The 56158-nt window shown below is 66.5% G+C and carries 50 protein-coding genes, 2 rRNA genes and 1 riboswitch (1 of these 53 running past the window's edge); of the genes, 24 read left to right on the top strand and 28 right to left on the bottom strand.

Annotated elements, in window-relative coordinates; genetic code table 11:
* The 3 genes in view from L1081_RS23410 to L1081_RS23400 are tightly spaced (at most 42 nt apart) and all read right to left on the bottom strand, a layout consistent with a single transcriptional unit that may run on beyond the window.
* Positions 1-1006, bottom strand: partial view of a fatty acid CoA ligase family protein gene (locus L1081_RS23410; RefSeq protein WP_489414282.1) — the 5' portion only. It extends 665 nt beyond the left edge of the window; 1006 of the gene's 1671 nt are visible here — the first part of the coding sequence; it begins with the start codon at positions 1004-1006; its stop codon lies off the left edge, out of view.
* A 29-nt stretch (positions 1007-1035) separates the two neighbouring features.
* Positions 1036-2004 carry a tripartite tricarboxylate transporter substrate-binding protein gene (locus L1081_RS23405; protein ID WP_489414281.1) on the bottom strand — a complete coding sequence of 323 codons (969 nt, stop codon included), beginning with the start codon at positions 2002-2004 and terminating at the stop codon, positions 1036-1038.
* Between the two features lie 42 nt (positions 2005-2046).
* Positions 2047-3219 (bottom strand): isovaleryl-CoA dehydrogenase, encoded by a 1173-nt coding sequence (locus L1081_RS23400; protein ID WP_489414280.1) that lies wholly within the window; start codon positions 3217-3219, stop codon positions 2047-2049.
* 144 nt (positions 3220-3363) lie between these two features.
* Here L1081_RS23400 and L1081_RS23395 point away from each other — a divergent pair, with 144 nt between their 5' ends.
* Positions 3364-4392 (top strand): AraC family transcriptional regulator ligand-binding domain-containing protein, encoded by a 1029-nt coding sequence (locus L1081_RS23395; RefSeq protein ID WP_489414279.1) that lies wholly within the window; start codon positions 3364-3366, stop codon positions 4390-4392.
* A gap of 232 nt (positions 4393-4624) precedes the next feature.
* Here the strand turns inward: L1081_RS23395 and L1081_RS23390 are convergent, their stop codons facing one another.
* The 11 genes from L1081_RS23390 to L1081_RS23340 all read right to left on the bottom strand — a co-directional run bounded on the left by L1081_RS23390 (position 4625) and on the right by L1081_RS23340 (position 16038).
* Positions 4625-4951: a thioredoxin domain-containing protein gene (locus L1081_RS23390; RefSeq protein WP_489414278.1), complete on the bottom strand. Its 327-nt coding sequence runs from the start codon at positions 4949-4951 to the stop codon at positions 4625-4627.
* A gap of 98 nt (positions 4952-5049) precedes the next feature.
* Positions 5050-5742, bottom strand: a complete 693-nt coding sequence (locus L1081_RS23385) for an HAD-IA family hydrolase (protein ID WP_489414277.1) — start codon at positions 5740-5742, stop codon at positions 5050-5052.
* Between the two features lie 55 nt (positions 5743-5797).
* Positions 5798-7684 (bottom strand): phosphomethylpyrimidine synthase ThiC, encoded by a 1887-nt coding sequence (gene thiC, locus L1081_RS23380; RefSeq protein WP_145739935.1) that lies wholly within the window; start codon positions 7682-7684, stop codon positions 5798-5800.
* 87 nt (positions 7685-7771) lie between these two features.
* A riboswitch (TPP riboswitch) is annotated at positions 7772-7876 on the bottom strand.
* 26 nt (positions 7877-7902) lie between these two features.
* Positions 7903-8331 carry a YchJ family protein gene (locus tag L1081_RS23375; RefSeq protein ID WP_047786577.1) on the bottom strand — a complete coding sequence of 143 codons (429 nt, stop codon included), beginning with the start codon at positions 8329-8331 and terminating at the stop codon, positions 7903-7905.
* Between the two features lie 110 nt (positions 8332-8441).
* Entirely contained in the window at positions 8442-9281 is an 840-nt protein-coding gene (locus L1081_RS23370; RefSeq protein ID WP_489414276.1) for a metallophosphoesterase, read from the bottom strand.
* Positions 9278-10408 carry an acyl-CoA dehydrogenase family protein gene (locus L1081_RS23365; protein WP_145739930.1) on the bottom strand — a complete coding sequence of 377 codons (1131 nt, stop codon included), beginning with the start codon at positions 10406-10408 and terminating at the stop codon, positions 9278-9280. Before L1081_RS23365 ends, L1081_RS23370 begins: the two co-directional genes overlap by 4 nt.
* A gap of 27 nt (positions 10409-10435) precedes the next feature.
* Positions 10436-11686 carry a glutamate carboxypeptidase gene (locus tag L1081_RS23360; protein WP_489414275.1) on the bottom strand — a complete coding sequence of 417 codons (1251 nt, stop codon included), beginning with the start codon at positions 11684-11686 and terminating at the stop codon, positions 10436-10438.
* Between the two features lie 86 nt (positions 11687-11772).
* The gene (locus L1081_RS23355; protein WP_489414274.1) at positions 11773-12957 is read right to left on the bottom strand and encodes an acetyl-CoA C-acyltransferase; all 1185 of its coding nucleotides are present in this window, start codon (positions 12955-12957) and stop codon (positions 11773-11775) included.
* Between the two features lie 54 nt (positions 12958-13011).
* Positions 13012-14832: a bifunctional isocitrate dehydrogenase kinase/phosphatase gene (gene aceK / locus L1081_RS23350; protein ID WP_319427835.1), complete on the bottom strand. Its 1821-nt coding sequence runs from the start codon at positions 14830-14832 to the stop codon at positions 13012-13014.
* A gap of 4 nt (positions 14833-14836) precedes the next feature.
* Positions 14837-15601 carry a carbonate dehydratase gene (can, locus tag L1081_RS23345; protein ID WP_489414273.1) on the bottom strand — a complete coding sequence of 255 codons (765 nt, stop codon included), beginning with the start codon at positions 15599-15601 and terminating at the stop codon, positions 14837-14839.
* A gap of 38 nt (positions 15602-15639) precedes the next feature.
* Positions 15640-16038 carry a MerR family transcriptional regulator gene (locus tag L1081_RS23340; protein WP_489414272.1) on the bottom strand — a complete coding sequence of 133 codons (399 nt, stop codon included), beginning with the start codon at positions 16036-16038 and terminating at the stop codon, positions 15640-15642.
* Positions 16039-16158: 120 nt separating this feature from the next.
* Between L1081_RS23340 and L1081_RS23335 the strand changes: the two genes are divergently transcribed.
* The 4 genes from L1081_RS23335 to L1081_RS23320 all read left to right on the top strand — a co-directional run bounded on the left by L1081_RS23335 (position 16159) and on the right by L1081_RS23320 (position 20304).
* Complete coding sequence (locus L1081_RS23335; RefSeq protein ID WP_489414271.1) at positions 16159-17238, top strand: MBL fold metallo-hydrolase; 1080 nt, start codon at positions 16159-16161, stop codon at positions 17236-17238.
* Positions 17239-17247: 9 nt separating this feature from the next.
* The gene (locus L1081_RS23330) at positions 17248-18558 is read left to right on the top strand and encodes a leucine-rich repeat domain-containing protein (protein ID WP_489414270.1); all 1311 of its coding nucleotides are present in this window, start codon (positions 17248-17250) and stop codon (positions 18556-18558) included.
* Complete coding sequence (locus tag L1081_RS23325; protein WP_489414269.1) at positions 18555-19466, top strand: pseudouridine synthase; 912 nt, start codon at positions 18555-18557, stop codon at positions 19464-19466. The genes L1081_RS23330 and L1081_RS23325 overlap by 4 nt, the downstream gene beginning before the upstream one ends.
* Positions 19467-19533: 67 nt before the next feature.
* The gene (locus L1081_RS23320) at positions 19534-20304 is read left to right on the top strand and encodes an SDR family oxidoreductase (RefSeq protein ID WP_489414268.1); all 771 of its coding nucleotides are present in this window, start codon (positions 19534-19536) and stop codon (positions 20302-20304) included.
* 76 nt (positions 20305-20380) lie between these two features.
* Here L1081_RS23320 and L1081_RS23315 read toward each other — a convergent pair whose 3' ends face one another.
* Genes L1081_RS23315 through glyQ form a run of 5 tightly spaced genes read right to left on the bottom strand, consistent with a single transcriptional unit; the run spans position 20381 to position 25815 of the window.
* The gene (locus tag L1081_RS23315) at positions 20381-21334 is read right to left on the bottom strand and encodes a YgjP-like metallopeptidase domain-containing protein (RefSeq protein ID WP_489416830.1); all 954 of its coding nucleotides are present in this window, start codon (positions 21332-21334) and stop codon (positions 20381-20383) included.
* Between the two features lie 44 nt (positions 21335-21378).
* Positions 21379-22155: a lysophospholipid acyltransferase family protein gene (locus L1081_RS23310; RefSeq protein ID WP_319439638.1), complete on the bottom strand. Its 777-nt coding sequence runs from the start codon at positions 22153-22155 to the stop codon at positions 21379-21381.
* Complete coding sequence (gene gmhB / locus L1081_RS23305) at positions 22155-22748, bottom strand: D-glycero-beta-D-manno-heptose 1,7-bisphosphate 7-phosphatase (protein ID WP_319427842.1); 594 nt, start codon at positions 22746-22748, stop codon at positions 22155-22157. The genes L1081_RS23310 and gmhB overlap by 1 nt, the downstream gene beginning before the upstream one ends.
* Positions 22749-22767: 19 nt before the next feature.
* Positions 22768-24906 (bottom strand): glycine--tRNA ligase subunit beta, encoded by a 2139-nt coding sequence (glyS, locus tag L1081_RS23300; protein WP_489414267.1) that lies wholly within the window; start codon positions 24904-24906, stop codon positions 22768-22770.
* 3 nt (positions 24907-24909) lie between these two features.
* Positions 24910-25815 (bottom strand): glycine--tRNA ligase subunit alpha, encoded by a 906-nt coding sequence (glyQ, locus tag L1081_RS23295; protein ID WP_021012613.1) that lies wholly within the window; start codon positions 25813-25815, stop codon positions 24910-24912.
* Between the two features lie 249 nt (positions 25816-26064).
* Here glyQ and L1081_RS23290 point away from each other — a divergent pair, with 249 nt between their 5' ends.
* From L1081_RS23290 to L1081_RS23280, 3 genes are read left to right on the top strand one after another with little or no spacing between them, the layout of a single operon-like run.
* Positions 26065-27030: a diacylglycerol kinase family protein gene (locus L1081_RS23290; protein WP_489414266.1), complete on the top strand. Its 966-nt coding sequence runs from the start codon at positions 26065-26067 to the stop codon at positions 27028-27030.
* Complete coding sequence (locus tag L1081_RS23285) at positions 27027-27851, top strand: metallophosphoesterase (RefSeq protein ID WP_489414265.1); 825 nt, start codon at positions 27027-27029, stop codon at positions 27849-27851. Before L1081_RS23290 ends, L1081_RS23285 begins: the two co-directional genes overlap by 4 nt.
* Before the next feature lie 16 nt (positions 27852-27867).
* Complete coding sequence (locus L1081_RS23280; protein WP_489414264.1) at positions 27868-28683, top strand: phosphatase PAP2 family protein; 816 nt, start codon at positions 27868-27870, stop codon at positions 28681-28683.
* Between the two features lie 118 nt (positions 28684-28801).
* Here the strand turns inward: L1081_RS23280 and L1081_RS23275 are convergent, their stop codons facing one another.
* A complete protein-coding gene (locus L1081_RS23275; RefSeq protein ID WP_489414263.1) occupies positions 28802-29872 on the bottom strand; it encodes a type II asparaginase in 1071 nt (356 codons plus the stop codon).
* Positions 29873-30024: 152 nt separating this feature from the next.
* On the opposite strand from L1081_RS23275, the gene L1081_RS23270 reads away from it, so the two are divergent.
* Complete coding sequence (locus tag L1081_RS23270) at positions 30025-30702, top strand: TetR family transcriptional regulator C-terminal domain-containing protein (RefSeq protein ID WP_489416829.1); 678 nt, start codon at positions 30025-30027, stop codon at positions 30700-30702.
* Between the two features lie 156 nt (positions 30703-30858).
* Positions 30859-31977, top strand: coding sequence for a hypothetical protein (locus tag L1081_RS23265; RefSeq protein ID WP_489414262.1), 1119 nt, complete (start codon positions 30859-30861; stop codon positions 31975-31977).
* A gap of 27 nt (positions 31978-32004) precedes the next feature.
* Here the strand turns inward: L1081_RS23265 and L1081_RS23260 are convergent, their stop codons facing one another.
* Entirely contained in the window at positions 32005-32724 is a 720-nt protein-coding gene (locus L1081_RS23260) for a carbonic anhydrase (protein ID WP_489414261.1), read from the bottom strand.
* Between the two features lie 123 nt (positions 32725-32847).
* On the opposite strand from L1081_RS23260, the gene L1081_RS23255 reads away from it, so the two are divergent.
* Positions 32848-33705, top strand: coding sequence for a hypothetical protein (locus tag L1081_RS23255; protein WP_489414260.1), 858 nt, complete (start codon positions 32848-32850; stop codon positions 33703-33705).
* Positions 33706-33735: 30 nt separating this feature from the next.
* Here L1081_RS23255 and L1081_RS23250 read toward each other — a convergent pair whose 3' ends face one another.
* A complete protein-coding gene (locus tag L1081_RS23250; protein ID WP_489414259.1) occupies positions 33736-34677 on the bottom strand; it encodes a LysR substrate-binding domain-containing protein in 942 nt (313 codons plus the stop codon).
* A gap of 110 nt (positions 34678-34787) precedes the next feature.
* On the opposite strand from L1081_RS23250, the gene L1081_RS23245 reads away from it, so the two are divergent.
* The 8 genes from L1081_RS23245 to L1081_RS23210 all read left to right on the top strand — a co-directional run bounded on the left by L1081_RS23245 (position 34788) and on the right by L1081_RS23210 (position 42943).
* Positions 34788-36011, top strand: coding sequence for an MFS transporter (locus tag L1081_RS23245; protein WP_489414258.1), 1224 nt, complete (start codon positions 34788-34790; stop codon positions 36009-36011).
* A 106-nt stretch (positions 36012-36117) separates the two neighbouring features.
* Positions 36118-36705, top strand: coding sequence for an NAD(P)H-dependent oxidoreductase (locus L1081_RS23240; RefSeq protein WP_489414257.1), 588 nt, complete (start codon positions 36118-36120; stop codon positions 36703-36705).
* Positions 36702-37976 carry an amidohydrolase family protein gene (locus L1081_RS23235; protein WP_489414256.1) on the top strand — a complete coding sequence of 425 codons (1275 nt, stop codon included), beginning with the start codon at positions 36702-36704 and terminating at the stop codon, positions 37974-37976. The genes L1081_RS23240 and L1081_RS23235 overlap by 4 nt, the downstream gene beginning before the upstream one ends.
* A 17-nt stretch (positions 37977-37993) precedes the next feature.
* On the top strand, positions 37994-38857 hold the full coding sequence (locus tag L1081_RS23230; protein WP_015867518.1) for a creatininase family protein: 864 nt from the start codon (positions 37994-37996) through the stop codon (positions 38855-38857).
* 73 nt (positions 38858-38930) lie between these two features.
* Positions 38931-39917 (top strand): ABC transporter substrate-binding protein, encoded by a 987-nt coding sequence (locus L1081_RS23225; protein ID WP_489414255.1) that lies wholly within the window; start codon positions 38931-38933, stop codon positions 39915-39917.
* An 11-nt stretch (positions 39918-39928) separates the two neighbouring features.
* Complete coding sequence (locus L1081_RS23220; RefSeq protein ID WP_047786561.1) at positions 39929-40759, top strand: ABC transporter ATP-binding protein; 831 nt, start codon at positions 39929-39931, stop codon at positions 40757-40759.
* Complete coding sequence (locus tag L1081_RS23215; RefSeq protein ID WP_489414254.1) at positions 40756-41559, top strand: ABC transporter permease subunit; 804 nt, start codon at positions 40756-40758, stop codon at positions 41557-41559. The genes L1081_RS23220 and L1081_RS23215 overlap by 4 nt, the downstream gene beginning before the upstream one ends.
* Positions 41560-41569: 10 nt before the next feature.
* Positions 41570-42943: an FAD-binding protein gene (locus L1081_RS23210; RefSeq protein ID WP_489414253.1), complete on the top strand. Its 1374-nt coding sequence runs from the start codon at positions 41570-41572 to the stop codon at positions 42941-42943.
* Positions 42944-42962: 19 nt separating this feature from the next.
* Here the strand turns inward: L1081_RS23210 and lnt are convergent, their stop codons facing one another.
* The 4 genes from lnt to L1081_RS23190 all read right to left on the bottom strand — a co-directional run bounded on the left by lnt (position 42963) and on the right by L1081_RS23190 (position 46831).
* On the bottom strand, positions 42963-44552 hold the full coding sequence (lnt, locus tag L1081_RS23205; protein ID WP_489414252.1) for an apolipoprotein N-acyltransferase: 1590 nt from the start codon (positions 44550-44552) through the stop codon (positions 42963-42965).
* Positions 44552-45430, bottom strand: coding sequence for a CorC family transporter (locus L1081_RS23200; RefSeq protein WP_021012634.1), 879 nt, complete (start codon positions 45428-45430; stop codon positions 44552-44554). Before L1081_RS23200 ends, lnt begins: the two co-directional genes overlap by 1 nt.
* Positions 45431-45519: 89 nt before the next feature.
* A complete protein-coding gene (locus L1081_RS23195) occupies positions 45520-46248 on the bottom strand; it encodes a GNAT family N-acetyltransferase (RefSeq protein ID WP_489414251.1) in 729 nt (242 codons plus the stop codon).
* A gap of 109 nt (positions 46249-46357) precedes the next feature.
* On the bottom strand, positions 46358-46831 hold the full coding sequence (locus L1081_RS23190; RefSeq protein ID WP_015867526.1) for an Lrp/AsnC family transcriptional regulator: 474 nt from the start codon (positions 46829-46831) through the stop codon (positions 46358-46360).
* 155 nt (positions 46832-46986) lie between these two features.
* Between L1081_RS23190 and hppD the strand changes: the two genes are divergently transcribed.
* From hppD to L1081_RS23165, 5 genes are all read left to right on the top strand, one after another.
* Entirely contained in the window at positions 46987-48114 is a 1128-nt protein-coding gene (gene hppD / locus L1081_RS23185; protein WP_319439656.1) for a 4-hydroxyphenylpyruvate dioxygenase, read from the top strand.
* A gap of 28 nt (positions 48115-48142) precedes the next feature.
* Entirely contained in the window at positions 48143-48943 is an 801-nt protein-coding gene (locus tag L1081_RS23180) for a transporter substrate-binding domain-containing protein (RefSeq protein ID WP_489414250.1), read from the top strand.
* Between the two features lie 18 nt (positions 48944-48961).
* Positions 48962-49840 carry a phenylalanine 4-monooxygenase gene (gene phhA / locus L1081_RS23175; RefSeq protein ID WP_489414249.1) on the top strand — a complete coding sequence of 293 codons (879 nt, stop codon included), beginning with the start codon at positions 48962-48964 and terminating at the stop codon, positions 49838-49840.
* A gap of 143 nt (positions 49841-49983) precedes the next feature.
* Positions 49984-51675, top strand: coding sequence for an AMP-binding protein (locus tag L1081_RS23170; protein WP_489414248.1), 1692 nt, complete (start codon positions 49984-49986; stop codon positions 51673-51675).
* Entirely contained in the window at positions 51676-52605 is a 930-nt protein-coding gene (locus L1081_RS23165; protein ID WP_489414247.1) for an MBL fold metallo-hydrolase, read from the top strand. It abuts the gene before it with no gap.
* Between the two features lie 109 nt (positions 52606-52714).
* Here L1081_RS23165 and rrf read toward each other — a convergent pair.
* Positions 52715-52827, bottom strand: a 5S ribosomal RNA gene (rrf, locus tag L1081_RS23160).
* 143 nt (positions 52828-52970) lie between these two features.
* Positions 52971-55843 (bottom strand): 23S ribosomal RNA (locus L1081_RS23155).
* Between the last annotated feature and the right edge of the window lie 315 nt (positions 55844-56158).

The following is a 56158-nucleotide window of genomic DNA, read 5'->3' as shown; positions in this document are numbered from 1 at the left end:
GATGCATTTCATTCACCACGCGCTTCATCACCTCGGTCGGGCACGGCGAGCCGGCCATGATGCCGGTGCGCAGCGTGGACAGGTCGAACTCCTTGAAGCGCGGATGGTCGAGCTCGGCGATGAACATCGTGGGCACGCCGTGCAGGCCGGTGCACTTTTCGGCCTGCACGGTCTCGAGCACGGTGAGCGGATCGAAGCCGTCGTTCGGATACACGATGGCCGAGCCATGCGTGAGGCAGGCCAGGTTGCCGAGCACCATGCCGAAGCAGTGGTAGAGCGGCACCGGAATGCACAGCCTGTCGGCCGGCGTGAGCTTCATGCATTCGCCGATGAAGAAGCCGTTGTTGAGGATGTTGCGGTGCGTGAGCGTCGCTCCCTTCGGGAAGCCCGTGGTGCCGCTCGTGAACTGGATGTTGATCGGGTCGGTGGCCCTGAGCGTTTTCTGCACCTGCGCCACGCGCGAATCGGCCGCGTCGCCGCTCGCGAGCAGTTCGCTGAAGCGCTGCATGCCGGGCTCCTGCACATCGGCCGCGGCCTTGCCGTCGATCCAGAAGGTGTGGCGCAGCTGCGGCAGGCGCTTCGGGCCGAGCTCGCGCAGCATGCCCAGGTAGTCGCTGGTCTTGAACTGCGCCATCGTCACCAGCGCCTTGCATCCGACCTTGTTGAGCGCGTATTCGAGTTCGGAGGTGCGGTAGGCCGGGTTGATGTTGACGAGGATCAGCCCGGCCTTGGCGGTCGCGATCTGCATCAGCACCCAGGGTGCGTTGTTGTGCGACCAGATGCCCACGCGGTCGCCGGGTGCAAGCCCCAGGTTCAGCAGCGCGCTGGCGAGGCGGTTCGATTCGGTCTGCAGTTCACGGTAGGTGAAGCGCTGCCCTTCATGGCGGCTCACCAGCGCCAGCGCATCGGGCTGGCGCGTCACCATTGCATCGAAGAAGTCGCCGATGGTCTGCTCGATCAGCGGAACGCGGGTATCGCCTTGGGCAAAACTCAATCGTGGAGACATGTTGCGTGTTTCCTGTTGCTATTTAGAAATCAGTCCACCGTGGCGCCGGTGTCCTTCACCACGCGCGCCCACTTGGGCAGGTCGGCGCGCACCAGCGCGCCCAACTGGGCCGCGGTGCCCTTGAAGGGCTCGCAGCCCACGGCGGCAAGCTTGTCGGCCACGTCCTTCTGATCCAGCGCGCGAGCCACTTCGGCCTGCAACTGCGCCACGATGGGCGCGGGCGTGCCTGCAGGCGCAAACAACGCATACCACGGCGCTTCGCCAAAGCCCTTGAGCGTTTCACCGATGGTCGGCACATCCGGCAGTGCGGCCACGCGTTTGGCGTTTACCACCCCCAGCACCTTGAGCCTGCCCGCTTTGATGAAGCCCATGACCGAAGGCACACTTTGCACCGACAGCGGCACCTGCCCGCCCACCACGTCGGTCGCCGCCGCCGCCGAGCCCTTGTAGGGCACATGCCGGAGCTGGATGCCTGCCTGTTTTTGCAGCATTTCGCCGATCAGGTGGTTGAGCGTGCCGTTGCCCGCCGAGGCAATGGCGTACTGGCCGGGGTGGGCCTTGGCCTGCGCGATCAGTTCCGCCACGTTGTTGGCGGGAAAGGAGGGGTTGGCCACCAGCACATAGCCCGCCGTGGCGACGGGCGCGACGGGCTCGAAGTCCTTGACCGCATCGAACCCGGGGTTCTTGTAGAGCGCGGGACCGACCACGTGGGCGCTGTCTGCCGTGAGCAGCAGCGTGTAGCCGTCATGCTTGGCGCGCGCCAGCGCCGCCGTGGCCACCGTGCCGCCCGCACCAGGACGGTTGTCCACGATCACGCTCTGGCCCATTTGCTCCGACAGGCGCTGCGCAAGCACGCGCGCAATGGCGTCGTTCGCACCGCCGGCGGTTTGGGGGACGACGAGGGTGATGGGTTTGGATGGGTATTTGTCCTGGGCGAAAGCGGCAGCGCACAACGTGGCGGCCACAGCCAGCGCGGCGTGGCGGCGGGTCAAGGTCATGGGTTGTCTCCTGTTGTCATTCGAAAGTTCGGCCGGCCGCTTTCAGGAAGTCTCGGCGAACAGCTCGCGCCCGATCAGCATGCGTCGGATCTCGCTCGTGCCCGCGCCGATCTCGTACAGCTTGGCATCGCGCCACAGCCGCTCGACCGGAAAGTCCTTCGTGTAGCCCACGCCGCCCAGTGCCTGGATTGCCTCGCCGGCCATCCACGTGGCCTTCTCGGCCGAGTAAAGGATGGCGCCGGCCGCGTCCTTGCGGAAGGTGCGCGCATGGTCGTTGCGGTCGCAGGCCTTGCCCACGGCATACACGTAGGCGCGCGTGGCCTGCCAGGTCGAGTACATGTCCGCCAGCTTGCCCTGCATCAGCTGGAACTCGCCGATGCTCTGGCCGAACTGCTTGCGCTCGTGAATGAAGGGCAGCACCGCGTCCATGCAGGCGGCCATGATGCCCAGCGGCCCGCCCGAAAGCACCGCGCGCTCATAGTCGAGGCCGCTCATCAGCACCTTGGCGCCCATGCCTTCGCCGCCGAGCACGTTCTCTTCGGGCACTTCGCAGTTGTCGAAGAACAGCGGGTAGGTGTTGGAGCCGCGCATGCCGAGCTTGTCGAGCTTGGTGCCGGCCGAGAAGCCCTTGAAGCCCTTTTCGACGATGAAGGCCGTCATGCCGCGCGCGCCCATCTCGGGTTCGGTCTTGGCGTAGATCACGAGCGTGTCGGCATCGCCGCCGTTGGTGATCCACATCTTGCCGCCGTTGAGTACGTAGTAGCCGTTCTTCTTCTCGGCCTTGAGCTTCATGCTCACGACGTCGGAGCCCGCGTTGGGCTCGCTCATGGCCAGCGCCCCCACGTGCTCGCCGCTCACGAGCCTGGGCAGGTATTTCTTCTTCTGCGCCTCACTGCCGTTGCGGTGGATCTGGTTCACGCACAGGTTGGAGTGCGCGCCGTACGAGAGGCCGACCGAGGCCGAGGCGCGCGACACTTCCTCCATGGCCACGATGTGGGCGAGGTAGCCCAGCTCGGTGCCGCCGAACTCTTCCTTCACCGTCATGCCGTGCAGGCCGAGCTCGCCGAGCTTGCGCCACAGGTCGTGCGGGAACAGGTTGTCGCGGTCGATGTCGGCGGCGCGCGGGGCGATCTCGTTCGCGGCAAAGTCCTGGATCGCGCTGCGCAGCGAGTCGATGGTGTCGCCCAGGTCGAAGTTCAGGCCGGGATCGTGCATGTGTGTTGTCTCCTCTGAAGGGTCGGCGCGCAGGCAGGCGTGTCCCACGCGGATGGGCGCTTGGAAGAATGCAGCTTACGCCTCGCCGCGCCGCAATTGGCGCCACAATGGTTGCAAATTGCGCCACGCCAGAACCACCCGACCATGTCGTCCCCGTCCTTCCTCCGACCCGCCCGCGCCGTCACGCCGATGGCCTTCGTGAGAGCCATCGTGCAGGGCTACGAGCGCTATGGCATCGATCCATCCGCGGCGCTGCAAGCGGCACAGATCACGCCGCGCGAGCTGGCCCGTCCGGGCGCGCGGGTGACTGCCGCGCAGTTCGAGGCGCTGTCGGGCCATGCGATGCAGGAGCTGGACGACGAGGCGCTCGGCTGGTTCTCGCGGCGGCTGCCCTGGGGCAGCTACGGCATGCTGTGCCGCGCCTCGCTGACCTCGCCCGACCTGGGTGTGGCCATCAAACGCTGGTGCCGCCATCACCGCCTGCTGACCGAGGACATCACGCTGGCGCTGGAGGTGTCGGGCGGCGTGGCCACGCTGCGTATCGCCGAGCACCGCCCGCTGGACGAGGCATTCCGCGAGGTCTGCCTGGTGACGAGCCTGCGCTTTTTGCACGGGTACGTCTGCTGGGCCATCGATTCGCGCATCTCGCTGCGGGACGCGACCTTTCCCTTTGCAGCGCCGCCGCACCGCGACGCCTATCCGCTGATGTTCACGCCCGACGTGCGCTTCGAAGCGCCCGAGGCGAGCATCAGCTTCGACGAGCGCTACCTCGCGCTGCCGCTGCAGCGCGACGAGCGCGCGCTGCGCACCATGCTCAAGCGGGCGCTGCCGCTCACGGTGCTGCAGTACCGGCGCGACCGCCTGCTGGGACAGCGCGTGCGCGAGCTGCTGCGTTCGCGCGCCGCCGAGGCCACGACGGCGGAGGCGCTGGCCACGCTGCTCAATGTGTCGAGCCGCACGCTGCACCGGCAGCTGCACGAAGAGGGCACGTCACTGCAGACGCTGAAGAACGAAGTGCGCCACGAGATGGCGGTGGAACAGTTGCGCCGCACCAATCGGCCCATCAAGCAGGTGGCGCTGGCGGTGGGCTTTCGCAACGAGAAGAGCTTTTCGCGTGCGTTCCTGCAGTGGACGGGACATGCGCCGCGGGATTTTCGGCTGCGGGGGTTGTAGCGGTTCGGGGCGCTGTTGTTCGGGGCGCGTGCACAGGCCACCGGGTACTGGGCACGCTCGTTGTGTACCGCTGATCAACGACCGCTCTGAATCACGCTCCCGCTGATGGGGTGCCTTGCGCAGCGAAATCAAGGAGGAGGCCGAAGGCCGGGGGACATTCGCGGAGCAATGTACCCCGTCGGCGGGGGCGCGCCCTGAACAAAGGCACCCGAACAAGGCACCAGGGAGCAACTCAGCCCGCCTGCGCAATCAACGCCAGCGCATCGGCGATGGACTGGCTGTCCTCCGGCCGCACCAGCTTCGCGACCTGCTGGCCGTCGCGCATGAACACCAGCGTGGGCCACAGCCGCACGTTGAAGGAGCGGCCCAGCGGACGTCCGCTGCCGTCCTCGACCTTGATGCGCGGGATGTCCGGGTACTTGGCAAAGGCCTCGGCGATGTTCGGCTGTGCGGCCTTGCAGATGCCGCACCAGTTGGTGCCGAACTCGACCACGGCCGGGCCCTTCAGGGCATCGATCTCGGCGCGGTCGGGCTGCTCGGTCTTGTATTCGGAAGTCATGGGATCCGGCTCCTTGTGGACTGGCTTGCTTGATGCGATTGCAGCAGAAACGCTGCGGGCTTGCTCGCGGCAGGGGCTTGGTTTTCGGGCCCGCTTTTTCAGGCCGGCTGCAGGCCGTGCGAAGCGAGCAGCGCGGGCAGTTCCCGCATGTCGCTGAACACCTGCAGCGCGCCGACGCTTCGCAGCGCCTCGGGGCCGCTGTGGCCCGATTCGCCGGTGCTGTAGCCGAACACCGTGGCACCCGCGGCCACGCCGGCCATCGCGCCCGTGACGGTGTCCTCGACCACCGCGCAGCGCTTCGGATCGACGCCCAGCGCCTCGGCGGCGGCAAGGTACACATCGGGGTGCGGCTTGGAGCGCGGCATCTCGTGGCCGCTGAAGATGCGGCCCTCGAAGCACTCGAGCAGGCCGACCTTCGCCAGTTGCAACTCGACCTTGTAGCGATCGGCGCCCGAAGCGCAGGCGATGCGGCCCCGGAGCCGCGCATGGATTTCGCGGATGGCCGCGGGGGCGTGCGCAATGGCCACAAGGTCGCGCTCGAGCGCTTCGTTGCGGCGGGCCCTGAAGGCCTTGAGCCAGTCTTCGGTGATCCTGACGCCGGTCTTCGACTCGATGAGCGCGGCTTCGTCCTTCACGGCCTTGCCGGTGAAGGTGTTCATCGACTCTTCGGTGGTGAGGTGCCAGCCGAGTTCGCCGAGCATCTCGGCGAGCACGCGGTTGGTGATGGGTTCGGAATCGACGAGGACGCCGTCGCAGTCGAAAAGGACGGCGTCGAAGGGGAATGGGGTCATTGCGCTGAGGGGTTCGGGGGAATTCCCCCATGGTAGCAATGACCCCCGGCCGGGCTCAGGAGGCCGGCTGGATCGGGATGTAGATCTCGCCGCCGCCCGCCATGAACTCCCTGGACTTCTGCGCCATTCCTTCGGCCATGGCTTCCGCCTCGGCCACGCCCTTCTTCGCCGCGTACTCGCGCACTTCCTGCGTGATCTTCATCGAGCAGAACTTGGGTCCGCACATCGAGCAGAAATGCGCCACCTTGCTCGAATCCTTGGGCAGGGTCTCGTCGTGGAATTCGCGCGCCGTGTCGGGGTCGAGGCCCAGGTTGAACTGGTCCTGCCAGCGGAATTCGAAGCGCGCCTTGCTGAGCGCATCGTCGCGCGAGCGCGCTCCGGGGTGCCCCTTGGCCACGTCGGCCGCATGCGCGGCGATCTTGTAGGCAATGATTCCCTGCTTGACGTCGTCGCGGTCGGGCAGCCCGAGGTGTTCCTTGGGCGTCACGTAGCAGAGCATCGCGGTGCCGGCCCAGCCGATCATCGCGGCGCCGATGGCGCTCGAGATGTGGTCGTAGCCCGGCGCGATGTCGATGGTCAGCGGGCCCAGCGTGTAGAACGGCGCCTCGTGGCAGTGCTTGAGCTGCTCGTCCATGTTGGCCTGGATCATGTGCATCGGCACGTGGCCCGGCCCTTCGATCATGGTCTGCACATCGTGCTTCCACGCGATCTGCGTGAGCTCGCCGAGCGTGCGCAGTTCGGCGAACTGCGCTTCGTCGTTGGCATCCGCGCCCGAGCCCGGGCGCAGGCCGTCGCCGAGCGAGAAGCTCACGTCGTAGGCCTTCATGATGTCGCAGATGTCCTCGAAGCGCTCGTACAGGAAGCTCTCCTTGTGGTGCGCGATGCACCACTTGGCCATGATCGAGCCGCCGCGCGAGACGATGCCCGTCATGCGGTCGGCCGTCAGGTGGATGAACGGCAGCCGCACGCCGGCGTGGATGGTGAAGTAGTCGATGCCCTGCTCGGCCTGCTCGATCAGCGTGTCGCGGAAGATCTCCCAGGTCAGGTCCTCGGCCACGCCGCCCACCTTCTCGAGCGCCTGGTAGATCGGCACGGTGCCAATGGGCACGGGGCTGTTGCGCACGATCCAGTCGCGCGTGGTGTGGATGTTCTTGCCGGTGGAAAGATCCATCACGTTGTCGGCGCCCCAGCGGATCGCCCACACGAGCTTTTCCACTTCTTCCTCGATGCTCGATGTGACGGCCGAGTTGCCGATGTTGGCGTTGATCTTGACCTTGAAGTTGCGGCCGATGGCCATCGGCTCGACTTCGGGGTGGTTGATGTTGGCCGGAATGATGGCGCGGCCGCGCGCCACTTCGTCGCGCACGAACTCGGGCGTGATGATGCGCGGAATGCTGGCGCCCATCGGGTTGCCGGCCACGCGCTTGGCCCGCTCCTCGTTGGCAAGGTATTCGGCCATCCACTCGCGCTTGCCGTTCTCGCGCAGCGCCACGTATTCCATCTCGGGCGTGACGATGCCGCGACGCGCGTAGTGCATCTGCGTGACATTGGCGCCCGCCTTGGCGCGGCGCGGCGTGCGCTGCAGGGCCGAGGCGCCGGCGCGCAGTTCGGCCAGGCGCTGGGCATCGTGGTCGTGGGCGTGCTTCAGGCCCTCGTCGAGCGCCTGGTGCGAGCGGCCTTCGTAGCTTTCGGTGTCGTTGCGCTCGGCGATCCAGGCGCCGCGCACGCCGGGCAGGCCGCGGCGCACGTCGATCTCGACCTTGGCATCGGTGTAGGGGCCCGAGGTGTCGTAGAGCGACACGGTCTCGCCGTTGGTCAGCAGCACGTCGCGCACCGGCACGTTGAGGTCGGGCCGGCTGCCGGGGATCAGGCACTTGTGCGATGCGGGAAAGGGCTCGCGCGTGAGCGAGAGCAGGGAGGTGAACTTGTCTGGGGCATTCATGCGGGGCACTCCTTGTTGAGGGAAAGGGTGCTCCGCAATCGCTCTGAGGACTTCGGGCCGCCACGGTGGGTGGGTGGCGGGACCGGAGTCGGGGAGTGCAGCTCTTCTTACGCCGGTATGACCCGGATCAAGTTCGCGGGTCGGCACTTTGCCATCTCAGCACGCCACATGCGTGCACCCCGGAGCGGGGACTATTGTGCGGGCCGTGGCCCGGTGCGTCAACCGGGGGTCTGCAGGTCGCCTTCGAGGTAGAACCAGCGGTCGCCCTCACGCACGAAGCGGCTGCGCTCGTGCAGCCGCGTGGCGGCGCCGGTGCTGCTGCGTTGGCGGGCGACGAATTCGACCTCGGCATGGTCGGCGTCGAGCACCGAGCGTGAGCGGATGTCCAGGCCCAGCCACTTCACGCCGGGCTCGAACTCGATCGACGCCGGCCGCGTCGACGCATGCCAGGTGGCGAGCAGGTAGGGGCCCCGTTCCAGCACGAAGGCGGTATAGCGCGAACGCATCAGCGATTCGGCGTCGGGCGCGGGCGTGCCCTCGAAATCCTCGAGGTAGCGGCCGCAGCACAGGGCATAGCCGATGGGCTTGTCTCGGCGGTCCGTGCGGCCGCAGGGGCAAGGTCCGGTGGTGGGATCGGTGGCACTCATGAAGACCGCTATTGGAACACCTCGCGGCCCTCCCTCCGATGGGGCAACCCCGGGGCCGTGCGGGGGACTGCCGGCGACAGGCCGACCGGGGGCATGAATCACGCGGCCTCCTACTGGAACATCACCCACTCGGGCCGCATGTTGAAGCGCACCGGGAGAATGCTCACGCCCAGCCCACTGGTCACGTACATGCGCTGGTCCTTGTGCGCGATCCAGCCATGGGCCCACTCGCGCGGCGCGCGCCCCGGCACCACCGGTGCGCCATAGCCCGGCACGCTGATCTGCCCGCCGTGCGTGTGCGCGGCCACCACCAGCCCCCGGGTGGGCGGCATGGTCGCAAAACTGAAGGGATCGTGCATCATGACCAGCGTGGCGACGCCCTTCGGCACGCCGGCCAGTGCCTTGTCCGGCTGCGAATGGCCGGTCGAGTCGTCGCCGATGCCGACCACCCAGATGTCATGGTCCGGCAGGCGCATCGAAGCATTCTCCAGCACGCGGATGCCCTCTGCGGACAAGGCGCGCGCCGTGCGTTCGCCGTCGTGCCACCAGTCGTGATTGCCGAGCACCGCGTACACGCCCTGCGGCGCCTTCAGGCGGCCGAGCACGGCAGCCATCTCTTCGATCGACAGGTCCTCATCGCCGTCCGAGCCCGCAAGAAAGTCGCCGGGCAGCAGGATCACATCGGGTCGTGCAGCATTGATCTGGTCAACGATGCGTGCAGCGCGCTCCACACTGGTAATGCGCCACGCCGAGCGCGTGCTGAGATGCCAATCGCCCGCCATGGCCACCTTGAGGCCGGCGGGCGCCTGCCATTGCGCCGACCTCAAGGGCTCGACGCGCGCCGCGACCCAGCGCGGCTCGATGGCAACTGTCCAGACGGCCAGCGCCAGCAGCAGGACTGCCGCGGCGATCCGGAGCACCGGCGGCCGGCGGCGCGTGCCGGCGCTCACGCCAGCGCGCGTTGAATGAGCAGTTTCTGGATGTCGGACGTGCCTTCGTAGATCTGGCACACCCGCACGTCGCGATAAATGCGCTCGAGCGGAAAGTCGTTCACGTAGCCGTAGCCGCCCAGCGTCTGGATCGCGGCGCTGCAGACGCGCTCGGCCATCTCGCTTGCGAACAGCTTGGCCATCGCGGCTTCCTTGAGGCATGGGCGGCCGGCATCGCGCAGGCTGGCGGCGTGCCAGATCAGCTGGCGCGCGGCTTCGAGCTGCGTGGCGCATTCGGCCAGCCTGAAACCGACGGCCTGCTGCTCGAAGATCGCCCCGCCGAAGGCCTGGCGCTCCTTGGCATAGGCCAGCGCCACGTCGAAGGCGCTGCGCGCCATGCCCACGCTCTGCGCCGCAATGCCGATGCGGCCGCCCTCGAGCGCGCCCAGCGCGATCTTGTAGCCCTCGCCCTCGGCGCCGATGAGGTTTTCCGCCGGGATGCGGCAGCCGTCGAAATTGATCTGCGCGGTGTCGCTGCTGTGCTGGCCCAGCTTGTCCTCGAGGCGTGCCACGCTGTAGCCCGGCGCGTCGGTGGGCACGATGAAGGCGCTCATGCCGCGCTTGCCGGCGCCCTTGTCGGTCACCGCGATGACGATGGCGACCTGGCCGTTCTTGCCGCTGGTGATGAACTGCTTCACGCCGTCGATCACCCAGCCATCGCCGTCCTTGCGCGCCGTGGTGCGCAGGCTCGATGCGTCGCTGCCGGCCTGCGGTTCGGTGAGGCAGAAGGCGCCGAGCATCCGGCCTTGCGCCAGCGGCTCGAGCCACTGCTTCTTTTGCTGCGCGTTGCCGTAGCGCATGAGGATCGCATTGACCGGGCAGTTGGTCACGCTGATGGCGGTGCTGGTGCCGCCGTCGCCGGCCGCGATCTCCTCGAGCACCAGCGCGAGCGTGAGGTAGTCGAGGCCCGCGCCGCCGTGCTCCTCGGGCACGCAGATGCCGTAGGCACCCAGCGCCGCGAGGCCCTGGTGCGCTTCCTTCGGGAAGCTGTGCTCGCGGTCCCACTGCGGGGCGTTGGGCCAGAGTTCGGCCTGCGAAAAATCGCGCACCGCGTCGCGGATGGCTTCCTGGTCGGCACTGAGCAGCATGGCGTTGTCTCCTGTGTTTTTTCTTGCTTACTTGCCGGAGCCCAGGTCCATGATCAGGCGCGCAGCCATGTACAGGCGCCTTGGAATGGCGCTGATGTCGACGTACTCGGCCTTGTCGCTGTGGTAGCCGAAGCCCGGCAGGCCCAGGCTCTCGATCACGGGCTTGCCCGAGAGCGCCGCGTAGGCCGCGTCGGTACCGCCGCCGGTGCGCTCTTCCACGCCCAGCGTGCCGCCGGCTTCCTTGTAGTAGGCCACGGCCTTTTCGACCAGCTTCCTGCCGCCCTCGCCGGCGTTGAAGGCTGGACGGCCGCGCGTGACCACCACCTTGACATCGGATTCGGGCAGCTTCTTCTGCTGCGCCTTTTCTTCGAGCGTCTTCATGGCGGCCTCGAAGTCCTCGTTCTGCGCGTAGCGCACGTCGGCGTTCAGCGTTGCGCTGGCCGGAATGATGTTCGACACGTTGCCGGCCTTGGCCATGGTCCAGTTGAAGCGCAGGTGCCTGGCCTTGTCGTCGATGCTCATGGTGCGCAGCACCAGGTCGGACGCCTCGACCAGCGCGTTCACGCCCAGGTCGGGTGCGGCGCCCGCATGCGAGGCCTTGCCGGTGATGTTGACCTGCACATAGGCAATGCCCGAAGTGCCGAGCGAAAGCTTCTCGTCACCCGCGCTCGTGGGCTCGAACGAGAGCACGTAGTCGGCTTGTTTCGCCTCTTCCTGGATCAGGTCGCGCGAGCCGAAGGAGCCTTTTTCCTCGTCGGTGTTGAACAGCACGGTGATGGTGCCGTAGTCGCGCACGCCGTAGTCCTTGAGCAGCTTCAGCGTGTGCAGGATGACGGCATTGCCGCCCTTGTCGTCGGCAATGCCGGGGCCGTAGGCCTTGTTGCCTTCGATGCGGAACGGCGCCTTGGCGAGCGTGCCCTTGAGGTACACGGTGTCCATGTGCGACATCAGCAGCAGGTTCTTGCCGCCCCGGCCCTTGAGCTTGCCGACGATGTTGTCGCCCACCACGAGGCCGGCCGACTTGCTGCGCGTGACGGTGAAGCCAAGATTCTTGAGTTCGCCTTCGAGGTAGTTCCCCGCGGCCGCAAGGCCCTCGGCATTGCCCGTGCCGGTTTCGATGTTGACCAGCTGTTCCAGCGTCTTGAGCACCGCGGGCTGCGCATCGGTGGCAGCCTGGAACAGCACGTTGTCGCGCTTTTGCGCCCAACTGGCGGCTGGCGCCAGGAAGGAGGCCGCCAGCAGGGCTGCGAGAACGGTGCGTTGATTGAATGGGCGCATGAAGAATCTCCTGGCGTCTGCAGTATTCGTAGAGAAGAAAACCACGAAGCGCCCCGGCAAGGGGCGCTTGTGGAGGTTGGTTTTTGTTAAAGCAACTCGAGTGCCACGGCGGTGCCTTCGCCGCCGCCGATGCACAGCGTGGCCACGCCGCGCTTCTTGCCACGCGCCTTCAGCGCATGGATCAGCGTGACCATGATGCGCGCGCCGCTGGCGCCGATGGGATGGCCCAGCGCGCAGGCGCCGCCGTTCACGTTGACGATCTCGTGCGACACGTCGAGCTCGTGCATCAGCGCCATCGGCACCACCGCGAAGGCCTCGTTCACTTCCCACAGGTCCACGTCCTTGACGGTCCAGCCGGTCTTCTTGAACAGCTTGGCGACGGCGCCGACCGGCGCTGTGGAGAACCACTCGGGTTGCTGCGCATGCGTGGCATGGCCGACCAGACGCGCGATCGGCCTGGCGCCGATCTTCTTGGCGTGCGACTCGGTCATCATCACCAGCGCCGCGGCGCCATCGTTGATCGACGAGCTCGATGCGGCGGTGATGGTGCCGTTCTCCTTCTTGAACGCGGGCTTGAGCGTGGCGATCTTGTCGAGCTTGACCTTGCCCGGGCCCTCGTCGATGGAAACGACGGTGTCCCCGCCGCGGCCCTTCACGGTGACGGGCGTGATCTCGTCCTTGAACGCGCCGGATTCGGTGGCGGCCTTGGCGCGCTGCACGCTGGCAATGGCGAAAGCGTCCTGCTGCTCGCGCGTGAACTTGTACTTGGCGGCGCAGTCCTCGCCGAAGGTGCCCATCGAGCGGCCCGGCTGGTAGGCGTCTTCCAGGCCGTCGAGCATCATGTGGTCGAAGATGCGGTCGTGGCCCATGCGGTAGCCGCCGCGGCCCTTGAGCATGAGGTAGGGCGCGTTGGTCATGCTTTCCATGCCGCCCGCCACCATCACCTCGTGCGTGCCGGCCAGGAGCAGGTCGTGCGCAAGCATCGCGGCCTTCATGGCCGAGCCGCACATCTTGCTGAGCGTGACGGCGCCCGCGCTGTCGGGCAGGCCGCCTTTGTAGGCCGCCTGGCGCGCCGGCGCCTGGCCCTGGCCGGCCATGAGGCAGTTGCCGAACAGCACCTCGCCCACGCTGTCGGGCGCAATGCCGGCGCGCTCGACGGCGGCCTTGATGGCGGCGCCGCCGAGGTCGTGCGCGGCAAGGGAAGAGAAGTCGCCCTGGAAGCTCCCCATGGGGGTGCGGGCGGCGCCGACGATGACGATGGATTCAGGCATGGTGGTCTCCTTCGGAAAGTTGAAAGAAAGCGGTCGTCGCGGACCGGGGCTCAATCAGAAATGGGTCGCATGGCCCTCATGCGGGAAGCGCTGCGACTCTTCGTACGGGAACACATCGAGCATCTGGCCGGCCCGGATGCGTTCCTTGTGGTGCTGCCAGAAGGCAGCGTCGAGCAGGTCGGCATGGTGCGCCATGAAGGCTTCGCGCACCGCGTCGTTGCCGAGCAGGAAGGGCCCGAAGGTCTCGGGAAACACGTCCTTCGGGCCCACCGAATACCAGACCTCGCCGCTCATCTCGTCTTCCTCGTTGCGCGCCGCGGGCACCTTGCGGAACTGGCAGTCGGTGATGTATTCGATCTCGTCGTAGTCGTAGAAGACCACCTTGCCGCCGCGCGTGACGCCGAAGTTCTTCCACAGCATGTCGCCCGGGAAGATGTTGGCCGCCACCATGTCCTTGATGGCGTTGCCGTACTCGACCACCGCATGCTCGAGCTGCTCCTTCGCGCGCTTGGCATGCGCCGGGCTTTCGGGGTTGGCCAGCGTGTCGAAGGCCTCCTGCAGGAAGATGTTGAGCGGGATCATGCGGCGCTCGATGTAGACGTGCTTGAGCACGAGCTCCATCTCCCCGTTGCCGTCGCGGTCGCCGATCTCGAGCTGGCTGGGCGCGAACTTCCTGATCTCCTCGATCAGCTCGGGCTCGAAGCGGTCGAGCGGAAAACCCACGTCGCTGTACTCCAGCGTATCGGCCATGCGGCCCACGCGGTCGTGCTGCTTCACGAGCATGTACTTGCCCTTGATCTGCTCGCGCGTGGTGTCCTTCTGCGGCGGATAGAAGTCCTTGATGACCTTGAACACGAAAGGAAACGAGGGCAGGTCGAACACCAGCATGACCATGCCCTTGATGCCGGGCGCAATGCGGAAGCGGTCGCTCGAGTAGTTCAGGTGCGAGAGGAAGTCGCGGTAGAACAGCGTCTTGCCCTGCTTGGCCAGGCCCAGTGCGTTGTAGATTTCGGCGCGCGGCTTGCGCGGCATGAGCGAGCGCAGGAACTGCACACAGGCCGAGGGCACTTCCATGTCGACCATGAAGTAGGCGCGCGCAAAGCTGAAGAGCATCTGCAGGTCGTCCTCGCCGAAGAGCGCCGCGTCCACATAGAACTTGCCATGGCTGTCGTGCAGGATCGGCAACGAGAACGGGAGTTCGACGAAGCCGTTCATGATCTTGCCGACCACGTAGGCGCCCTTGTTGCGATAGAACAGCCCCGAGAGCACCTGCAGCTGGAAGTTGGCGCGCAGCTTCACCTGGTGGAAGCGCCCCATGATGGCGTGGGCCACGCGCTCGGCATCGCGCCGCTTGTTGGCAAAGCTGCCCTGCAGGCCGTAGTCGTCCAGCATCTGCTCGATGGTGTCGGCCAGCGTGTCGTGCGAGGGGTAGTAGGGCCTGTACGTGGGCGCGCCGCGCGGCTCGATGTACTCGGTGCTGATGGCCGGGCGAACGAAGATGAAGTCGTTCTGGAAGTAGGCCCGATGCAGGATCTTCGTGGTCACCGAATTGAAGAAGCTCTCGGCCAGCTCGGGCTGGTGGTGGTCCACCAGCAGGCCGATGAAGTGCAGCTTGACCTGGTGCCACACTTCCATCGGCTGGTCGCCGGCCTTGAATTCCTTTTCGAGCCGGGCCACGGCCTCGTTCACGCGCATGTCGTAGAACTCGATGCGCTCGCGCTGCGCGCGCTGCTGGCCGTGCCAGTCGGCCGTTTCGAAGCGGTGCTTGGCGCGCGCCGATTCGGCGCGAAACAGCGTGTAGTGGCGATTGAACCCGTCGATCATCGCCTTGGCGATGTCGTAGGCCAGCGGTGAATCGAGACGCTGCGGGAACATCGGCTCAGCCGGTTTTCGTTCCGGTGCTTTCGCCGATCTGGTCGACCGGGGGCGCTTCGATGGGCTCGGTCCCGTCGGCCCCGGCCTGCGCCGACGGCGAGGCGCCCGCGGGCTTGCTCCACTTGTAGCGGATGCGTTGCACCGCGGCCTTGTACACCGCGTCGAGCGGCTTGGCGCCGTCGACGTTCAGGCCCAGGTCCTGCAGCAGGCCGTCGTGCACGCCGAAGGTCCAGCCGTGGATCTTGACCTTCTGGCCGCGGCCCCAGGCATCGACCATGACGGTGCTGACGGCCACGTTGACCACCTGCTCGGCCACGTTGAGTTCGCACAGCGCATCGACGCGCACGTCCTCGGGCAGGGAGTCGAGCATCACGGCGTGGCGGTCGCGCACGTCCTGGATGTGGCGGATCCAGTTGTCGGCCAGGCCGATGCGCTTGCCGCTGAGCGCCGCCTTCACGCCGGCGCAGCCGTAGTGGCCCACCACCATGATGTGCTCCACCTTCAGGTGCTCGACCGCGAACTGGATCGCCGAGAGCGCATTGAGATCGGAATGCACCACGATGTTGGCGACATTGCGGTGCACGAACACCTCGCCCGGCTCCAGGCCGGTGATCTGGTTGGCGGGCACGCGGCTGTCGGAACAGCCGATCCACATGTAACGCGGCGTCTGCTGCTTCACCAGGCTGGTGAAGAAGCCGGGCCGGTCGCGTTCCATCTGTGCGGACCAGGCACGGTTGTGGGCGAACAGGTCATCAAGATTGTCGGACATGGTGGTGATTGTCGATGAGTCGTGGTTCGATCGGGATCTCAGGCCGTTCTGGCCGCTTTCTGCGCCTTGGCCAGGGCCGCGCGGCCCTTTTTTTCGTGCTCGCGCACTTCCGCCAGGTTGGCCTGCAGCTCGGCCAGCTGCGATTCGAGCTGGGCGCGGTGCGTGCCCAGCACGCCAAGGAACTTCTGCAGCTGCGGCACGGTGTCGCGCGGGCTGTCGTACATGTCGAGAATGTCTTTCGCCTCGGTCAGGCTCAGGCCCAGGCGCTTGGCACGCAGCGTGAGCGTGAGCCGCGCCCGGTCGCGCGCGCTGTAGACACGCTGCACGCCGGCGCGCTCCGGCGTGAGCAGCCCCATGTCTTCGTAGAAGCGGATGGCACGCGTCGTGAGGTCGAATTCCTTCGCGAGCTGGCTGATGGTGAAGGTTTGCGCGGACATTGGACTGGAATCTGTCGAAAAGCCGTCTGGAGGGGCGTTGCCGTGGCGACAGCTGGATGGCCCCGCCCTGCCTACAATGATGCCCTCAACCCATGACGTTTACGTAAACGTCAATCTTACATGAACCTCCTCGAACGCGAACTCCACTACCCCCTGGGCGACACCCTGCCCGTCCCCGGCGAAGCACTGGAAATCGCGCCGGGCGTGCGATGGATCCGCATGCGGCTGCCGTTCGCGCTCGACCACATCAATCTCTGGCTGCTGCGCGACAGCCTCGACGGCGTCGAGGGTTGGACGGTGGTCGACTGCTGCATCGCGCACGACGAAGCCCGCGCGCAGTGGGAGCAGGTGTTCGAAACCCAGCTGCAGGGCCTGCCGATCCTGCGCGTGATCGTCACCCACATGCACCCCGACCACATCGGCCTGGCCGAGTGGCTGTGCACGCGCTGGAACGCACCGCTGTGGATCAGCTCGACCGACTACCACGTGGCGCGCGTGCTGAGCACCGCCGGCGACACGCTGGCGGGCGGCGACGCGGCTGCGCGCTTCTTCGCCTCGCACGGCCTCGTCGACCCCGAGGCGGTGGCCAAGATCCGCGCGCGCACCAACTACTACGCCAACATGGTGCCCTCCGTGCCCGACCGCTTCACGCGGATGATGGACGGCGACACCGTGGCCATCAACGGCCACGCCTGGCGCTGCATCAGCGGCTATGGCCATGCGCCCGAGCACATCGCGCTGTACTGCGACGAGCTGAAGCTGCTGCTGGGCGGCGACATGATGCTGCCGCGCATTTCGACCAACGTGAGCGTGCACGCGGGCGAGCCCGAAGCCAATTCGCTGCGGCTCTTCCTGGACAGCATCGACAAGTTCAAGGCGCTGCCGGCCGACACGCTGGGCCTGCCCTCGCACGGCAAGCCGTTCACGGGCATTCACCGCCGCGTCCACCAGCTGCAGGAGCACCACCGCGACCGCCTGGCCGAACTGCTCGAAGCCTGCACCGCGCGACCGCTCACCGCGGCCGAGGGCCTGCCGATCCTGTTCAAGCGCGAACTCGATCTGCACCAGATGACCTTCGCAATGGGCGAGACCGTGGCCCACCTGCACCTGCTGTGGTTCGCGGGCCAGGTCCGGCGCGAGCTGGGCACGGACGGCATCTACCGTTTCGGCGCCGGCAGCGCAGCGGGCCAGGGACTTTAGACTCGGCGGATGGACACGCTTGCTGAGCTGCGCGCGGGCCGGCTGGCAGGCGCCACCAGGCTCGACCTCTCGTGCGGACTCACCGAGTTTCCGCGCGAGATCTTCGACCTGGCCGATTCGCTCGAGACACTGAACCTCTCCGGGAACGCGCTCGAATCGCTGCCCGCCGACCTCGGCCGGCTGCATCGCCTGCGCGTGCTGTTCTGCTCCGACAACCGCTTCACGCAGTTGCCCGAAGCCGTCGGCCAGTGCCAGGCGCTGGAGATGATCGGGTTCAAGGCCAACCGCATCCGCACCGTGCCTGCCGCCGCACTGCAGCTGCCGGCGCTGCGCTGGCTGATCCTCACGGACAACCAGATCGACACCCTGCCCGAGGCGCTGGGCCAGTGCGCCGCCATGCAGAAGCTCATGCTCGCCGGCAATCAACTGCGTGCGCTGCCGGAATCGCTGGCGGCCTGCGGCCGGCTCGAACTGCTGCGCATTTCAGCCAACCGCTTCGAGGCGCTGCCCGCATGGCTGCTTGCGCTGCCGCGCCTGTCGTGGCTCGCGGGGGCAGGCAACCCCTTCGACATGCAGGCCGAGGAAGCAGCCATCGCCGCGCAGTCGGTGCCGCATGTCGACTGGCGCGAGCTGGCGCTGGGACAGAAGCTCGGCGAAGGTGCATCGGGAGTCATCCAACAGGCGGTGCTGGGCCCCGCGGCGCAACCGGTGGCCGTCAAGCTGTTCAAGGGCGCCGTCACCAGCGACGGCTGGCCGCACAGCGAGATGGCCGCCAGCATCGCGGCCGGCGCGCATCCAACGCTGATTGCCGCGCAAAGCCGGATCGACGGACATCCGGATGGCACCCAGGGACTGGTCATGGCCCTGGTGGATCCGTCTTTCCGCACGCTCGCCGGGCCGCCGAGCCTTGCGTCCTGCACGCGCGACGTCTATGCGGACGATGCGCGGTGGACTTCCGGCGTGGCATTGCGCATTGCCCGCGACATCGCGTCCGCCATGCAGCACCTGCATGCGCGCGGCATCCTGCACGGCGATCTCTACGCGCACAACATCCTCTGGAACGCGCAGGGCGGCGGACTGCTCGGCGACTTCGGCGCGGCCTGGATGACCGGCGCGCTCGAGCCGGCGCAGGCCCGGGCACTGCAGCAGCTGGAGATGCGCGCCTTCGGCTGCCTGCTGGAAGAACTGCTCGAGCGCTGCAGCGATGCGCCGCCGCAGGCCATGGTTGCGCTGAAGGACCGCTGCATGCAGGCCGAAGTGTCCGCGCGGCCCTCGTTCGCCGAGGCCTTGGCACTGCTCCAGGGCGAACTCTCGCAATGACAGGCCAGCGCCTGCCCCTGCCCACGCGCGACGGCGTCGGCCCGAGCTGCGTCGGCCTTGCGCAAGGCGCATGGCCCACCATCGCCGAGTTCCTGATCGAACGCTTTCCGGCAATCACGCGCGAAGCCTGGATGGCCCGCATGGAAGCCGGCGACGTGGTCGACGAGCACGGCGTGCCCGTGACCGCGCAGCGCCGCTACCAGGCGCCATTGCGCGTGTACTACTACCGCACGCTCGATGCCGAGGTGCGCATTCCCTTCGACGAGCAGGTGCTGTTCCAGGACGACCAGATCGTGGTCGCGGACAAGCCACCATTCCTGCCCGTGACCCCCACCGGCAAGTACCTGCAGGAAAGCCTGCTGGTGCGGCTCAAGCGCAAGCTGAAGCTCGACGACCTGGTGCCGCTGCACCGCATCGACCGCAGCACCGCGGGGCTGGTGCTCTTTTCAGTGCGCCCCGAAACGCGCGGCGCCTACCAGGCCATGTTCCCCGAGCGCCGCATCGCCAAGCACTACGAGGCCGTGGTGCCGTGGCAGCCCGGCGTGTCTTCGGTGCCCGGCACCTACCGCAGCCGGCTGGTCGACGACGACCACTTCATGCGCGTGAAGGAAGAGGCCGGCGAGCCCAATTCGGAAACGCGCATCGCGCTGCGGAAGACGGCGGGCGGGCACGCCCTGCTGGAGCTTTCGCCGGTCACCGGCCGCAAGCACCAGCTGCGGGTGCACTGCATGGCGCTGGGCATGCCGATCGTCAACGATCCGTTCTACCCTGCGCTGCTGCCGCCCGACAGCGACGACTTCGACAAGCCATTGCAGTTGCTGGCCAAGTCGGTGGCGTTCCAGGACCCGGTGAGCGGCGAACCGCGCAGCTTCACGAGCCCGCGCAGCTTGGCACTGCCGCCAAGGTGACGCCCTGCGGGCACGCCGCGCACTAAGCTCGTTTCCTGAAAACTTTCATTCAGGAGACTCCTGCACCATGGACACCACCCAACTCTTCTCGCTGAAGGGCCGCAGCGCCTTGATCACCGGCGGCTCGCGCGGCATCGGCCGCATGATTGCCGAGGGCTTCCTGGCCCAGGGCGCGCGCGTGTACATCTCGGCCCGCAAGGCCGCGGCCTGCGACCAGACCGCCAAGGAGCTTTCGGCCTTCGGCCATTGCGTGTCGCTGCCGGCCGACGTGTCCACGCTGGAAGGCGCGCAGGCGCTGGTCGCCGCCTATGCGAAGCATGAGGACGCGCTCGACATCCTGGTCAACAACGCCGGCGCGGCCTGGGGCGCGCCGTACGACGAGTTTCCCGAGAGCGGCTGGGACAAGGTGGTGGACCTGAACCTCAAGACGCCTTTCTTCCTGACCCAGGCGCTGACGCCGATGCTCAAGAAGGCGGCGACCGATCATCTCGCGAAGGTGATCAACATTGCTTCGATCGACGGCATCTCGGTGAATCCGCAGGAGACGTACTCTTACGCGGCGAGCAAGGCCGGCCTGATCCAGCTCACGCGGCGCATGGCGCTGCGGCTCGCGCAGGAGCGGATCGTGGTGAGCGCGATTGCGCCCGGGGCTTTTGCCTCGGACATGAACAAGCTGGCGCGCGACCATGGCGACGAGGTGAAGGAGCGGATTCCCGCGGGGCGCATCGGGGTGCCGGAGGACATGGCAGGGGCGGCCATTTATCTCGCCTCCCGGGCGGGGGACTATGTGATGGGGTCTACGTTGGTGGTGGATGGGGGGGTTACGCACGCGCGGTGAGTTTTTTTGTTTTTGGTTTTTTGAGGGTGGGGGCCGGGTCTCGCCCCGGCCCCGAAAAACAAAAGAGACAACACCCTCAAGACCACCGAGGCACAGCCTCATCCTTGAGCTGCTGCCGTAGCAAGTCATAGTCCGGCACCACGCTCTCCACCGTATCCCAGAACCGCTGCGAGTGGTCCATCACCCGCAGGTGCGCCAGCTCGTGCGCCACCACATAGTCGATCACCGGCAGGCGAAAGTGGATCAGGCGCCAGTTCAGCCGGATCGACCCATCCGCGCTCGCGCTTCCCCAACGAGTCGCGGCATTCGACAACGACAGCTTCTGCCACCGCACTCCGAGCCGGGGCGCGAAGTGGTCGAGCCGCTCGATGAACAGTCGGCGCGCCTGCCGCATGAGCCAGGCCTGGGCGGCATCGCGTATCTGCGAAGCCTCGGCGTTCTGCGCCACGGCCAGCCGCAGGGTGCGTAGCCCGGTGCCGTCATCGCTCGCATCGAGCGTGCCGCCCACGCTTGCAAAGCCGTGCTTCGGATCGAGACGGATCACGACCGTCTCGCCCATGAAGGGAAACTCGGCCCCGTCTTTCCAGTCGATGCGCGTGGCCTCGACGCGTGCGTGGCGCTGCTGCGTCTCCAGCAACTTGCGCAGGATCCAGTCGGCCTTTTCCTGGATGGCGGCATCGACGTCGCGCAGCGTGACCCAGCGCGGCGCGCGCACCGACAAGCCTTCGGCGCCGACCACGAACCCGATGGTCTTGCGCTTGCCGCGCCTGAACTCGTAGGCCACGCGCGCCGAGCCCAGCACCGTTTCGCGCGTGGCCTGGGGATGCGCGAAGCTTGCAAGCGCAAGCGTGTCGCGCAGCGGGACGGCGGGCAGCGCGGGACCGGCGTCCTCGGCCCTGCCTTGCTGCGCATCGGCCACCGGGGGTGCGGGCACGGCCGGCGGCGCCGCCTTTTTCCGGACCTTCTTGCCGCGCAGCTCGCTCGGCTTGGCCGGTGCAAACTCATTGCCCAACCCTTCGAACAGGTCCATCGTGAACTGAAGCAGTCCCCGCATCTCGGGCTCTTTCTTGTTTTCTACTTCAACGCCTCTTGCGGCGCCTGCGGCAGCGGCAGGCTGTCGCGGTACGCCTCGGGATCGAGCCGGCGCATCTCGGATTCGATCCAGGCTTCGACTTCGCGCATCAGCTCGTCGGGCTTGCGGCCCACGCTGGGAATGGCTGGACCGATCGACACGTCGACCACGCCGGGGCGCTTGATGAAGGCCTTGCGCGGCCAGACCTTGGCCGAGGTGACGGCCACCGGGATCACCGGCACGCCGGTCTCGCATGCGAGCCGCGTGCCGCCGCTCTTGTAGGTGCCCTTCTGGCCGCGCGGAATACGGGTGCCTTCGGGAAACATGATGATCCAGATGCCCTGCGCAAGCAGCTTGCGGCCCTGGTTCACCACCTTGTTGAAGGCCTGCGCGCGCTGGCTGCGGTCGATGTGGATCATGTCGAGCCGGGCCATCGCCCAGCCGAAGAAGGGCACGTAGATCAGTTCCTTCTTGAACACGAAGGCCAGCGGATGCGGCATCAGCGTGGGCATCAGGAAGGTCTCGAAGGTCGACTGGTGCTTCACCAGCAGGACCGCGCCGGCCAGCTTGTCGGCGGGCAGGTTTTCCATGCCGGTCACGCGGGTCTGGATGCCGAGCAGCACCCGTGCGCCGCCGATGGCCCAGCTGAGCCACTGCACCGCCATCCAGTAGAGCGGTATGCCGCGCTTCCAGAGCGAACTGACGCACATGATGATGCCCCAGGGCACCACGGTGACGAGCATCCAGAGTGCATGGAGAACGGAACGGATAAACGCCATCAGACAGCCACCTGCAGTGCAGCCTGCGCTTCGCGCGCAAGCAAAAAGTCGACAAAGGCGGCGAGGTTCTCGTGAACCAGGGTGTTCGCCGGATATTCGGGGGGCAGCGGATCGACACCGCGGCAGGCCGCGCCCATGCCGGTGAGCAGCAGGTGCGGCTCGCAGCCGGCGGCCGCGCCGGCCTGCAGGTCGCGCAGGCTGTCGCCCGCGGTGGGCACGTCCTTCAGGTCGATGCCGTAGCGGTCGCCGATCTGGCGGAACAGCCCCGGCGCGGGCTTGCGGCATTCGCAGCCCTCGTCGGGGCTGTGCGGGCAATAGAAGACTGCATCGACCCGCCCGCCCACGGCCGCGAGCATCTTGTGCATCTTGGCGTGCATGGCATTGAGCGAGGCCATGTCGAACAGCCCGCGGCCCAGGCCCGACTGGTTGGACGCGACCACCACATGCCAGCCCGCATGGTTGAGCCGGGCCACGGCCTCGAGCGCACCGGGCAGCGGCGTCCACTCGATGTCGCTCTTGACGAAGTCTTCGCGGTGCACGTTGATCGTGCCGTTGCGGTCGAGGATGACGAGTTTCATGGCAGTGCCGCCCATCGTGAGGTCGCCGGGGGGATCAGGCGGCCAGCCGCTCGAGCTGCGCCACGCGGTTCATCGCGGCGTGCAGCGACATCAGGAGGCCGAGCCGGTTCAGGCGCAGGTCGGCCTGCTCGGCGTTGACCATCACGCCGTCAAAGAACGCATCGACCGGCTCGCGCAGCGCGGCCAGGGTCTGCAGCGAAGCGGTGTAGTCGCCGGCATCGAACTGAGCATTGGCGGCAGGCACGACCTCGGCCATGGCGGCATGCAGCGCCTTCTCGGCGGGCTCCTGCAGCAGCAGCTCGCTCACGTGCGCGTCGGCTTCGGGCGCCTTCTTGAGGATGTTGCCGATGCGCTTGTTGGCGGCGGCCAGCGCGGCGGCGGCAGGCAGCGCGGCAAAGGCGCGCACCGCCGCCAGCAGCTTGGGCACTTCGCCCAGGCGCTGCGGCCGCGGCGCCAGCACGGCGTCGACTTCCTGCGCGCTGGCGCCCTGCTCGCGCAGGCTGCCGGCCAGGCGGTCGAGGATGAAGTCCTGCAGCTCGGCCGTAGCCTTGCCGGTGTCGAAGCCCTCGATGTCCTTGAACTGCGCGGCGGCGTCCTGCAGCAGCGCGTCGAGTTTCAGCGGCAGGTCTTTCTCGATCAGCATGCGGATCACGCCGAGCGCATGGCGGCGCAGCGCGAAGGGATCGCGGTCGCCGGTGGGCAGGTTGCCGATGCCGAACATGCCGACCAGCGTCTCGAGCTTGTCGGCCAGCGCGGCCACGAGGCCCACGCTGTTGCGCGGCAGTTCGTCGCCGGCAAAGCGCGGCTTGTAGTGGTCTTCGATCGCGTCGGCCACTTCGGCCGAGAGGCCGTCGTGCAGCGCGTAGTAGCGGCCCATGGTGCCCTGCAGCTCCGGGAACTCGCCGACCATGTCGGTCACGAGGTCGGCCTTGGCGAGCTGCGCGGCCTGCACGGCATGCGCGACGAGCGCGGCACCGCCGAGCTTTTCGGCGATGCCGCGCGCAATGCGCATCACGCGTTCGACGCGTTCGCCCTGGGTGCCGAGCCTGTTGTGATAGACCACCTTGCCCAGCGATTCGACGCGCGAGGCCAGCGACTTCTTGCGGTCCTGGTCGAAGAAGAACTTGGCGTCGGCCAGGCGCGGGCGCACCACGCGCTCGTTGCCGCCGACCACCGCGCTCGCGTCCTCGGGGCTGATGTTGCTGACCACCAGGAACTTGTTGGTGAGCCTGTTCGAGGCGTCGAGCAGCGGGAAGTACTTCTGGTTGGCCTTCATCGTGAGGATGAGGCACTCCTGCGGCACTTCGAGGAATTCGCGCTCGAAGCTGCAGACCAGCACGTTGGGCCGCTCGACCAGTGCGGTCACTTCGTCGAGCAGCGCATCGTCGTGAATGGGCACGGCGGCGCCGCCGACCCGCACGGCCGCGGCCGCGAGCTGGCGCGCGATCTCGGTGCGGCGCGCTTCGAAGCTCGCGATGACCGCGCCCTCGTCCTGCATCTGCAGCGCATAGCTGTTGGCGTCGCGCAGCACCACGGGGTCAACGGCCGCCTCGAAGCGGTGGCCGTGGGTTTCGCGGCCGGCCTTCAGGCCGAGCGCCTCGACCGGCACCACAGCGTCGCCATGCAGCGCCACCAGGCCATGCGCGGGGCGCACGAAGCTCACGCTGCTCCAGCCGGGCAGCTCGCAGCCGCTTTCGAGCTGGTAGCTCATCACCTTGGGAATCGGCAGCTTGGCGATGGCTTCGGCCAGCGCCTTCTGCAGGCCTTCGGCCAGCGTTGCGCCCTTGGCGGTGCTTTCGTAGAACAGCGCTTCGGCCTTGCCGTCCATCGCGCGCTTCAGGCCGGGCACGGCCGAGGCGTCGGCCCCCAGCGCGGCCAGGCGCTTGAGCAACGCGGGCGTGGGCTGGCCCGAGGCGTCGAGCCCCACGGCCACGGGCATGAGCTTTTGCGAGACGGCCTTGTCGGCGGCGCGCTCGGCCACATGCGTGAGGTGCGCAGCGAGGCGACGCGGCGACGCGTAGGCCGTGAGCACCGAGGCGGGCTCGGCGAGCCCCTGGGCCACGAGCTGGTCGCGCAGCACGCCGGCGAAGGCGTCGCCGAGTTTCTTCAGGGCCTTGGGCGGCAGCTCTTCGACGAAGAGTTCGACCAACAGGTTCTTTTGCACGCTCGTCATCGCTCAGGCCGCCTTCTTCGTGATTTGTGCAACCCACTCGCGAGGCGCCATCGGAAAACCGAGCCGCTCGCGGCTCTCGTAGTAGCTCTGCGCCACGCTGCGCGCGAGGTTGCGGATGCGGCCGATGTAGGCCGCGCGCTCGGTCACGCTGATGGCGCCGCGCGCATCGAGCAGGTTGAAGCTGTGCGCGGCCTTGAGCACCTGCTCGTAGGCCGGCAGCGCGAGCTGCTCGGTCATGAGGTGCCTGGCCTGCTTCTCGTGCGCCGCGAAGGCGGTGAACAGGAACTCGGCGTCGCTGTGCTCGAAGTTGTAGGTCGACTGCTCGACCTCGTTCTGCTTGTAGACGTCGCCGTAGCTCAGGCCCTCGGTCCAGGTCAGGTTGTAGACGTTGTCCACGCCCTGCAGGTACATGGCCAGCCGCTCCAGGCCGTAGGTGATCTCGCCGGTGATGGGCTTGCAGTCGATGCCGCCGACCTGCTGGAAATAGGTGAACTGCGTCACTTCCATGCCGTTGAGCCAGACTTCCCAGCCCAGGCCCCAGGCGCCGAGCGTGGGATTCTCCCAGTCGTCTTCGACGAAGCGGATGTCGTTCTTCTTGAGGTCGAAGCCCAGCGCTTCGAGGCTGCCGAGGTAGAGCTCCAGGATGTTGCTGGGCGCCGGCTTGAGCACCACCTGGTACTGGTAGTAGTGCTGCAGGCGGTTGGGGTTCTCGCCGTACCGGCCGTCCTTGGGGCGGCGGCTGGGCTGCACGTAGGCCGCCTTCCAGGGCTCGGGGCCGAGCGCGCGCAGGAAGGTGGCGGTGTGCGAGGTGCCCGCGCCCACTTCCATGTCGTAGGGTTGCAGCAGCGCACAGCCCTTGTCGGCCCAGTACGACTGCAGTTTGAGAATGATTTGCTGGAAGGTCAACATGAAGCAGGCCGGCGTGACCGGGCGTTGGACGGTAGCGCGATGAAGCACCGCGAAAGCAGACGATTTTACGGGCGGAGGGCCGCTCTCCCACAGCAAGCCGGGATGCCGGCCGCCTGCGAGGACCGGCCGCCCGTGCGACAACCGCGGGGCGGGGGCGCGCACCGCGCTTTTCCCGGGCTTCCCGCCCCTCGCGCCCGAACTTTCGCAGCCCGCCGGGCTCTTTCCCTCCTTTTTCCGGTTTCCATCGACATGCAGCCGTCTCCCCTCGGTCCGAGCTCTCCCCTGTTCATCGTTCTCAACGCCGGCTCAGGCAGTGCGGACGCCGGCGAAACCCGCGAAATCATCGAGGCGGGCTGCGCCGCGGCCGGCCGGAGGCTGCGCATCTTCCTGGTCGACAAACGCACGACGGTGCAGGCGCTGGCACGCGAAGCGGTGGAGCGCGCCCGCGCCGTGGACGGGGTGGTGGTGGCCGCGGGTGGCGACGGCACCATCAACACGGTGGCGCGGGCCACGCTCGGCAGCGGGCTGGCCTTCGGCGTGCTGCCGCAGGGCACCTTCAACTATTTCAGCCGCGCCCACGGCATTCCGCGCGACACGGCGCAGGCGCTGCAGGTGCTTTTGGCCGAGCAGCCGCGGCCGGTGCAGGTGGGGCTGGTCAACGACCGCATCTTCCTGGTGAATGCCAGCATGGGCCTGTATGCCGAGCTGCTGGAGGAACGCGAGAGCTACAAGGTGCGCTACGGCCGCAGCCGCTGGGTCGCGTTCTTCGCCGGCCTGCTCACCGTGATGCGCGGCCACCGGCACTGGAACCTGCGCATCGCCTCGCATGGGGTGGAGCGCGACATCCGCACGACGACGCTTTTCGTCGGCAACAACCCGCTGCAGCTGCTGCAGGTGGGCATCGAGCATGCCGATGCGCCCGAGAACGGCCAGCTGGCCGCCGTCGCCTTGAAGCCAATGGGCGTGCTTGCCATGCCGGGCCTGCTGTTGCGCGGCGCGCTCGGCCGGCTGGGGAGCGCCGACGAGGTGCTGAGCTTCCCGTTCGAGTCGATGACGGTGAAGGCCGGCCGCCTGCATCCGCCGCGCCGCGTGAAGGTGGCCACCGACGGCGAGATCGCCTGGGCCGAGATGCCGCTGCTGTTCCGGGTCTCGCCCGAGCCGCTGTGGCTGGTGCGGCCCGACGTCGCGCCCGAGCTGGAGGCCGCGAAGCAATGAGCTGCCTGCTGCAGATCTCCGACACGCATTTCGGCACCGAGCAGCCCGAGGTGATGGCCGCGCTCGAGCGGCTCGCGCAGGCCCTGTCGCCGCAGGTGGTGGTGCTCTCGGGCGACATCACGCAGCGCGCCACGCGCAAGCAGTTCGCGGCGGCGCGCGCCTTCGTCGACAGGTTGGCCGCACCGGCCGTGGTGGCCATTCCGGGCAACCACGACATTCCGCTGTTCCAGCTGGGCGCGCGCCTGTTCTCGCCCTATGCGCGCTACGCCAGCGCCTTCGGCACCAACCTGGAGCCGGTGTTCGAATCCGCCGACTGGCTGGTGGTGGCGGTCAACACCACGCGCTGGTGGCGGCATGCGGACGGCGAGGTCTCGCCCGCGCAGATCGAGCGGGTGGCGGCCCGGCTGGCGGGCGCCTTGCCTTCGCAATTGCGCGTGGTGGTCACGCACCAGCCGGTGATGGTGACGCGGCAGGAAGACATGTCGAACCGGCTGCACGGGCGCGAAGCCGCCGTCGCGCGCTGGTGCGCGGCCGGCGCCGACCTGATCCTGGGCGGCCACATCCACCTGCCATTCGTGCGCTCGCTGCACGGCGCGTACGCCGGCTGCCCGCGCACCGCATGGGCGGTACAGGCCGGCACGGCGGTGTCGTCGCGCGTGCGCGCGGGCCATCCCAATTCGGTGAACGTGCTGCGCCTGGGCGCGCCGGAAGACGGCCGCGTGTGCCAGGCCGAGCGCTGGGACCATTCGGCCGCCGACAAGGCCTTCGTGTGCGCCAAGGTTTTGCGGCTTCCGCTTGCCAGCGCCGCGGTGGCCGCTTAGGGTGCGCCGCATGCCGATGGAAGCCCCTGCCCTCGTTCTTCTCGCCCGCCAGCTCGGCGAACATTCGCTCGCCTGGTTTGCAGGCGCTCTTGCCGTCTCGGTGCTCGGCGCCGGCGTGGCCTGCCAGGCGCTGCAGCGGTGGCGCATCAGGAGATCGTCGGCCGAAGAGCCCGACGAACCGCGGCTGGCCGCCGGGCTGGCCATCGGCTTCCTCTCGATCCTCGGGGCGGCCAGCCTGGTGGCGTACCTTGCATCGAAGCTCGGCGACGGGCGCCTGCTGGGCCTGGCCGACCAGGCGCTGGCCGATGCGGTTGGGGACCACCTGCCGTGGGCGGCGCTCGTGGCTTTCAGCTGGCTCACACACCTGGGCGATGCCGAACTGCTGGCGCCGGTGTGCCTTGCGGTGGCCCTGCTGCTGTGGCGCCGCGCGCACCATGGGCTGGCGCTGGGCTGGGTCATGGCGCTCGGAGGCATCGTGCTGCTGAACCCGGCGCTCAAGCGCATCTTCGCGCGCGCGCGGCCGCTGCACGACCACGGGCTGGCGCTGGAGACGAGCTTCAGCTTCCCGAGCGGCCACAGCGCAGGCGCGATCGTGAGCTACGGCATGCTGTTGTATCTGGCGCTGCGCCTGTTGCCGGCGCGCTGGCATGTGCCGGCAGCCATGGCGGCCGCGGCGGCCATCGTCACCATCGCGTGCAGCCGCGTGTTTTTGCAGGTGCATTTCGCCAGCGACGTGGCGGCCGGCCTGCTGACCGGCCTGGCCTGGCTGCTCGTGTGCGTGGGCAGCCTCGAATACGCGCGGCACCGAAAGCGCCGGCGCATCCGCCCCTGAGCGACATCGATCGAGGCGGTCTTCGCCAGGAACACCGCGGAACCGGCTTCGCCGGGCCGCCGGTGTTGCCCCCTCGAGGGGGAAGCGGCTACACGAAGTGAGCCGCTTCGGGGGTGGGTCAATACTCCCAGAAGATGCGCTGGAGTTCCTTGGTGTCGGAGGTCTTGGTCAAGGCCACCATCGCCAGGATGCGTGCCTTCTGCGGACGCAGGTCGTGTGCCACCACCCAGTCGTACTTGTCGTCGGGCTGCTCGGCGTTGCGGATCACGAAGCCGTCGGCCACGCGCGAGCTGCGGATCACGATCACGCCGTCGGTGCGCGCCTTCTGCAGGTTGGGCACGATGCGGTTGGCCACCGAGCCGTTGCCCGTGCCGCCATGGATGATCGCCTTCACGCCGCTCTTGGCGAAAGCGTCGATGGCAATGGACGAAACGCCCTCGTAGCCCATCGCGATCTCGACCGGCGGCAGCGCATTGATTGCGTCGATGTCGAACTCCGAACTCATGGTGTGGCGCTTCACCGGTGCACGGAACCAGTAGTTCTTGCCCTCGACCACCATGCCGAGCGGGCCCCACTGGCTCGAGAAGGCGCTGGTCTTGATGTTGACGTTCTTGCTCACGTCGCGGCCGCTGTCGATGTTGTCGTTCATCGTCACCAGCACGCCCTTGCCCGCCGCGTCCTTGCTGCCGGCCACGCTGACTGCGTCGTACAGGTTGAGCGCGCCGTCGGCCGACAGGGCTGTGCCCGGGCGCATCGAGCCGACCACGACGATCGGCTTGCTGGTGCGCACGGTGAGCGTGAGGAAGAAAGCGGTTTCTTCCAGCGTGTCGGTGCCGTGGGTGATGACGATGCCGTCCACGTCGGGCTGCTTCGACAGCGCGGAGACGCGCTTGGCGAGCGTCAGCAGGTTGTCGTTGGTGAGGCTTTCGGAAGCGACCTGGAACACCTGCTCGCCGCGCACGTTGGCGATCTTGGAAAGCTCGGGCAGGCCGGCGATCAGCTTCTCGACGCCGACCTTGGCGGCCGCGTAGGTGGCGCTGTTGACGGCCGAGGCGCCGGCGCCCGCAATGGTGCCGCCGGTGGCCAGGATCACCACATTGGGCAGCGCCTGCTGGGCTTGCGCCAGGGCGCTGGCCGCGAGCAGCGCGGCGCCGGCCGCGAAGGCACGGAAACGGGGGGAAAGGTACATGAAGGGAACTCCTTGTCTTGGATGAATTTCTGGAAGCGGCGAGAAGATACATGAACCGTGCCCGCATGCCCTGCGCTTCCATGCCGGCATGGCATGCGGCCATGCGCCAAGGATTACCATCGCCGGGCGCACCGCCGCACATCCGCCATGCCATGAACGCCGATCCCGCCGCCCTGTCCCCGAGTCCCGCCCAGGAAATGCCCGCCCCTGACGGCCCGCTGTCGCGCGCGCGGCCGGGGCGCGAGCGCATCATGGCGGCGATCCGCACCGCGGCCGTGGCCGAGTTCAGCCTGCATGGCCTGAAGGGCACGTCCACCCAGGCCATAGCCGCGCGCGCCGGCCTCACCAAGCCCCAGCTGCACTACTACATCGCCGGCAAGGAAGAGCTCTATGAAGAGCTGCTGATGCAGGTGTTGCATGCCTGGAAAGTGGTGTTCTCGTTCGAGGACGCCAGCGATCCGGCCACCGTGCTGGGCGACTACATCCGCAAGAAGCTCGACCACGCCTTCGACAACCCCGAGATCTCGCGCATCTTCACGCGCGAAGTGCTCGACGGCGGCCGCAACCTCGACCGCTACTGGCCCAATGCGCGGGCCTGGACGCAGAAGAAGGTCGACATCATCAACGGCTGGATCGCGCGCGGGCAGATGCGCCCGCTCGATGCCCGCCTGCTCTTGATGCACATCTGGGCCATGACCCAGAGCTACGCCGACTACGCGATCCAGACGCGCGTGATGCTCGGCCTGCCGCCCGACGCGCCGATCGACCGCGAGCCGATCGCGCGCGAGCTCGTGGCCTTCGTGCTGGGCGGCTGCGGCATCAAGACTTAAGTTCTCGTCCGTCGGCAGCCGGCCTTCGCCGGGGGCCGGCTGCGCCGCTTTCGTGACTTTCGACACTGGTTGCCGCAGTGTCGCGTCTGTACCTTCGCACCCTTCGCCAACCGGGATGTCCTGGCTGGTGCATCCGTACACAGGAGGAAGAGGATCATGAAGATGCGAATGTTCTTGGCCGCGGCAGCGGTCGCGGTGGCACTGGCGGCATGCGGTGGTGGGGGTGGCGGCGGTGGTGGAGGCATACCACCGGGCTGGGTGCCTCCGCCCCCGGGACAGACCCCGCCGCCGCCGCCCGAGCCACCGCCGCCGGAACCCGCGCCGACGCCGACGCCGACGCCGACGCCGATCAGCGCTCATTACAAGTTCCTGACCTTCCAGCAGGACAGGGACCCCGCCACCGAACCGGCCGAGAAGCGCTACGACGACTACATCGCGCTGCTCAACCGCGAAGGCGCCGCAGGCTATCGCTATGTCGACGGCCTGGGGGGCGGCAACATCGTCTCGCTGCAGGACCAGTTCATGATGGTCAAGGACACCGAGACCACCTACACCTACGAATACAAGCGCTTCGAGGTCGACATCATGTCAAGCGACGGCCTGCCGCGCCTGCTGCAGCAGATGAAGGAGCAGGGTGCCAAGGGCATGGTGTTCGTCAAGCTGCTCGGCATGATCGACATCAACTCGAACAACAACGGCGAGTTCGGCGTCCTCTACCGCAAGGACGCAGGTTCCTCGGCCACCTTCGACTTCGCGGCAGCCGACATTCCGCCGACCTCGGGCGATTTCGCGAACCTCGCGAATGCGCTGGGCGCCCAAGGCTTCAGGCCGTGGGTCACGCCTGTGTTGCGCGGGCTGACGCAGCAATTCTTCGTCAAGGACCAGAGCAGCGCCGCGCGCTACGAGCTCAAGGCCGTGCTGAGCCCGCTGAGCGTGGTCGACGGGGACCAGGACGACGTCAAGGCGCAGATCCGCGAACAGGGCGCGGCGGGCTATCGCCTGCTGAAGGCGCGCTTCATGGAAGACTCGAAGCAGTTCATCTTCTATGTGAAGGACACGACGCAATCGAGCCGTTTCGAGTACGAATTCCTCGACAACCTCGACACCGTGTTCGGCCTCCAGGAAGCCAATGCGACGCAGGCCAACGGCCAGACTGCGCTGGGCCTGCGCTACTTCGGCCTGCCCGATACGCCCGTATTCTTCCGCTCGCTGGGCTGCGCCGGGCCGTTGTGCCTGACGCCCGACGGCAAGGAAATCGAAGACGGCAGCAGCTGACCGCGTCCGGGCGCGGCACTGTGGCGATCAGACGAGGCCCACCCGGCCCGTCGCCAGGTCGTAGATCCCGCCGACGACCTTGACCGCGCCGCTGGAAGCCATGCCCCCTAGGATGGGCGCCGACGTGGCCAGGCGCGCCACGCTCTGGCGCACGTTCTGTTCGGTGGCCGCCTCCAGCAGCGACGCGGGCCTGCGGCGCGACGCGGCTTCCACGGCCGGCCGGATCGACGCGACCAGCCCGGGCAGGTGCCCGGGCAGCACGGCGTTTTCCTGCAGCACCTTGATGGTGGCCGAGATGGCGCCGCAGTTGCTGTGGCCGAGCACCATGATGAGCGGCACGTCGAGGAACTTGGCCGCGTATTCCATGCTGGCAATGGCATCGTCGTTGACGAAGTTGCCGGCCAGCCGCACCACGAAGAGATCGCCCGGCCCCTGGTCGAAGGCGAGTTCCGGCGCTACGCGCGAATCGGCACAGGCAAGAATCGCCGCGAACGGTTTCTGCCCCGAGGTGCGCGCCACGCGGCCTACGCTGAAGTCGCGCTGCGTCTGCCGGCCCTGCGCATAGCGCAGATTGCCCTGCACTAGCCGCTGGAGCGCGGCATCGCCGCCGATGCGGTTGTCGGGCAGTGGCGTATCGGCCGCGAACGCATTGGCGCCGGCCGCCAGGGCAGCGAAAGCGGCCGCGCCGCTCAGCAGCCGGCGGCGCGAGCTTGCCGGCAGCGCGGCGGAAGGTAGGCAATCACACATGGGGAACTCCATTCTTGGTGGTTGTCGAGTTCGCCGGGGTTTCCCGGCAGGAAATGCCGGGCTTTCGCACTGGCGCACGAATTGTTACGCTCTGTATCGAAAACAACAAAGTCCAAACATTGCATGGATTTCCTGCCGCCGCCCGAGCTGGCGCTTTCGATCTCCTATGAAGCCCGCGCCCAGGCCGTGGCGCTGTATTGCGACGCGATCGTGCGCATGCACTGGGGCGAGCGGCTCATCAACAAGATCTTCGGCCGCGCCATGCAGTCGCACGCCGCGGGCCGCATCGTGGTGCAGCACTACCGCTGGAAGGAAGAAGGCGCCGAGCGCCCCACGCTGGCGCTGCTGCAGCGCCACGCGAGCCGCGGCACGCGCACGCTGGCCAGCTTCGTCGCCGTGCTGCGGCTCACGGGCATGGTGGCGGCCGAGGCCGATCCCGCCGACCGCCGCGTGCGCTACCTGGTGCCGCAGGAGCGGCTGATTGCCGGCCTGCGCGCCTGGATCGCGCACCACCTGCGCTGCTGCGAGGCGCTCGGCTTGCTGGGCGCCGGCCATGCCGACAGGCTCATGGACGACGACGCCTTTTTCTCGGCCTTCGTGAGCCGGGCTGGCACCATCCTGGACCAGGTGGCGCTGCACCGCGGCCGCTTCGGCGGCTGGAGCTGGTTCGACGAGCGCGACGGCGGCGGCCGAGTCGCGATGCTGCTGCTGCGCGACCATTTCAAGGCCAACCCGGTGGCAGGCTCGCCCCCGGCGGCGTTCCCGCTGCGCGCACGCGAGCTCGCCGAGGGGCTGGGCCTGTCGCACTCGCACGTGCGCGGCATGCTGAAGGAGGCGACGGAGGCGGGCCACCTGGCGCATGACGCGGGGCGCGCGCAGGTGCGGCTCACGCCGCGCTTCCTGGACGAAGCGACGAGCTGGCTGCTGCACTTCCTGTCGTGGTTCGCCGATGCCGCGCATGCGGCGCGGCGGGGCGGCTGAGGCCGCGCCCGGCCGCTCATCCGGCCGCGTTCAGGCCGCGCCCGCCTCCCAGGCGCGGCCCGCCGGGTCGGCCAGCGCGAGCCGCATGGTCTCGATGAAGCGGCGCAGCCGCGCAGGCTGGAAGCGCGACGGCGGATAGGTCAGGTACACCGGCAGCGGCGCCACATGCCATTGCGGCACGAGCTGCACCAGCCGGCCGGCGGCAATGTCCTCGTTCAGGAGCCAGGCCGAGCCCGCGCAGGCACCCAGGCCCATGCGGGCCGCGCTTTGCAGCGCATAGAGGCTGTCGGTGCTCATGCGCGGGCGGATCGGCACCCGGGTGATCTCGCCACTCGGCCGGTGCGAGAGCACCACCTCGTTGCGATAGAAGGTGCGCAGCGCGAGCCACGGCAATTCGGCCAGCTCCGACGCATGCGCGGGCGGCGCCCGCCCGGCCAGCACCGAGGGCGCGGCGACCACCACGCGCGGCACTTCGGAAAGCTTGATGGCCACCGCCATGGTGTCGGTCAGTTCGCCGACCTGGATCGCGCAGTCGACGCCTTCGGCGATGAAGTCGGGCCGGCGGTCGTTCAGCAGCCATTCGACGGCCACCCGCGGATAGGCGCGAAGGTAGTCGGCCAGCGGCCCGACCAGCATCAGCTGGCCCATCGCATGCGGCACCACCACGCGCAGCGTGCCCTCGGGCTCGTCGCCCACGCCGCGCAGGTCGGCCTCGAAGGCGTGCCAGTCGGCGATCAGCTCCCGGGCGCGCTCGTAGCAGCGCTCGCCGTCCTCGGTGAGCTTCATGGCGTGCGTGGACCGGCGCAGCAGCCGCACGCCCAGCGAGCGCTCCAACGCCTGCAGGCGGCGACTCACGGTGGGCTGCGTCGCACCCATTTGGAGCGCGGCGGCCGAGAGACTGCCGGCCTCGACGATATGGACGAAGGTCTGCATCAGCTCGATGCGGTCGGCGGCGGGAGAAGGAGTCGACATGGCTTGCTTTATGCGTTGAATGTATAGACATTGTGCGGTCCAGGGGACTACCAAGCCAAGCTTCCCAGATGCACATTTCAACCCTCGCTCGATATTCAAGGGTTAACACCATGTCTTCCATTCAACTCGCGCATGCAGCGACGGGCGCCGCCCCCGAGGGGCGCGACCTGCCGGCCTCGCTGGTCCTGCTGCTGGCCATGGGCGCAGGCCTGTCGGCGGCCTCGCTCTACTACGCCCAGCCGATGCTCGGCGTGCTGGCCGCCGACATCGGGGCTTCCCCCCGCTCGGTGGGTCTCATCCCCACGCTCACGCAGCTGGGCTATGCGTTCGGCATCCTGCTGCTGGCGCCGCTGGGCGACCGCTTCGACCGGCGCCGCATCGTGCTGGCCAAGGCGGCCGCGCTGTGCGCCGCGCTGCTGGTGGCCGGCGCCGCGCCGTCGATCGGCGTGTTGCTCGCAGCCAGCCTGGCGATCGGCCTGGCGGCCACCATGGCGCAGGACATCGTGCCCGCCGCCGCCACGCTGGCGCCGGAAGCCACGCGCGGCAAGACCGTCGGCACGGTGATGACGGGACTGCTGCTGGGCATCCTGCTGTCGCGCGTGGTCAGCGGCTTCGTGGCCGAGCACTTCGGCTGGCGCGCGATGTTCATTGCGGCCGCGGCCAGCATCGCGCTCATCGGCGCGGCCGCCTGGCGCGGGCTGCCGCGCTTCCGGCCCACCACGCACCTGGCCTACGCCGCGCTGCTCGGCTCGCTGGGCACGCTGTGGTCGCGCCACGGTGCACTGCGCCGCGCCGCGCTGGCCCAGGCGCTGCTGGCGGTGGGATTCAGCGCCTTCTGGTCGACGCTGGCCGTGATGCTGCACGGCGCGCCCTTCCACCTGGGGAGCGCGGCGGCCGGCGCCTTCGGCCTGGCCGGCGCGGCCGGCGCGCTGGCGGCGCCGCTGGCCGGACGGCTGGCCGACCGCCGCGGGCCGGAGCTGGTGACGCGCCTGGGCGCCGGGCTGGTGGTGGTGTCGTTCGCGGCCATGGGCCTGGCGCCGCTGATACCGCCGCACGCGCAGCTCTGGCTGCTGGCGCTCGCCGCGGTTGGCTTCGACCTGGGCATGCAGGCAGCGCTGATCGCGCACCAGACCATCGTCTACGGCATCGAGCCCGGCGCGCGCAGCCGGCTCAATGCGGTGCTGTTCACGGCCATGTTCATCGGCATGGCGGCCGGCTCGGCGCTGGGTGCGCTGGCGCTCGCGCAGTGGGGCTGGGCCGGCGTGACCGGGCTGGCGTCCGGCACGGCCGCTGTCGCACTGGTGGTGCGGCTCTGGCCGCGCAAGGCCGCGTAGCCGCAAAAAGCCGCGGGACAGCTCCCCGCCTCCCCAGTCCGGTGCATCCGGACTGGCACGTCGCTTGCATAACCTGACCACTTGCTCTGATTAAGCGGTCAAATTCATGCGCGTGCTCGTCGTCTACTGCCATCCGGTCGAAACCAGCTTCCACGCCGCCCTGCACCAGGAGGTGCTGAAGAACCTGCGCGCGGCCGGGCACGAGGTGGACGACTGCGACCTGTACGCCGAAGGCTTCAACCCGGTGCTCTCGCGCGAGGAGCGGCTCGGCTACCACGAGGTGCCGGGCAACCAGCTGCCGCTCAAGCCCTATGTGGAGCGGCTGCTGTGGGCCGAGGGCATCGTGTTCTGCTTTCCGACCTGGTGCTTCGGCCTGCCCGCGGTGCTCAAGGGCTACTTCGACCGGCTCTTCATGCCCGGCGTGGCCTTCGACATCAGCGATCCGGCCAACGTGAAGCCGATGCTCACGCACATCCGGCGCATCAGCGCCGTGGTCACCTACGGACGGCCGCGCTGGATGGCCTGGTACATGGGCGATCCACCGCGCAAGATCGTCACGCGCTACATGCTGCGGCTCACGGGCCGCCGCGCCCGCGTGGACTACCACGCCCACTACCACATGAACGTGGCGACCGAGCCCCAGCTCAAGCGCTTCATGGCACGGGTCGGCGCTGCAATGGCGCGTTTCGCATGAAGACACCCGCCCTGCTCGACAACGCGCGCCTGCCGCGCTGGCTGCTGCCCGCCGGCTGGCCCGAGCGCGATGGCGTGCCGGTGCTGGCGCGCATCGCGCTGGAGGGCGGCCGCGCGCAATCGGTGCGGCCTGCCTCCGAACGGGACGAGCCCCATCCCGAAGCATGGGACCTGGCCGGCACGCTGGTGCTGCCGGGCTTCGTCGACGCCCACACGCACCTGGACAAGGCCTTCACGCTGCCGCGCATGAAAAAGGTGCAGCCCGGCCTGCTCGGCGCCATCGACGCGATGCTGGCCGACCGCGTGCACTGGAGCGCCACCGACGTGCACGAGCGCGCCGCGCGCGGCCTGCAGTGGGCCTGGGAATGCGGCACCACGCATGTGCGCACGCATGTCGACTGGTGGGAGCCCGATGCGGTCCCGCTGGCCTGGCCCGTGATGGCCGAGCTCGCGCAGGAATGGGCCGGCAGGGTGCGGCTGGAACAGGTCAGCCTCGTCAAGCTGCCGCTGTTCGAGGACGCCGCGCAGGCCCTGCGGCTCGCAAAGCAGGTGAAGGCCACGGGGCCGCATGCGCTGCTCGGCGGCTTCGTGCATTCGACCAACTGGAGCGAGAACGCGCTGCGCAACCTGCTGGTGGCGGCGCAAGCCTGCGATCTCGATGTCGACCTGCACGTCGACGAAGAACTGAATGCGTCGGCGGTCGGCCTGCAAACCGCCGCGCGCATCCTGCGCGAGATCGGCTTCGACGGCCGCGTGGTCTGCGGCCACGTCTGCGCGTTGGCCGCGCAACCCGAGGCCCAGGCCTTCGCCACGCTCGATGCGGTCGCACGTGCGCCAATCACCATCGTCTCGCTGCCCGCCACCAACCTGCTGCTGCAGGACGCGGTGACGGGCCGCACGCCGCGCCTGCGCGGCCTCACGCTGGTGAAGGAAGCGCGCGAGCGCGGCATTCCGCTGCTGTTCGCGAGCGACAACGTGCAAGACCCGTTCTGCCGTCTCGGCAGCTTCGACCCGGTCGAGGCGCTGGGCACGGCCGCGCTCGTCGCACAACTGCCCGATCCCTTCGACGACTGGTCGCAGACGCTGTGCCGCGGCGACTGGCTGCAGCGCGCCCCCGCCCGGGCGGCGCCGACGCTGGCCGGCGCCAAGGCCGACCTCGTGCTGTTCACCCAGGCCGACCGCCATGGCTGGCCCTCGCGCAGCGCCGCCCGCGTGGTGCTGCGCGAGGGCCGCGTCACGCATGGCGACGCGGCGCCCTTCCTTCCCCGCTGACGAACAAGGACTCCCCAATGCTCCACGGCTACATCCCGCCCCACCGCTTCCTGCCCTACCTGAGCTGGACTGAAATCGCCGCGCTGCCCGACCGCGAGAACACCGTCATCGTGCTGCCCTGCGGCGCCATCGAGCAGCACGGCCCGCACCTGCCGTGCTCGGTCGACAGCGTGATCGCCTCGGGCGTGATGGGCAAGGCGCTCGAGAAGCTGCCGGCCGAGGTGCGCGCCTTCGCGCTGCCCACCATCACCTACGGCAAGTCGGAAGAGCACCTGCACTTTCCCGGCACCATGACGCTCACCGGCACCACGCTCTTGTCGACCGTGACCGAGATCGGCGAGTCGGTCTACCGCGCGGGCTTTCGCAAGCTGCTGTTCGCCAACGGCCATGGCGGCCAGCCGCAGGTGCTGGAGATGGCCGCGCGCGAGCTGCGGCTGCGCCATGGCGACTTCGTGGTGGTGCCGCATGGTGTGTCGCGCCTGCCGAACGCATCGAGCAGGCAGATCAGCGAGCAGGAGAAGAAGCTCTCGATGCACGCCGGCCATTCCGAGACCGCGCTGATGCTCGCGCTCGCGCCCGACACCGTGCACATGGAGCGCGCCGCCGCCAACTTTCCGCCGCCCTTCCCGATCAAGCTGCTGTCGGCCGACGGCCGCCCGGCCTGCGCCTGGACCGCGCGCGACTTCGGCCCGAGCGGCGTGATCGGCGACCCGACCAGCGCCACGCGCGAACAGGGCCAGGAGATCCTGGACACGCTGTCCGACAGCTGGGTGCAGGCGCTGACCGAGCTGCATGCGCTGCGCTGGGTGGTGCGCGAGGAAGCCACCTGGGAGCGCGGCCACCAGCAGGGCTTCATCCAGCAGTCCTTCGAGGCCGCCTGAGGCGCGCTACTTGCATCCAGTTCATCGCCTTTTTTCCACCCGTTCCTTCACCAGCCTTCGAGAGGTTCCCACCATGCGCTCCTTCGCTCTTTCCATGGCCGGCGCCGCCGCGCTCGCACTGTTCGCCGCTGCCGCACCGGCCCAGGCGCAAGACAAGTTCACCTACATGACCAACTGGTATGCGCAGGCCGAGCACGGCGGCTTCTACCAGGCGGTGGCGCTGGGCATCTACAAGAAGCACGGCCTGGACGTGACCATCAGGATGGGCGGCCCGCAGGTCAACATCACGCAGATGATGGCCGCGGGCCAGGCCGACTGCATCATGGGTTCGAGCGACATCCAGATGATGCAGGTACGCGAAGGCGGCGTGCCGGTGGTCAACGTGGCGGCCTTCTTCCAGAAGGATCCGCAGGTGCTGATCGCGCACGACGACGTCAAGAAGTTCGAGGACCTCAAGGGCAAGACGCTGCTGATCGGCGCGCAGGCCAACCGCGGCTACTGGCCCTGGCTCAAGGCCCGGTTCGGCCTCAAGGACGAACAGACGCGCCCCTACACCTTCAACATCCAGCCCTTCGTGGCCGACCCGAATGCCGCGCAGCAGGGCTACCTGACCTCGGAGCCCTATGCGATCCAGAAGGCCGGCGTGAAGAGCACCGTGCTGATGTTCAGCGACCACGGCTTCCCGGCCTACGCCACCACGGTGTCGTGCATGGAAAAGACCGTGAAGGACCGCAGCAAGCAGGTGGAAGCCTTCGTGAAGGCCTCGGCCGAGGGCTGGAAGAGCTACCTCGCCGATCCGGCGCCCGCCAATGCGCTGATCAAGAAGGACAACCCCAACATGACCGACGACCAGCTGGCCTACAGCGTAGCCAAGCTCAAGGAGATGGGCATGGTCACCGGCGGCGATGCGGCCAGGCTCGGCATCGGCGTGATCACCGATGCGCGCTCCAAGGCGAGCTACGACTTCCTCGTCGCCGCCAAGCTGCTCGACCCGGCGAAGGTGGAGCTGGCCAAGACCTACACCACCGAGTTCGTGAAGGACGCCAAGGTTTTGCCCTGAGCCATCCATCCATGAACCGCATCGAACCCCACACCCTCGCGCCGCCCGCGGCGCCTGCCGTGCCCGCGGTGGAAGTGCTCTCGGCCGAGAAGACCTATCCCAACGGCACGCAGGCGCTGCTGCCGGTGGACCTGTCGATCGCAGAAGGCGAGTTCGTCACGCTGCTCGGGCCTTCGGGCTGCGGCAAGAGCACGCTGCTCAAGATGGTGGCGGGCATGCTCGAACCGAGCGACGGGCGGCTGCTCGTGTGGCGCAAGCCTGTGGCGGAGATCCACAGCTGCCCGCACAAGCTGTCCTTCGTGTTCCAGTCGGCCACGCTGATGCCATGGGCCAGCGTGCGCACCAACGTGCGGCTGCCGCTCGACCTGGCCGGCGTGCCGCGCAAGGAGGCCGATGCGCGGGTGATGGAATCGCTCGCGCTGGTGGGGCTCGAGAAGTTTGCCGATGCACTGCCGCGCGCGCTCTCGGGCGGCATGCAGATGCGCGTGTCGATCGCGCGCGGCCTCGTCACGCAGCCCGACCTGCTGCTGATGGACGAGCCCTTCGGCGCGCTCGACGAGATCACGCGCCACAAGCTCGATGCCGACCTGCTCGACCTATGGCGCAAGAAGAAGCTCACGGTGATCTTCGTGACGCACTCGATCCATGAGGCGGTGTTCCTGTCGACCCGGGTGGTGATGATGGCCGCGCGGCCGGGCCGCGTGGTGGAGCAGTTCCACATCGACGAGCCCTACCCGCGCACGCCCGACTTCATGGTGACGCCCGAATTCGCGCGCCATGCCAAACGGCTGCAGGACAGCCTGCTGCGCGCCAGCCAGGCCGACGAGGAGCACGCACGATGAAAAGCCAGCCCCTCCTGAGCCAGCCGCGCGTGCAGCGCGTGCTCTATCCCGTGCTCATCGGCGTGGTGCTGGTTGCGCTGTGGCAATGGATGGTGGTCGCCATGGAGCTGCCGCCCTACCTGGTGCCCTCGCCCTTCCTCATGGTGCAGACGCTCGTGACCGATTGGGCGCCGCTAGGCAATGCGCTCCTGGTCACGCTCAAGATCACGCTGCTTTCGTTCCTGCTGGCCACCGTGGCCGGGGTACTGATCTCGTTCCTGTTCGTGCAGAGCAAGCGCATCGAGACCGCGCTCTTTCCGTATGCGGTGCTGCTGCAGGTGACGCCCATCGTGGCGGTGGCACCGCTCATCATCATCTGGGTGAAGAACCCGGTGGCGGCGATGACGGTGTGCGCCGCGCTGGTGGCGCTGTTCCCGATCATCAGCAACACCACGCTCGGCCTGCGCAGCATCGACCCCGACCTGCAGAGCTACTTCAAGCTCAACCGCGCGACGCGCTGGCAGCAGCTGGTGCGGCTGCGCATTCCGAGCGCGCTGCCGTACTTTTTTGGCGGACTGCGCATCTCGAGCGGCCTGGCGCTGATCGGCGCGGTGGTGGCCGAGTTCGTGGCCGGCACCGGCGGCTCGGGCGCGGGACTGGCCTACCAGATCCTCCAGGCCGGCTTCCAGCTGAACATCCCGCGCATGTTCGCGGCCCTGCTCTTGATCTCGCTGACCGGCGTCGCGCTCTTCGTGCTGATGGCCTGGCTCACCAAGCTGGCGCTGGGCTCGTGGCACGCGAGCGAACTTTCCCAGGATTGAACCCTTGACCATGACCGCTTCCATTTCCGCCATCGAAGAGTTGTTGCTCGAACTGCCCGGCCTCGACTGGATCACCGACGAGGGCCGCGTCACGCGCCTGTCGCAGGACTTCTCGTGGTTCAGCCCCGTGCTGAACCGTCAGTTGAAAGACAAGCGCGCCGACGTGGCCGTGCGTCCGCGCACCGAGGACGAGATCCGCGCCGTGGTCGGCGCCTGCGCGCGCCGCGGCGTACCGATCACGTTGCGCGGCAGCGGCACCGGCAACTACGGCCAGACCACGCCGCTCGCGGGCGGCGTGGTGCTCGACATGACCGGCTACAACGCCTTCCTGTGGGTCCAGCCCGGCGTGGCCCGCGCACAGGCCGGCATCCGCCTGGGCGAGCTCGAGAAGCAGACCAAGCCTTCGGGCCAGGAGATGCGCAGCATGCCCTCCACCTACCGCAGCGCCACGCTCGGCGGCCTGTTCGGCGGCGGTTTCGGCGGCGTGGGCTCCATCAACTACGGGCCGCTGGGCGCGCCCGGCAACGTGCTCGGCATCCGCGCGATGACCATCGAGCCCGAGCCGCAGATGATCGAGCTGCGCGGCGCCGAGGCCATGCGCATGCACCACCTCTGGGGCACCAACGGGCTGGTGCTGGAACTCGAGATCGCACTCGCCCCGGCGCACCCCTGGCTCGAAACGCTGGTGACCTTCGGCAATTTTGCCGACGCGCTGCACTTCGCCGACAAGCTCGCGAATGCGCCCGGCATCGTGAAGCGGGAGATCGCCTTCTTCGCCGCGCCGATCTCGGACCACCTGGCGCAGCTCGCGGCGCACCTGCCCAAGGGCTGCCACACGGTGCTGTCGCTGGTGGCCGAATCCTGCGAGCCGGCCATGCTGCAACTGGCCGAAGCGCACGCCGGCACCGTGAGCTACCGCAGGACCGCGGCCGAGGTGCAAAAGAGCAACCGCACGCTGATGGAATTCACCTGGAACCACACCACGCTGCATGCGCTCAAGGTCGATCCGTCGCTCACCTACCTGCAGAGCGGCTTCGTGCCGGGCCGGCATGTCGAGCAGATCATCGAGATGGAGCAGCTGCTCGGCGGCGAGGTGATGATGCACACCGAGTTCATCCGCAACGTGGCCGGGCTCATGACCTGCAGCGGGCTGCAACTGGTGCGCTTCAGCACCGAGGGACGGCTCGCCGAGATCATCGACATTCACCGCGCGCGCGGCGTGCACATCAACAACCCGCACGTGAACATCGTGGAAGACGGCAAGGCAGGCGGACCGCTGCCGCCTGAGGTCATCGAAATGAAGAAGCGCTTCGACCCGATGGGCCTGCTGAACCCGGGCAAGCTGCGCGACTGGCCCATCAGGCCCGTGCCGGCGGAAGCCTGACGACGGGGACGCCGCCGGATCAGCCCTGGCGGCGGCGCAGCACGAAGGCGATGGCCACGATGGCGATCGCCGCGATCCAGATCGGCCACAGCCCAAAGGGCGCGACCCAGCGCGCAAAGGGCGTGAGCCCCGTGCGGCCCTCGACCGAAGCCTCGAGCACGCCGCGCGTGAGCCGCGGCAACTGGTGCGTGACGCGGCCTTCGGCATCGATGACCACCGTCGCGCCGGTGTTGGTGGCGCGCACCATCGGCCGCGCGAATTCGAGCGAGCGCATGCGCGAGATGGCCAGGTGCTGGTCGATGGCCACCGAGTTGCCGAACCACGCGATGTTGCTCACGTTGAGCAGGATGGTCGGCGCCGTGGCCTCGTCCTTGAAGTTGGCGCCGATCTCGTCGCCGAACAGGTCCTCGTAGCAGATGTTCGGCGCGATGCGCTGGCCCTGCCAGGCAAAGGGCGCCTGCGCCAGGCCGCCGCGCGCGAAGTCGCCGAGCGGGATGTTCATCATGCGGATGAACCAGCGAAAGCCCGGCGGAATGAACTCGCCGAAGGGAACCAGGTGGTGCTTGCTGTACTTGTAGGGCTGCGCCGCGCCGGGCTGGAATCCGAGCACCGCGTTGCTGTAAGTGCCCTGGCCACCCAGCGGCAGGCCGACGATGGCGGCCTGCGAGCCCTGGCTGTAGCGCAACTGGATTGCCTCCAGGTAGCCCGCGGGCAGTTGCTGCGGCAGCAGCGGCAATGCGGTCTCGGGCGTCACCACGAGCGAGGCCTTGGCATCGCGCAGCTGTTCTCCGTACCAGCGCAGCGCCAGGTCGATGCCGCCGCCCGGAATGAATTTTTCGTCTTGCGGGATGTTGCCCTGCAGCAGCGCGAGCTGCAGCTTGCCGCTCGAACCGCTGGCGCCCTGCGCGTCGCCGGACAGCGGTGCCGCGAGATGCGGCGCTGCGAATGCAGCGGCGACCAGTACCAAGGCCTGCACGAGCGCGATGCTGGGCGCGGGCCGGGTCAGCGCCACCAGCGCGGCAACCAGCGCGGCAACCGCGCCGATGCCGTACACGCCGATCCACGGCGCCCAGGCCGCCAGCGGCCCCTCGACGTGCGCATAGCCGCCAGCGCCCCAGGGAAAGCCGGTGAACCAGCTGCCGCGCACGAGTTCGGCCAGCGTCCACAGCGCGGCGAACACCAGCGCCCCGGCCACGGGCCCGCGCGGCCCCCGAACGACGAACCAGGCACAGGCCACCGCGTAGTACAGCCCGAGCGCGGCCGCCAGCAGCAGCACCGCGATGGCCGCAAGCGGCGCCGCCAGCCCGCCGTAGGTGTGCATCGAAATGAAGAGCCACCAGAAACTGCCGGTGAGCCAGGCGGTCGAGAAGAGCCAGCCATGCAGCCCGGCGCGGCGCCAGCCCGCACCTTCTGCGCGCAGCCAGTCCAGCAGGCCGACGAGCACCGCCAGCGAAACGAGCTGCAGCCACCACAGCGGCCGGCCGTTCGCGGGCCAGGCGATGGCCGCGGCCTGCGCGAGACCCGCGAAGGCAAAGCCCAGCAGGCGCAGCAGGCCCACGGCGGAAAAGGCGGGCGAGGTGCGGAGCGTGGCCGCTGCCGGCAGCGGCATCAGTCGGCCGCGTCGCTGCCGCGGGCCGGGGACACCTTGAACCAGCGCACGGCCCCGCCCTTGGTGTGCAGCACCACGAAGTCGAAGCCGCCGATGGCGTGGTGCTCGCCTCGCTTGGGCACATGGCCCATCTCGTGCGCGATGAGCCCGCCGATGGTGTCGAAGTCTTCGCTCAGCTGCTCTTCGTCGAAGACGATGCCGAAGGCCTCGGCCACGCGCTCGATAGGCGTGTCGCCCGAGACGCGGTAGGTGTGGTCGGCCAGGCCGAAGATGTCGCCCTCGTCCTCGGCAATGTCGAACTCGTCCTCGATCTCGCCGACGATCTGCTCGAGCACGTCCTCGATGGTGATGAGGCCGGCCACGCGGCCGAACTCGTCGATCACGATCGCCAGGTGGTTGCGATTGCCGCGGAACTCGCGCAGCAGATCGTTCAGGCCCTTGCTCTCGGGAACGAAGGTGGCCGGCCGCAGCAGCGCGCGGATGTTGAGCCCCGGCGCGCGCTGCAGCTTGAGCAGGTCCTTCGCGAGCAGGATGCCGATGATGTTTTCCTTCTCGCCCTCGTACACCGGGAAGCGCGAGTGCGCGGTGTCGATGACCAGGTGCAGCAGCGCGTCGAAGGGCGCGTCGATGTTCACCAGGTCCATGCGCGGGGCCGCGACCATCACGTCGCCGGCCGTCATGTCGGCCATGCGCAGCACACCCTCGAGCATGACGCGCGACTCGGCGCCGATCACCTCGTTGTCCTCGGCGTCCGCGAGGGTTTCGATCAGCTCGTCGCGGGAGTCGGGACCGGGGTGGATGAATTCGGCCAGCTTCTGGAGAAAGCCGCGCTTGTCTTCCCGTTCGACGGGTGCGCGTTCAGGGTGAGGTTCGGCCACTGCGGGAGGCTTAGTTGAAGAGATACAAGGATACCGGATTGCGCGTGACAGGCTCTACCGCATGGCCGCCACAGGCGCTTTTCAGGTATTCAGGGGGCAGACTTGCTGCGCGCGTCCCGCATGCCGCTGCGCACTTCCTGCAGGCTGGCCAGGAAGGCCCAGAACTGCTTGGCGCGGGTCTTGAGGTGGTAGTCGACCGCCGCATACTGCTCGAGCGCGATTTCGCTCATGCGGCTGTCGAAGGTGGCGCTCGGCAGCTGCAGGTGCGCTTCGGATTCCGAGCCGCTGCGCACCACGGTGGCACCGGCGTTGCGGGCGATCTTCAGCATGGCGGCGTTCTCGCTCAGCGCATGGATGAAGAGCATGCCCACGCCTTCGTTGCGCGCCACGACCACGGCCCGCTCGAACAGCCGCGCCCCGTAGCCGCGACCGCGCGCATGCGCAGCCACCGACACGCCGAATTCGGCGCAGTCGCTGTGCTGCTCGTCCGGCGCGAACGCGAGGTGGGCCATGGCGATCAGGTCGAGCCGGCGGTTGTAGATGCCGAAGAGTTCGTCGCGCTCGAAATCGAGCCCGTCGACGTAGCGCTGAACCTGCTCGTCGCCCGCGGCATAGCCGAAGCGCAGGTAGCGATCGTGCGGCGTGAGCGCCAGCAGGTGCTGCGCGATGCGGTCGCGCTCGCGCGGGCCGATCGTGCGGATCGGCACCATGACGGGTTGCGGCGCAGAGGCTGCGCGCGGTTGCGCCTCAACCATCGGCGCCTTCAGGAAAGAGCCGAGGCCGAGAGACGCCTTCAGGAGGGTCTTGGCGGTAAGCATGGCTCAAATATAAGGGTTTTCCCTTAAACACCAAGCCTGCAGGGGTACTTTCTGGCGACATTTGTGAACCAATACCAGAGAGCGTGTCGTTCACGCAACCATTGAGTGGCTAAACCGGCACGGCTGTTGTGGCCTTGACACGGTCGAGCACGAAGCTGGTTTTGCAATCCTCCACGCTGGGGTGCTTGAGCAGGGTGTCCATGATGAAACGGCTGTAGTGGCCCATGTCGGCGACCACCACGCGCAGCAGGTAGTCCATCTCGCCCGTGAGGGCCGCGCACTCGACCACTTCGGGCCAGGTCTGAACGCTGGCGCGGAACAGGTCCATGGGGTTGCGCTTGTGGGTTTCGGTGTGCTTTTCGAGGCGCACGTTGAGATAGGCGGTCAGGCCCAGGCCGATGACTTCGGGGCGCACGAGCGCGACATAGCGGTCGATGACGCCGCTCTCCTCCAGCCGCTTGACGCGCCGGAGCACGGCGCTCGGTGAAAGGCTGACCTGCTCGGCGATCTGGTCGTAGGTGGCGCGCCCGTCTGCTTGCAGCGTGCGCAAAATAAGCCTATCAATCTTGTCGAGTGCTTCCATGACGCTATTTTCGCAGTTTTTCTGCGTCATGCCTCTCTTTGGCGCCCAATAACGCTGAAAACGTGAGTGGCATCCGCTCTACAGTGCAGCACTGGTCGTTCTCGCCCACCCGTTCGCTTTTTTCTTCCATTCGAACCCCACTTCTGGAGACTCCCATGAGCCACACCGACGCGCCCCCCTTCACGCCCTGGGAGAACCCCATGGGAACCGACGGCTTCGAATTCATCGAATACGCGGCCCCGGATCCGGTTGCGATGGGCAAGGTGTTCGAGCGCATGGGCTTCAAGGCCGTGGCCAGGCACCGCCACAAGAACGTGCTGCTGTACCGCCAGGGCACGATCAATTTCATCGTCAACGCCGAGCCTGATTCGTTCGCGCAGCGCTTTGCGCGCGAACACGGCCCGAGCGTCTGCGCCATCGCCTTCCGCGTGCAGGACGCCAAGCAGGCCTACGAACGCGCGATCTCGCTCGGCGCATGGGGTTTTGCCGACAAGGCCGGCCCGGGCGAACTGAACATTCCCGCCATCAAGGGCATCGGCGACAGCCTGATCTACCTGGTCGACCGCTGGCCCGGCAAGAACGGCGCGAAGCCGGGCGACATCGGCAACATCGGCTTCTACGACGTCGACTTCGAGCCGCTGCCGGGCGTGGCCTCGCAGGATGCGCTGGCGCCCAAGGGCAACGGCCTCACCTACATCGACCACCTCACGCACAACGTGTACCGCGGCCGCATGAACGTCTGGGCCGGCTTCTACGAGAAGCTCTTCAATTTCCGCGAGATCAAGTACTTCGACATCGAAGGCCAGGTCACGGGCGTGAAGAGCAAGGCCATGACCAGCCCCTGCGGCAAGATCCGCATCCCGATCAACGAAGAAGGCAAGGAGCAGGCCGGCCAGATCCAGGAGTACCTGGACATGTATCGCGGCGAAGGCATCCAGCACATCGCAATGGGCTCGGACAACCTGTACGAGACCGTCGACGCGCTGCGCGCCAACGGCGTCAAGCTGCTCGACACCATCGACACCTACTACGAGCTGGTCGACAAGCGCATTCCCGGCCATGGCGAAAGCGTGGCCGAGCTGCAGAAGCGCAAGATCCTGATCGACGGCAAGAAGGACGCGCTGCTGCTGCAGATCTTCAGCGAGAACCAGCTCGGGCCGATCTTCTTCGAGTTCATCCAGCGCAAGGGCGACGACGGTTTCGGCAACGGCAACTTCAAGGCGCTGTTCGAAAGCATCGAGCTCGACCAGATGCGCCGCGGCGTGCTGTCGGCCGCAAAATAAGCGCCTTTTTCACTGGCCAGGAGCCTCCATGCGCAGCACGTTCTCGATCGGCTTGACCCTCACCGCGGCAGCCGCCGTTGTTCTTCTTTCCGGCTGCGCAATGGCGCCGGCCACCCCCGCGGCCGGCTCGCACCTCGACACGGTGCAGAAGGCTGCGGCGCTGCGCATCTGCACCCCGGGCGACTACAAGCCCTTCAGCTTTCAGAAGGCCGACGGCTCGTTCGAAGGCATCGACGTCGATCTCATGGCGGGCTTCAGCGCCAGCCTCGGCGCCAAGCCCGAGTGGGTAAAGACCACCTGGGCCAACCTGCTGCCCGACCTCAGCGCCGGCAAGTGCGACATCGCCGTGGGCGGCGTTTCCGTGACCACCGACCGGCAAAAGCGCGCCTTCTTCAGCGCGCCCTACATGGTGAACGGCAAGGCGCCCATTGCGCGCTGCGCCGACGTCGCCAAATACCAGAGCGTGGCCGACATCGACAAGCCTTCGACCCGGGTGATCTTCAATCCGGGCGGCAGCAACGAGCGCTTTGCGCGCACCAACTTCAAGCAGGCCAAGCTCACGCTGCACGGCGAGAACGTGACGATCTTCGACGAGATCCTCGCCAACCGCGCCGACGTGTTCGTGACCGAATCGGCCGAAGCCATCACGCAGCAGAAGCTCAAGCCAGGCCTGTGCGCGATCAACCCCGACAAGCCGCTGCAATACGGCGAAATGGCCTGGATGTTGCCGCGCGACGACGTGGCCTTCAAGGCCTACGTCGACCAATGGCTGCACCTGCAGCAAGCCGGCGGCGACTTCCAGCGCGTGATGGACCGCTGGCTCAAGTAAACCGAAAGAGCATTTCCCATGGACACTCCTGCAGCAGTCGCTGTCGTCACGCCCGCCGTCTACGGCGCTTCGGACCGTCCGCCGCGCGGCGACTACTCGCGCGGCGGGGCGGTGCTTGCCGACTACACCTGCCCGCAGGACTGGGCCAGCTACACGCCGGCCGACCACGAAACCTACAAGCGCCTCTACGAGCGGCAGGCCGCGCAGTTGCCGGGCCTGGCCTGCGATGCATTCATCAACGCGCTGCCGCTGCTGGGCGTGAAGGACCGCATTCCGCGCTTCGAGGAAATCAACGAGCGGCTGCACCGCGCCACCGGCTGGGAAATCGTCGCGGTGCCGGGGCTGATTCCCGAGCTGCCGTTCTTCACCTTGCTTGCGAACCGCAAGTTTCCGGTGACCGACTGGATCCGCAAGCCCGAGGAGTTCAACTACATCGTCGAGCCCGACGTGTTCCACGACCTGTTCGGCCATGTGCCGATGCTGTTCGACCCGGTCTTTGCCGACTACGTGCAGCGCTATGGCCAGGGAGGCATCAAGGCGCACGAGCTCGGCGCGGGCGAGAAGCTCGCGCGGCTGTACTGGTACACGGTCGAGTTCGGCCTGATCCGCCAGCCCGACGGCCTGCGCGCATACGGCGCCGGCATCCTGAGCTCCGTGGGCGAACTGCAGCACGCCGTGCGCAGCGGCGAGCCGCACCGGTTGCCGCTCGACCTGCTGCGCACCATGCGCACGAGCTACAAGATCGACACCTACCAGAGCAACTACTTCGTGATCGAGAGCTTCGCGCAGCTCTTCAACCTCACGGCTCCCGACTTCACGCCGCTCTACCAGGCGCTCGACGCCCTGCCCGACATTCCGGCCGGGATGCTGCTGCCGGGTGAGTCCGGCCGGGCCTGAACGCTCCTTTTCGAGTGGTTGCCGCGGCAAGCATGCGCTGCGGTTCACTATCGCGTGCGCGACAGCGCATGCCATGCTCCTAGGACAAGCCCGCTGGCGGCCAGATGTGTCTGGCTCCCACAATCCGCGCAAAAGGAGCTTGCATGCAGACATCCGCGCGACAGAACTACCCGGCCGACGTGCCGCACGAGATCGACCCCGGGCAGTACCGGTCTCTCCCCCACATGTTCGACGAGGCCTTCGCCCGCTATGCCGAGCGGCCGTTCTCGGTCTGCATGGAGCGCTGGATGTCGTATGGGGAGCTCGACACGCTGTCGAAGGCCCTGGGCGCTTGGCTCCAGTCGCTGGGCCTCGCGCCCGGCGCGCGGGTCGCCATCATGCTGCCCAACGTACCCCAGTTCGCCGTCACGATGTGCGGCGTGCTGCGCGCCGGCTACACCTGCGTCAACGTCAATCCGCTCTATACGGCGCGCGAGCTCGAGCACCAGCTCAAGGATTCGGGCGCCACGGCCATCGTCATCCTCGAGAACTTCGCCGCGACGCTGGAACAGGTGATCGAGCGCACACCGGTCAAGCACGTGGTCGTCACTTCGATGGGCGACCTGCTCGGTGGACTCTATGGCGCCTGGATCACGGTGGCGGTCCGCCACTTGGCGAAGATGGTTCCGCCGTACAAGCTGCCCCTGGGCAACGGCCGCAGCGTCACGCCTTTCTCCAAGGTCATCGAGGAGGGGCGCGGGCGCGCGCTGGCGCCGGATCAGAGCACGCTCGATTCGATCGCATTCCTGCAATACACCGGCGGCACGACGGGCCTGTCCAAGGGCGCGGTGCTGACCCACCGCAACATCGTCGCGGCCACGCTGCAGGCGGAAGCCTGGTTCACGCCGGCGCTGTCGCGGGCGGGCGACCTGTCCAAGGTCAACAGCATCGCGGCGCTGCCGCTCTATCACATCTTCGCGCTCACGCTCTGCCTCCTGGTCATCCGCCAGGGCTCGCACATGACGCTCATCCCCAATCCGCGCGACTTCGACAAGTTCATTGCGGTGCTCAAGAAGCGTCCCTTCCACATGCTGCCGGCGGTGAACACGCTCTTCAATGCGCTGTTGATGCATCCCGAGTTCAAGTCGATCGACTTCTCCACGCTGTTCGTTTCGCAGGCGGGCGGAATGGCCGCCTCCGAAGGCACGGCGCGGCGCTGGTTCGAGGCCACCGGCTGCCCGATGATCGAAGGCTGGGGCATGAGCGAAACCTGCGCGATTGGCACCAACAACCCGGTGTCGAACACCAGTTTCACAGGCACCATCGGCTTGCCGCTGCCGAGCATCGAGATCGCCATCAAGGACGACGAAGGCAACTCCCTGCCCATCGGCGCGCCGGGCGAGCTCTGTATCAAGGGGCCCAACGTCATGACCGGCTACTACAACCAGCCTGCCGAAACCGCAGCCGCCTTCACGCCCGATGGTTTCATGCGCACCGGCGACATTGCCGTCATGCAGGAGGACGGCTACAGCCGCATCGTCGACCGCAAGAAGGACATGATCCTGGTGAGCGGCTTCAACGTCTTTCCGAACGAACTGGAGAATGTCATTTCGCTGTGTCCCGGCGTCGTCGAGTGCGCGGCCGTCGGTGTGCCGGACGAAAAGCAGGGCGAAGCGATCAAGGTCTTTGTCGTGCGCAAGGATGCGGCGCTCACCGAAGAGGCAGTGCTGCAATACTGCAATGGACAGCTCACTGGCTACAAGCGGCCCAAGCACATCGAGTTCCGCGACTCGCTGCCGAAAACCAATGTCGGAAAGATCCTGCGGCGCGAATTGCGCACCAGCGCGGGCGCCTGAATGAACGATCGCGCCGCGGCCGGGCTGCCGGCGAATCTCGTGGTCTTCGAGCGCGGCTGGCTGTCGTCGAACAACATCCTGTTCATCGGGACTGGCGAGACCGTGCTGGTCGACACCGGGTACAGCACGCATGCCGATCAGACCCTGGCGCTGGTCGAATCGGCGCTGGGCGGCCGGCCGCTCGACCGGATCGTGAATACGCATCTGCACAGCGACCATTGCGGCGGCAATGCGGCGCTGCAGCAGCGCTATCCGGCGATCCGGACGGACATTCCGCCCGGCGAGGCGGCATTGGTGGAACGGTGGGATGAGCGCGGGCTCAGTTTTCTTGCGACGGGACAGATCTGTCCGCGGTTCCGGTTCACCGGCCTCTTGCAGCCAGGGACCGAATGCATGCTCGGCGGCAGCCCGTGGCAGGTGCATGGTGCGCCTGGCCACGATCCCCACTCGATCATCCTCTTCGATCCCGCTTCACGAACGCTGATCTCTGCAGATGCCCTGTGGGAGAACGGCTTTGGCGTTGCCTTTCCTGAACTTGCGGGCGAGCCGTCGTTCGGCGATCTGGCGGCGACGCTGGATCGGATCGAGGTGCTGGGGCCGCTGCAGGTGATCCCCGGCCATGGCCGGGTCTTCGGCGATGTCGGCAAAGCCCTGGCCACGGCGCGTCGCCGGCTCGAGGGTCTTCAGGGCGATCCCGCGAAGCATGCGCGGCATGCCATCAAGGTACTGATGAAGTTCAAGCTGCTGGAGGTGCAGTCCATTGCCCTCGATGACTGGAAAGCCTGGGTTCGCAGCACGTCGTATCTGGATATCGTTCGTTCGCGCTTCTTTGCCGATGCGGAATTGGAGCAATTGACCGAGGATGTCTTGCACGAGTTGATCGGCGCAGGGGCGGCCGAGATGGACTCCTCAGGTATCCGCAATATCTGATCTTTGCCTGCTGGAACAAAAAAAGCGCGCCACCGAAAGATGACGCGCTTTTTAAAGCTGCAAAGAAAAAAGCCCAACACGCTGTGTTGGGCTTTTCCTGGCTGTAAGAGCCTGACGATGACCTACTTTCACACGGGAACCCGCACTATCATCGGCGCTGACGCGTTTCACTGTCCTGTTCGGGATGGGAAGGAGTGGTACCACGTCGCTATGGTCATCAGGCATAACTTGTTGTCTGATTGATCACATGATCAATCAAACGAATTCATAGAGTTTGGAATCAGCACGCAATATCTGCGCTGTTTTGAATGTATTTTGAATGCGTCAACTTGGCATAACACCTTGATCTGACTGATCAAAGTTATAGGGTCAAGCCGCACGAGCAATTAGTATCAGTTAGCTTAACGCATTACTGCGCTTCCACACCTGACCTATCAACGTCCTGGTCTTGAACGACTCTTTAGGGGGCTCAAGGCCCCGGCAGATCTCATCTTGAAACGAGTTTCCCGCTTAGATGCTTTCAGCGGTTATCTCTTCCACACTTAGCTACTCGGCAATGCCACTGGCGTGACAACCGATACACCAGAGGTGTGTCCACTCCGGTCCTCTCGTACTAGGAGCAGGCTTCCTCAAATCTGCAGCGCCCACGGAAGATAGGGACCAAACTGTCTCACGACGTTTTAAACCCAGCTCACGTACCTCTTTAAATGGCGAACAGCCATACCCTTGGGACCGGCTACAGCCCCAGGATGAGATGAGCCGACATCGAGGTGCCAAACACCGCCGTCGATATGAACTCTTGGGCGGTATCAGCCTGTTATCCCCAGAGTACCTTTTATCCGTTGAGCGATGGCCCTTCCATACAGAACCACCGGATCACTATGTCCTGCTTTCGCATCTGCTCGACTTGTCAGTCTCGCAGTTAAGCACGCTTATGCCATTGCACTATCGTCACGATGTCCGACCGTAACTAGCGTACCTTCGAACTCCTCCGTTACGCTTTGGGAGGAGACCGCCCCAGTCAAACTGCCTACCATGCACTGTCCCCGATCCAGATAATGGACCTAGGTTAGAACCTCAAACACACCAGGGTGGTATTTCAACGTTGGCTCCACAAGATCTAGCGACCCTGCTTCAAAGCCTCCCACCTATCCTACACAGATCTGTTCAAAGTCCAATACAAAGCTACAGTAAAGGTTCATGGGGTCTTTCCGTCTTTCCGCGGGGAGATTGCATCATCACAAACATTTCAACTTCGCTGAGTCTCAGGAGGAGACAGTGTGGCCATCGTTACGCCATTCGTGCAGGTCGGAACTTACCCGACAAGGAATTTCGCTACCTTAGGACCGTTATAGTTACGGCCGCCGTTTACTGGGACTTCAATCAAGAGCTTGCACCCCATCATTTAATCTTCCAGCACCGGGCAGGCGTCACACCCTATACGTCCACTTTCGTGTTTGCAGAGTGCTGTGTTTTTAATAAACAGTCGCAGCCACCGATTTTTTGCAACCCATTCATGCTTCGTTGTTCACTACACACTAATAGGGCACACCTTCTTCCGAAGTTACGGTGTCAATTTGCCGAGTTCCTTCTCCTGAGTTCTCTCAAGCGCCTTAGAATACTCATCTCGCGCACCAGTGTCGGTTTGCGGTACGGTCGTATATAGCTGAAGCTTAGTGGCTTTTCCTGGAACCTCGTTCAGTCACTTCGCGAGCAAGCTCGCTCGATCGTTGGCCTCGGTATATGTGCACCGGATTTGCCTAATGCACGCCTACATCCAACTAAACCGGGATATCCAACACCCGGATGACCTATTAAGATCCGTCCCCACATCGCACTATATAACGGTACAGGAATATTGACCTGTTTCCCATCAGCTACGCATCTCTGCCTCGCCTTAGGGGCCGACTCACTCTACGCCGATGAACGTTGCGTAGAAAACCTTGCGCTTACGGCGAGGGGGCTTTTCACCCCCTTTAACGCTACTCATGTCAGCATTCGCACTTCTGATACCTCCAGCACGCTTTACAACGCACCTTCACAGGCTTACAGAACGCTCTCCTACCACTTGCAATAAATTGCAAATCCGCAGCTTCGGTAACTGGCTTAGCCCCGTTACATCTTCCGCGCAGGACGACTCGATCAGTGAGCTATTACGCTTTCTTTAAATGATGGCTGCTTCTAAGCCAACATCCTGACTGTTTTAGCCTTCCCACTTCGTTTCCCACTTAGCCAATTTTAGGGACCTTAGCTGGCGGTCTGGGTTGTTTCCCTCTTGAGTCCGGACGTTAGCACCCGGTGCTCTGTCTCCCAAGCTGTACTCATCGGTATTCGGAGTTTGCCTTGGTTTGGTAAGTCGCCATGACCCCCTAGCCAAAACAGTGCTCTACCCCCGATGGTAATACTTGAGGCACTACCTAAATAGTTTTCGGAGAGAACCAGCTATTTCCAAGTTTGTTTAGCCTTTCACCCCTATCCACAGCTCATCCGCTAGTTTTGCAACACTAGTCGGTTCGGACCTCCAGTACCTGTTACGGCACCTTCATCCTGGCCATGGATAGATCACTTGGTTTCGGGTCTACACCCAGCGACTGATCGCCCTATTCGGACTCGATTTCTCTACGGCTTCCCTATTCGGTTAACCTTGCCACTGAATGTAAGTCGCTGACCCATTATACAAAAGGTACGCAGTCACCCCTTACGAGGCTCCTACTTTTTGTAAGCACGCGGTTTCAGGATCTATTTCACTCCCCTCCCGGGGTTCTTTTCGCCTTTCCCTCACGGTACTAGTTCACTATCGGTCGATGATGAGTATTTAGCCTTGGAGGATGGTCCCCCCATATTCAGACAGGATTTCTCGTGTCCCGCCCTACTTGTCGTTAGCTCAGTACCACACAGGTCATTTCACGTACGGGGCTATCACCCGCTATGGCCAGTCTTTCCAAACTGTTCCGTTATGTCTTGTGCTATCACTAACAGGCTTCTCCGATTTCGCTCGCCACTACTTTCGGAATCTCGGTTGATGTCTTTTCCTCGAGCTACTGAGATGTTTCAGTTCACCCGGTTCGCCTCGCATGACTATGTATTCATCATGCGATACCTTTCGGTGGGTTTCCCCATTCGGAAATCTCCGGATCAAAGCTAATTTGCCAGCTCCCCGAAGCTTATCGCAGGCTATCACGTCCTTCGTCGCCTATCATCGCCAAGGCATCCACCACGTGCTCTTATTCACTTGACCCTATAACTTTGACGTTTCTTGCGAAACTACAAAATCATCACAAGGAATATGTCAGGTCTTTCACCTGACGCGTTATGCCGTACATTCAATTCGATTTGACTCGAAATTGAAGTTTCTTTTGACGCAATCAAAAATTCTATGTTGCTGATGGCACGGTCTGCACTAAACCTTTACGAATGTGCAGTTTCCATCAGCAACGCTGATTCGACTCTATGAATTTTTAAAGAACAGCCGATTGATCAAGAGATCTCGATCAACAACAAAGAAGCCTCATGCCTAGACAGGAAGCCGCTTTGGTGTTGAATTTAAGTATCG

It is taken from the genome of Variovorax sp. MSC1_012 (assembly GCF_023667525.1).
GTDB classification, from domain to species: domain Bacteria; phylum Pseudomonadota; class Gammaproteobacteria; order Burkholderiales; family Burkholderiaceae_C; genus Variovorax; species Variovorax beijingensis_B.
The sequence above is the reverse complement of the archived record's forward strand: the minus strand, read 5'-3'. Positions and strand labels throughout refer to the sequence as shown.

Excerpts from the sequence above, each read along its gene's own strand:
- L1081_RS23230 (WP_015867518.1), top strand. The coding sequence starts at position 37,994 with ATGCTCCACGGCTACATCCCGCCCCACCGCTTCCTGCCCTACCTGAGC.
- L1081_RS23170 (WP_489414248.1), top strand. The coding sequence starts at position 49,984 with ATGCAGACATCCGCGCGACAGAACTACCCGGCCGACGTGCCGCACGAG.
- L1081_RS23375 (WP_047786577.1), bottom strand. The coding sequence starts at position 8,331 with ATGAGTGCCACCGATCCCACCACCGGACCTTGCCCCTGCGGCCGCACG.
- L1081_RS23210 (WP_489414253.1), top strand. The coding sequence starts at position 41,570 with ATGACCGCTTCCATTTCCGCCATCGAAGAGTTGTTGCTCGAACTGCCC.
- lnt (WP_489414252.1), bottom strand. The coding sequence starts at position 44,552 with ATGCCGCTGCCGGCAGCGGCCACGCTCCGCACCTCGCCCGCCTTTTCC.
- L1081_RS23325 (WP_489414269.1), top strand. The coding sequence starts at position 18,555 with ATGACAGGCCAGCGCCTGCCCCTGCCCACGCGCGACGGCGTCGGCCCG.
- L1081_RS23255 (WP_489414260.1), top strand. The coding sequence starts at position 32,848 with ATGGATTTCCTGCCGCCGCCCGAGCTGGCGCTTTCGATCTCCTATGAA.
- L1081_RS23340 (WP_489414272.1), bottom strand. The coding sequence starts at position 16,038 with ATGTCCGCGCAAACCTTCACCATCAGCCAGCTCGCGAAGGAATTCGAC.
- L1081_RS23405 (WP_489414281.1), bottom strand. The coding sequence starts at position 2,004 with ATGACCTTGACCCGCCGCCACGCCGCGCTGGCTGTGGCCGCCACGTTG.
- L1081_RS23390 (WP_489414278.1), bottom strand. The coding sequence starts at position 4,951 with ATGACTTCCGAATACAAGACCGAGCAGCCCGACCGCGCCGAGATCGAT.
- L1081_RS23215 (WP_489414254.1), top strand. The coding sequence starts at position 40,756 with ATGAAAAGCCAGCCCCTCCTGAGCCAGCCGCGCGTGCAGCGCGTGCTC.
- L1081_RS23355 (WP_489414274.1), bottom strand. The coding sequence starts at position 12,957 with ATGCCTGAATCCATCGTCATCGTCGGCGCCGCCCGCACCCCCATGGGG.
- can (WP_489414273.1), bottom strand. The coding sequence starts at position 15,601 with ATGTCCGACAATCTTGATGACCTGTTCGCCCACAACCGTGCCTGGTCC.
- L1081_RS23310 (WP_319439638.1), bottom strand. The coding sequence starts at position 22,155 with ATGGCGTTTATCCGTTCCGTTCTCCATGCACTCTGGATGCTCGTCACC.
- L1081_RS23335 (WP_489414271.1), top strand. The coding sequence starts at position 16,159 with ATGAACCTCCTCGAACGCGAACTCCACTACCCCCTGGGCGACACCCTG.
- L1081_RS23360 (WP_489414275.1), bottom strand. The coding sequence starts at position 11,686 with ATGCGCCCATTCAATCAACGCACCGTTCTCGCAGCCCTGCTGGCGGCC.
- L1081_RS23165 (WP_489414247.1), top strand. The coding sequence starts at position 51,676 with ATGAACGATCGCGCCGCGGCCGGGCTGCCGGCGAATCTCGTGGTCTTC.
- L1081_RS23285 (WP_489414265.1), top strand. The coding sequence starts at position 27,027 with ATGAGCTGCCTGCTGCAGATCTCCGACACGCATTTCGGCACCGAGCAG.
- hppD (WP_319439656.1), top strand. The coding sequence starts at position 46,987 with ATGAGCCACACCGACGCGCCCCCCTTCACGCCCTGGGAGAACCCCATG.
- L1081_RS23220 (WP_047786561.1), top strand. The coding sequence starts at position 39,929 with ATGAACCGCATCGAACCCCACACCCTCGCGCCGCCCGCGGCGCCTGCC.
- phhA (WP_489414249.1), top strand. The coding sequence starts at position 48,962 with ATGGACACTCCTGCAGCAGTCGCTGTCGTCACGCCCGCCGTCTACGGC.
- L1081_RS23365 (WP_145739930.1), bottom strand. The coding sequence starts at position 10,408 with ATGCTGCTCAGTGCCGACCAGGAAGCCATCCGCGACGCGGTGCGCGAT.
- L1081_RS23330 (WP_489414270.1), top strand. The coding sequence starts at position 17,248 with ATGGACACGCTTGCTGAGCTGCGCGCGGGCCGGCTGGCAGGCGCCACC.
- L1081_RS23400 (WP_489414280.1), bottom strand. The coding sequence starts at position 3,219 with ATGCACGATCCCGGCCTGAACTTCGACCTGGGCGACACCATCGACTCG.
- L1081_RS23275 (WP_489414263.1), bottom strand. The coding sequence starts at position 29,872 with ATGTACCTTTCCCCCCGTTTCCGTGCCTTCGCGGCCGGCGCCGCGCTG.
- L1081_RS23190 (WP_015867526.1), bottom strand. The coding sequence starts at position 46,831 with ATGGAAGCACTCGACAAGATTGATAGGCTTATTTTGCGCACGCTGCAA.
- L1081_RS23235 (WP_489414256.1), top strand. The coding sequence starts at position 36,702 with ATGAAGACACCCGCCCTGCTCGACAACGCGCGCCTGCCGCGCTGGCTG.
- L1081_RS23225 (WP_489414255.1), top strand. The coding sequence starts at position 38,931 with ATGCGCTCCTTCGCTCTTTCCATGGCCGGCGCCGCCGCGCTCGCACTG.
- L1081_RS23280 (WP_489414264.1), top strand. The coding sequence starts at position 27,868 with ATGGAAGCCCCTGCCCTCGTTCTTCTCGCCCGCCAGCTCGGCGAACAT.
- L1081_RS23240 (WP_489414257.1), top strand. The coding sequence starts at position 36,118 with ATGCGCGTGCTCGTCGTCTACTGCCATCCGGTCGAAACCAGCTTCCAC.
- L1081_RS23385 (WP_489414277.1), bottom strand. The coding sequence starts at position 5,742 with ATGACCCCATTCCCCTTCGACGCCGTCCTTTTCGACTGCGACGGCGTC.
- L1081_RS23320 (WP_489414268.1), top strand. The coding sequence starts at position 19,534 with ATGGACACCACCCAACTCTTCTCGCTGAAGGGCCGCAGCGCCTTGATC.
- L1081_RS23290 (WP_489414266.1), top strand. The coding sequence starts at position 26,065 with ATGCAGCCGTCTCCCCTCGGTCCGAGCTCTCCCCTGTTCATCGTTCTC.
- aceK (WP_319427835.1), bottom strand. The coding sequence starts at position 14,832 with ATGTTCCCGCAGCGTCTCGATTCACCGCTGGCCTACGACATCGCCAAG.
- L1081_RS23260 (WP_489414261.1), bottom strand. The coding sequence starts at position 32,724 with ATGTGTGATTGCCTACCTTCCGCCGCGCTGCCGGCAAGCTCGCGCCGC.
- L1081_RS23250 (WP_489414259.1), bottom strand. The coding sequence starts at position 34,677 with ATGTCGACTCCTTCTCCCGCCGCCGACCGCATCGAGCTGATGCAGACC.
- gmhB (WP_319427842.1), bottom strand. The coding sequence starts at position 22,748 with ATGGGCGGCACTGCCATGAAACTCGTCATCCTCGACCGCAACGGCACG.
- thiC (WP_145739935.1), bottom strand. The coding sequence starts at position 7,684 with ATGAATGCCCCAGACAAGTTCACCTCCCTGCTCTCGCTCACGCGCGAG.
- L1081_RS23245 (WP_489414258.1), top strand. The coding sequence starts at position 34,788 with ATGTCTTCCATTCAACTCGCGCATGCAGCGACGGGCGCCGCCCCCGAG.
- L1081_RS23180 (WP_489414250.1), top strand. The coding sequence starts at position 48,143 with ATGCGCAGCACGTTCTCGATCGGCTTGACCCTCACCGCGGCAGCCGCC.
- L1081_RS23270 (WP_489416829.1), top strand. The coding sequence starts at position 30,025 with ATGAACGCCGATCCCGCCGCCCTGTCCCCGAGTCCCGCCCAGGAAATG.
- glyQ (WP_021012613.1), bottom strand. The coding sequence starts at position 25,815 with ATGTTGACCTTCCAGCAAATCATTCTCAAACTGCAGTCGTACTGGGCC.
- glyS (WP_489414267.1), bottom strand. The coding sequence starts at position 24,906 with ATGACGAGCGTGCAAAAGAACCTGTTGGTCGAACTCTTCGTCGAAGAG.
- L1081_RS23195 (WP_489414251.1), bottom strand. The coding sequence starts at position 46,248 with ATGCTTACCGCCAAGACCCTCCTGAAGGCGTCTCTCGGCCTCGGCTCT.
- L1081_RS23315 (WP_489416830.1), bottom strand. The coding sequence starts at position 21,334 with ATGGACCTGTTCGAAGGGTTGGGCAATGAGTTTGCACCGGCCAAGCCG.
- L1081_RS23265 (WP_489414262.1), top strand. The coding sequence starts at position 30,859 with ATGAAGATGCGAATGTTCTTGGCCGCGGCAGCGGTCGCGGTGGCACTG.
- L1081_RS23395 (WP_489414279.1), top strand. The coding sequence starts at position 3,364 with ATGTCGTCCCCGTCCTTCCTCCGACCCGCCCGCGCCGTCACGCCGATG.